Here is a 57,671-nt window from a genome sequence, read left to right on the forward strand (position 1 = left end):
GTTGCGGCACGACCCGCAGGACGGCCAGCCGATGACGACGTGGTCGCCCGGCCGCACGGCGGTGACCCCGTCGCCGACGGCCTCGACGACGCCCGCGCCCTCGTGGCCGAGCACGCCTGGGAACGGCATCGGCAGGTCGCCGTGCCGGGTGATCTCGTCGGTGTGGCAGATCCCCGAGGCGACCACCCGAACCAGGGCCTCACCGGGGCCGGGCTCGTCGAGTTCGAGTTCCTCCACGCGGAACGGGCCGCCCAGCTCGTCGACGACGGCGGCGCTCACTCTCATGACGGGTTCCTCCCCTGGACGAGGTCCGGACGGCGCGGCCGCGGGACCAGGCGTTCGACGAGCCGGGCCGCGTCGAGGACGGCGTCGTCGCGTCCCGCGGCCCCGGCGAGCTGGAGCCCGACGGGCAGGCCGTCGGCGAGCGCCACCGGCACCGAGACCGCGGGCACCCCGGCGGCGTTGAACAGCGAGGTGAGCCGGGTCAGCACCGGCTCGACGGGCCACTCGCGGCCCGCGACCTCGACGGTCATCGCGCCGATCGGCGGCGCCGTGATCGGCACCGTGGCCCCGGCCAGCACGTCGTGGGAGGCGAGCGCCTCCGTCAGGAACGCGACCGTGCGGGCTATGGCGGCTTCGTCCTGCGCGGCGTCCTCGGCGGTGCGCGGTGGTAGGCGCATCAGCTCGGCGATGTCCGGGCCGAACAGGGTGGGGTTCTGTTCGAACGCGTCCCGGTGGTAGGCGCCCGCCTCGGCGAGGATCCTGTTCAGCACCGCCTCCGGCATGCGCGGCTCGTCGGGGACGACGACGTCCTCGACCTGGACGCCGTGCTCCTCCAACCGGGCGCGGACGTCGGCGAGGGCCGCGCGCACCTCGGGCGCCAGGACCGCGTCGAACCAGCCGCCGAGCCACCCCACCCGTGGCGCCGGAGAACCGGCCGGGGTCCCGGTGAGCGGCGTCGCGGTGAGCGCGGACGCCAGCAGCGCGGCGTCGTCCACCGTGCGCGCGAGCACACCGAGGTGGTCCAGGGACGGGGCGAGCGGCAGCACCCCGTCGAGCGGGATCCGGCCGCGGGTCGGCTTGAACCCGACGCAGCCGCTCAGCGCGGCGGGAATGCGCACGCTGCCCGCCGTGTCGGAGCCGACCGCCCCCAGGGAACTGCCCGCGACGACGGACGCCGCCGATCCGCCGGACGAGCCGCCGGGAACGTGCCCCCGCCGGTACGGGTTGTGGGTGGGCCCGAAGAACGGGCTGTCGGTGCGCCCGCCCCAGGCCAGCTCATGGGTGGTGTGCTTGCCGAGGATCACGGCGCCCGCGTCCCGAAGGCGCCGCACGGCCTCCGCGTCCCGCGCGGGGACGTGGCCGGTGAAGCGGGGCGACCCGTAGGCGGTGGGGACACCGGCCGTGTCGATCAGGTCCTTGACGCCAACGGGGAAGCCGTGGAGGGGGCCGCGCCGGACACCGCTCTCCACTTCGGCGGCGAGTTCGGCGGCGCGGGCTCGGGCCGCGTCGGCCGTCACGGTGGCGTAGGCGTTCAGCCGCGGTTCGGTCGCCTCGATCGCGGCGAGCATCCGCTCGGTCAGGTCGACCGGCGATTCTGGCTCAGCCGAGGACATCGGGCCTCCGCACGTGGTCGCCGACGGGGTACAGGCTCACATCGGTCCTTCCCCGTACCATGCCCCACAGCCCGCCCGGCAGCCACGATGCCACCGCGGGGCCGACGGCGCCCAGGAGAACGAGACACCAGGAACGCGGGCTCCCAGCGGATCCCGCATCCGCCGATCACCACGATGACGACCGTAGTCGGGGGGAAATCAGCGGAGCAAGGACATGTTCCGATGGTTGGAACGCGATTTTGGCATTTGGAACTCAGGCGGAGGTGGGGCGGTAGCCGAGGCGCTTGGAGATCTCGGCGACGGCGTGCCGTAGGGGCGGTTCGACGCGTCCGGCCAGCGCCTCGACCGTGGTGGGCGCGACCGTCAGGTGGACGGCCACGTTGACCGCCGCGACGACCGTCCCGCACCGGTCGCGCACCGGCGCCGCGAACGACCGCAGGCCCGGCGCGAGCTCCTCGTCGTTGACCGCGACACCGTACTCGCGGATCCGGGCCAGCGCCGCCGTGAGCTGCTCGCGGTTCGTGATCGTCTTCGGTCCCCGGCGCGCCATGTCGGTGCGGTCGAGGATCTGCCGCAGCTCCGCCGCGTCCTTGTGCGCCAGCAGCGCCTTGCCCATCGACGTGCAGTACGCGGGCAGCCGCGACCCCACGTGCAGGTTGAGGTCGACGGCCAGCGCGCTGCGCCGCCCGCTGCGCCTACGGTCCACGTAGACGACGTCGGGTCCGTCGCTCAACCCCATGCTGGCCGTGAAGCCGGTCTCGTCGGCGAGCGCCTGGAGCGGGGGACCGGCGAGCCTCGTCAGCTCCATGGAGTCGATCGCCGCGAAGCCGAGGCTCATCGCACGCGGGCCGAGGAGGTACTTCCTCGTCTCCGGATCCTGCTGGAGGTACTCAAGTCTGGTCAGCGTGGCGACGTAGCGGTGCGTCGTGCTCTTGTTGAGCCCCACCGCGCGGGCGAGGTCGGCGACCCCCAGCACCGACCGCTCGCCGGTGAAGGCGGACAGGACGCGCAGCCCGCGCTCCAGCGAGGCGGAGAAGGACGGGTCGGTCGCCGCGCGACCACGGCGCTGGACGGGATTCTCGCTCACAATGATCAGAATACGTCGTCATCGTTCCAATAATCGGAACGCTCTGATCGTGGACGGCCCCGTGATGGCAGTCTTTCAGAGTCGGAGCCGACGAGAGCGAGCGAGGAGAAACGAGCCCCATGTCCGAAACGGAGCCCACCGGGAACGGCTGGCGCAGACCACGCGTCGGGCACTTCATCGGTGGCGACTGGACGGAGTCGGCCTCCGGACGCTCGTACCTGAACCGTTCCCCCTGGTCGGGGGAGACGCTCAGCGAGGTCGCCGCGGGTGACGTCGAGGACGCCGACCGCGCCGTGACCGCCGCCCACTCCGCGTTCGACGGGTGGGCCGGGACGCTGCCGCACCGGCGGCAGCGGGTCTTCCTCCGCGCGGCCGACATCCTGGAACGCCGCCACGACGAGGTCCTCGCCGCCCTGGCCGCGGAGACCGGCTGCGGCCGCGTCTTCGGCGGCGTGCAACTCGACTTCGCGACCCGGCTGCTCCGCCAGGCCGCCCAGCTCGCCTACCGGCCCGCGGGGGAGCTGCTGCCGTCGGACGTCGAGGGCACCCGCGCCATGGCCGTGCGGCGTCCCGTGGGCGTGGTCGCGGCGATCGCCCCCTGGAACGCCTCCCTCACCCTCGCCGGACGGGCGATCATCGGGCCGCTCGCGCTCGGCAACACCGTGGTGCTGAAACCGTCCGAGGACGCCCCTCACACCGGCGGCGCGCTCTGGGCGGAGATCCTCCACGAGGCCGGTCTGCCCGCCGGGGCGCTCAACGTCGTCACCCACGCGCCCGGCGAGGCGGGCGGGATCGGCGACGCGCTGCTGTCGAGCCCGCTGGTGAAACGGATCAACTTCACGGGCTCCACCGCGACCGGCCGCCGCCTCGCCGAGAAGGCCGGCCGGCACCTGAAGCGGATGGTCCTCCAGCTCAGCGGCCAGAACCCGCTCATCGTCGCGGGTGACGCCGATCTCGACTACGCCGTGAACGCCGCCACGTACGGCGCGTTCGTCCACCAGGGTCAGGTGTGCATGTGCGCCCGGCGCGTCTACGTCGAACGCCCGCTGGCCGAGGAGTTCGCCGAACGGTTCGCGGCCAGGGCGGCGGCACTGCCGACCGGCGACCCGTCCGATCCGGCCACCGTCGTGGGCCCGGTGATCAACGAGTGGGCCCTCGCCCTGCTCGACCGCCGGGTTCGGGAGGCGGTCGAGCTGGGCGCCCGCGTGCTGGCGGGCGGCGTGCCCCGGCCGCCGTGCTATCCGGCCACCGTCCTCGCCGACGTCCCGGACGAGGCCGAGATCGCGCAGGGCGAGACCTTCGGCCCGGTCGTGGTCCTGGAGACGGTCGACTCGGCCGAGCGGGCCGTGGCCCGCGCCAACACCTCCGACCTGGGCCTCGTCGCCTCGGTCATCACCGGTGACCGTTCACGGGGCCTCCGCCTGGCCTCCTCGCTCGACGTCGGCATCGTCCACGTCAACGACCAGCCCGTCAACGACGAGCCGCACATGCCGTTCGGCGGGGTCAAGGACACGGGGTGGGGACGGTTCGGACTCGAGTTCGCGGCCGAGGAGTTCTGCGAACTCCAGTGGATCACCGTCCGCGACCAGGACCGCGACTTCCCCCTCTGACCCCCGGCACGTCCTCCACGACCTGGACGGGATGGCGCACGACGGCCCCGAACAGGTAACCGAACGTGTTGAAGGTCGTCCGCTCGGGCTGGACCGTTCCGGCCGAGTCGGTGACCCGGGCCAGCAGCGTCGTGGACCCGGTCCGGCGCGGACGCCAGTCGATCTCCCACCGGCGCCAGCCCCGCTCCCGCCCCAGCAGCCGGGCGTGCCGCCAGGTCGCGCCGCCGTCGGTGCTGACCTCCACCTTCCCGACGTGCCGGCCGGGGGCCCAGGAGCGGCCGCGCAGCACCAGCGGACGTCCGGCGCGGACGGTGGCGGGCCACGGCAGCTCGAAGGCGCTCTTGGCGACCTGCCCGGTCAGCGGCTCGCTCCCCTCCGGCGGGTAGTCGGGACCGAAGAACCGATAGGACTGGGTGTTCCACGGGGAGAACAGCGGATGGTCGGCGACCTCGATGGACCCGAGCCACTTCACCGACGCGATTCCGACCCATCCGGGCACCAGCAGGCGCACCGGGAAGCCGTGGTCGGGCGGCAGCGTCTCGCCGTTCATCTCGTAGACGAGCAGCGCGTCCTCGAGCGCCTTCGCGACCGGCAGCGGGCGCCGGACGCGGCCGAGGTCGACGCCTCCGCTGACGACCGTCGGGTCCAGGCCCTGGGGGAGGACGTCCACCGCCGAGCGCAGGAGCCCGGCGCGTTCCAGCACGGTCGCGAGCCGCACCCCGCGCCAGCGCGCCACCCCGACCCCGCCGAGCCGCCAGGGTGTGCCCTCCGCGCGCTGCCCCTGCTGGACGTCGAAGAACGAGCGCCCGTTCCCGGCGCACTCCACGGCGGCGCTCACCGTCACGGCGGGCAGACGTCGCAGGTCCTCGTACCGGAACGTCACGGGCCGCTCGACCGAGGGCGCGCCGCGCAGGCCCGTGCCGTACAGGCGCAGCCGCCAGGTGCGGACGTCGATCCGCGGGGTGCGCGTGTGGTTGCGGACGAAGAACCGGTCGTTCGGGACGTACAGGCCCTGGCCGCGCATGGCCTCCCAGCGCATCTCGGCGTTGGACCCGTGGACGATGAACAGCTCAGGGGGCAGGGGTTTGACGATCGGGCCGTCCGCCACGAACCGGGAGGCCGCCTGGGCGGCTCCGGGCCGCGACCAGTGCCACGTCGCGGCCGCGCCGCCGGTGAAGGCCAGCGCGCGCAGCAGGTTTCGACGGTCCCGGACGTCGCCGGAGGCGAGCCACTGCCGCATCCGTGTCCGGTCGTAGTGGGCTTCGGTGGTCAGCTCGTCCTCGTCCATCCGATATTCCCCCATATTCTACCGATTAACTAGGAATTTAGCCCCAGGTGCCGGTCGGGGCAAGGAGAACGTCGGTGTTGAAGCAGACAGCCGGGGCGTCACGACCGTGGAGCGGACGCCGTCATCGGGTGGCCGCTACTCCGACCATGAACGACGACGACGCCCGCTCCAGCCCCCGCTATCGGTAGATCACCCTTCTTCCCAGGTGACGCTGCCGACGCCCGTGCCGCCGAAGCAGCGAGCGCTCGAGAGACCGGACTGGCCGGGGTTCAGCGTCCGCCACGCGCCGGTGGCGTCCGGCCATCCCCCGCAGACCACACTGGCGCGGAAGCCGCGCACCACGTTGCCGTTGTTGGTGCAGTGCGCGTGACCCCAGTAGCCGTCGGTGTCCGTGCGGCACGTGAGAGTCTTTTCGGCCGTGGCGCTTTCCTGCGGTATCGCGGCGGCGGAGGGCGCCATCGCGAGAAGTGGCAGTGCGGCGACCGTCGCCGCCGCGAGATTGCGCCGCAGTTTGTGAGTAGACGTATTGCCCGTCATTTGAATCTCCTTGGTTCTTTTGGCGGCGCACCTGACGGGCGCCGTGAGACGAGGAGATCCCAGGTGTGAAGGTGTCCAACAGGGCTGCGGACAGACCCGTCCGCATCCGTCCGCGCAGGACCCGATCCCGGACGTCAGGCGGCCGTCCGACGCCACGATCGGACGCGTTCGGCAGCCGCTCGGACACTCTCGGACAGCGCCGCCACCAGAAACTCCAACCACTCCACAAATCCACACCAGTTCTCGACACCGACACACATCCCCCCTGCGTATGAGCGGCACAGAAGGGTATTCACCGGTGCGGAAGTAGGCGATCTCGGCGAAACCTGCGCGCGTATTTCACGGGGGAGAAAGCACATGCGGGAATTCGACCGTGGGCCGACGGAGCAGCTCGCCGAACTGTTCGCGCGGGTGCCGGACCCGCCCGTCGAGTCGGCGTACTGGACCGACTGGGGGCCGATCTTCTACCGTGGCCGGCTCGACGGCTCGGCCCGCGTGCTGGTCGTGGCGTCCGACCCCGGGCCGACCGAGCGGATCGCCGGGCGCAGCCTCGTCGGCAACGCGGGCCAGCGCGTGCAGGGCTTCCTCGCCAAACTCGGGCTGACCCGCTCCTACGTCTGCCTGAACGCGTGGGCCTACGCGGTGCATCCGGGTCAGGCCCTCGCCATGAAGGACCGGCTCGACGACCCCGAGCAACTTCGGTGGCGCAACGCGGTCTTCGACCGGGCGGTCGGCACGTCGTTGCAGGCGATCATCGCGATGGGGTTCATGGCCCGGGAAGCCGTACGGCTGTGGACGTCCCGCCCTCCGGCGTCGCTCGTCGAGGTCCCCCACCCCTCGAGCCACGAGTCGGACGAGCTGCTGAAGGCCTGGCGCGACGCCATCACCCGGCTGCGTCCGATCGTCACCCCGGACGATGACGGCGACAACACCGGTCCCAACTACGGAAACGAGTTCGAGGAATCCGACTACAGCCCCATCCCACGCAGTGACCTGCCGTTCGGCGCGCCCACGTTCCTCGGCGACGACGCCTGGGTGCGCGCACGACCGGGCAACGCGCAGAACTCCGTCAGCCGTCCCAGACCAGACGACGAGCACACACTGATCTGGAAGGCCCCGGTGACCTGATGGCGCTCGTCCTCCACGGGACGGTCGTCACGTTCGACGACGACCACCGGATCCTCGACCCCGGAGCCGTGTACATCGGCGACGACGGCCGCCTGGCCGCACTGCGAACCCCCACACAGCGACCACCCGCCGGCTTCTCGGACGCGCCCCACGTCGACACCGAAGCGCTGATCCTCCCCGGCCTGATCGACCTCCACAACCACATCGCCTACAACACGCTCCCGCTGTGGGAGGCGGTCGGCGTCCCCTACCTGCACCACGACCGCTGGGTCGACGAGCGGCGCCCACCCGACTACTCCACCACCGTCACCTGGCCCGCCAGGGTCCTCGGCCAGGCCGCCCCCGAGCTCTGATCAAATACGTCGAGGTCAAGGCGCTGGTCGGCGGAACCACGGCCATCCAGGGCGCCCCACGTTCCACCCGCTCCGTCGACGGCTGGCTGCTGCGGATCATCGACAACGAGAAGCTCCCCCTCGGCACCGACATGGTGATGACCGCCGCCCTCCAACTCGACGCCGACGAACTCCGCGACGAACGGGCGCCGCTGCTGGACGGCACCCGCGTCCTCATCTACCACGTCGCCGAGGGCGTCACCGGCTCGACCGTCCACCGCGAGTTCGACGACCTCGAACCATGCCTCAAACCTGGCCTGATCGGCGTGCACGGCACCGCCCTGACCGCCTCCGACTTCAAGAAATGGCGCGACGCCGTCGCGTCGATCGACCCCACCGAGAAGGGCACGGTCGTCTGGTCACCGTTCTCCAACCTCTGGCTCTACCACCAGACCACCAACGTGCTCGAAGCAGACCGCAAGGGCCTGCGCATTGCGCTCGGCTCCGACTGGTCTCCATCAGGTACCAAACACGTCCTCGGCGAACTCAAGGTCGCCGACATCGTCAACCGGCACGTCCTCGACGGCCGCTTCACCGACCGCGACCTGTGCGACATGGTCACCGCCAACCCCGGCGACGCGCTCGCGACCGCCTGGGGCCCACAGATCGGCCGCCTAAGCCCCGGCTCCGCCGCCGACCTGCTCGTCCTCGAAAGGCACAACCCGTCCGACGACCCCTACCGCAACTTGATCAACGCGACCGAACGGCACGTCCACCTGGTCCTGGTCCGCGGCCATCCCTACTACGGAACCCCCGAACTCATGACCGCCGTCAAGGCCACCGACACCGACTCGATCACCGTGGCCGGAACCCAACGCCACGTCACGGTCCGCCGACCGAACCGCCCCGACGCCCACCTAACCTGGCCCGACGTCGAAAACGAACTCGCAAGAGTCCGCGCCGACCCGACAACGGCCTGGCACGAGTCCCAACGCACCCTCGCCGCCTGGCCCGGCCCTCTAGACGCCCCCGGCACCCCCCTCCGCCTGTTCGGCGACATGCCGGACGGCGACCTGACCACCTTCGCCCCCGGCCAAATCCCACCCGACCTGGCAATCCCACCACTCGACTCCCTAACCCACGACGAGAACTACTTCGCCGCCATAACCCGAAGCGCCATCCCCGACCTCCAACACCTGGCCCCCTACTACACCTGACCCAGCGGGCAGCGAGAACCGACGCCGAGGCTCCCGGAGAATCGCCCCGCCAAACGTGCGGGCTTGGACCTCAGGCGGGAAGGACGAGCGCCGCGGTGAGGATGAGCGGCGGCTTGGCGGACATCGAGGCTTGCCGATCGAGGAGTTCCAGGCGATTCCGCAGTCGCTGGTCGAGTTCGACCGCCTTGCGGTTGAGACTCTCAGCCGATTCCTTGGGCCTCTCTCCGGCCCGCTCTTTCCCGGCCGCCAGAACGGCGTCGGCGATGAGACGGTCGCGTTCGCCTTCGAGTCGACTGGTGACGAGTGCCCGTGTCTTCGCGAGTTCGGCCGCACGCCGGGACCGGACGTCGGCGAGGTACTCGGGTAGCCGGTGCGAGACGATCCAGGTAATGGCCCTGTCCTCGGCGTCCGCCAGCCACGGCGGTGTCCTTGCGGTGGTGACGGCCGCCGGTGCGTCGGGAGCGGCGCAATCCAGATACGGTGCCGGGCCGGCGGGGGTCACGGTGCCGTGGCTGTCGACGTAGGCGTACCCGAAGCGCCGGGCGACGGACGCGCCGGTGGCGTCGGCCACCTCCTCGATGACCCCGACCAGCAGATGCGGCTCCTTGAGCTTCGAGGAGACCAGGACGGTGCCGGAGTTCAACGCACCGCCGAACCGGCGGATGGTCTCCTCCATGACGGCGTCATGGAGCGGGTGCCCGGGCGCGAGGAGATCGGCGCGTTTCGCGGCATTGGACGGGATGCGGGAAAGGTCGAAGGTAACGCGGTCGTAGCGAGCGGCGATGGGGGCGCTCTTGGCGGCTCGGATATGGGCCGGCACGCTTGCGATCTCGTAGTGGCCATGGCCGCGGTGAACGATACGGCCGCCGAGTCTGGTGAACGCCTCCTTGAAGGCCGCCTCGACGTAGGTCGGCTGGAGCCTGCGGGCGCGGGCATCGTCCATCGCGGTGCGCAACGCGGCGAGATCGGCCTCGGTCAGGTGTTCGGACGCCAGCGCACGCTCGTCGAGCAGATCCTTGAGCCCGTCGCCGACCGAGTGGTCGATGACCTCGTGCATCCTGGCCTTCACTTCGGGGCGCTCGCCGTACTGGACGGCCTGCATGAGAAGAATGCGGAGCGGGGTGTCGGTGAAGGCCTCACCGAGGACGTCGAAGACCTTGCCGCCGTACGCCCTGCGCTGCTCATCGATCTTCTTCAGGAGTCGGATGAAGACCTCACCCTCACGGGTGTTGGAGGCGACGAGGTTCCACAGGCGGCAGACGTGCTCCTGGCCGATGCGGTGGATACGGCCGAACCGCTGCTCGATGCGGTTGGGGTTCCAGGGGAGGTCGTAGTTGACCATCAGGTGTGCCGCCTGAAGGTTCAATCCCTCACCCGCGGCGTCGGTGGCGACGAGAATCCGGCAGGCGGGATTCTTCGTGAACTCCTCGGTGATCCGGCGGCGCTCGTCCCGGCGTACGCCGCCGTGAATGGCCGTGACGGCCTCGGGGTGGCCGATCAGCGAGCCGATTCGCGCCGTCAGATAGTCGAGGGTGTCGCGATGTTCGGTGAAGATGATGAGCTTTCGGGGTTTGCCGTCCACGTCCGTGGTCAGAACATTGTCCCGGAGGATCGTGGACAGTTCCGTCCACTTGCGATCGGTGCCGAGGGCGCGGACACGTTCGGCGACCGAGGTCAACTCGGCGAGCTCTCGCAGTTCACGGTCGAGTTCCGCGACCGTCTGTGCCGCGGTCGCGGAGTCGAGCAGTTCCTCTTCGAGTTCCTCGATCTGCTCGGCGTTGAACTCGTCGGCGTCCAGACCTACCAGATCGACCGTCGGTTGGAACTCTCGGTAGGTGCCGTTCAGAACCTCCTGCTTCTTGCGCTCCAATCGCTTCGATCTACGGACGAGGCTCTGGTAGATGGCCTCGGGGCTTGAAGCGAGACGTCGCTGGAGGACCGTCAGCGCGAATCCGACGGTGTTCTTGCGCTTGTCGCCGATTCGCTCGGCCCGGTTCATTCCCTCACGAACGTAGGAGGTCACCTGGTCGTAGAGTGCGTACTCCAGTGCGGTGAGTTCATAAGGGACGGTCTCTGCGATCCGCTCGGGGAAGAGCCTTCTGCCGTCGAAAGTGAGCAAATCCTCTTTGATCATGCGGCGCATGATTCCACCGGTGTCCGCGGAGCCCTTGCCTCGGCCTGCGAACCTGTCGCGGTCCAACAGGGTGAGAAAGAGTTGGAAGTCTTCCTCCTTGCCCGGGTGCGGGGTCGCGGTCATCAGCAGAAAGTGGCGAGTGAGCTCCCCGAGCGACTCGCCGAGCTGGAAGCGCTTGGTCTTCTCCAGCTTGCCGCCGAAGTAATGGGCGCCCATACGATGTGCCTCGTCAACGATCACCAGGTCCCATTCGGTCTCCCTCAGCTCTGCCTGCAGGCGTTCGTTGCGGGAGAGTTGGTCCATTCGTGCGATGAGGAGTGGGGCGGTCTCGAAAACGTTGCGATTGATGTTGGCGTCGGCATATTGATTGGTCAGCAGGTCGAAGTGAAGGCCGAACTTGAAGAACAACTCGTCCTGCCACTGTTCGACCAGCCCGCCCGGCGCGACCACCAGACACCGCTCCACGTCGCCGCGCAGGATCAACTCCTTGATGTAGAGCCCGCCCATGATTGTTTTTCCGGCACCCGGGTCATCTGCGAGCAGGAAACGCAGCGGCGAACGCGGTAGCAGTTCGCCGTACACCGCACGGATCTGGTGCGGCAACGGTCGTACGTCGCTGGTGGCGACAGCCAGCATCGGGTCGAACAGCCCTGCCAGGTTGATACGTTGCGCCTCCGCCGCCAGCTTGAAGTCCGATGCGGGTGCGTCGAAGGCGCGGCTGCCGGATCGCGCGACGCGGAGCCTGGATTCGTCCTTGCGGAAGACGACCCGCTGACCGAGAGATCCTGCCGTCGTCTTGTAGGTCAACTCGAGCGCGTTCGTGCCGTGCCATTGCACGGCGATGACGGTGAACACCTCATCGGGAACGAGGCCCTCGATCCGCAAACCCGCCTTCAGCCCCTCAAGCCGCACGGATACCCCCCGCTGGACAGCGCGCCATCGCTAGTCTGAGACACCGCAGATCGAGTTCGCGGCCCCGTGCCGGTGCTCGGGGCCAATCTTCGCAGAACCCGACTGACTTTCAGGGCCATGGAACGAAACGAACGACAGCGGCTCCGCAAGATCAATGATGAGGTCGCCGCCTGGTCGAACAGGCCCAGGCCGTGCTCTGGCACCGCGTCCAGGTCGCCATGGCGGCCGAAAGCGCCGTCGAGTCGCTTCGTCACGGCGTCGTGGACGTTCGCGTGGATAGAACGGTCGACTGGCGCGTGATGCCCTTGCGGTCAGGTGACGGCCGGCTCTTGGGCGCGATCGCCGGACACGCGGACCAACCCAGCATGGACCCCGGCGAGGAGGGGACGCTCGCACGCCTCACCACCGAGGTCGCGAAAGCGCTTCAAGACGTCAATGCGGTGCTGGGTGCCCGACGGTACTTCAGTGGGCGCACAAAGCGCGGCGCAGGAGAGGCCGCGGCGCGGTTCCTGCTCAACTACCGTGAATGGGGCCTGGCGTCCGGGATTCCGCGACTTCTGATTCGCCTCTCCCCGCCGAGTGAGAGGGCCTCCGAGGTCGACGTGGCGCACGCACTCGCCGACCGGGTCGGTCTGAAGTGGTGGATTGCCGACCTGGGAACAGCACCAGAAGTCATTTCCAGAGCGGAACTCGCGGACCTTCCGGCTTCGATCAGAACGATCGAGAAGGTGTTCGAGGAGGAAGCGGCCTTCCGTGACGCCGCCACGTCCGCAGCGCAGGCCGTGCGGTCGTCCGAAGTCCGGCGGATGCTGGCGGACATGCCCGTGGAGCGGTTGAAAGAGGCCACCCGCGGTCGGCTTCGTATCGGTCCTCTCACCGACGCCGGACTCGCCACCGTCCAGGCCGTGCTCGATTACGGGAACCGACTCGACTACCTGCCCGGGGTGGGGTACACGACCGCCGCTCGGGTGCGCGGTGCGGCGCAAACGCTCAGGCAAATGACCCACGACGAGATGCCGGTCCGCATCGACATCGAGAGCCGCACGCCCGAAACGACCGAACTGCTGCGGCGTCTCGCAGCGTGGGACGGCATGCGTCGGACGAAGGGCGCCGTGACCGACCACGCGCGTGCCAAGGCACTGAAACCGCTCGTGCGTGCCCTCGACCATACGGTGAGTCACCTGGTCGTGTTCGCCCACGGCTCGGAGGTCGCTGAGTTCCGGAAGGCGGTCGTCGCGGTCGACCGGCGTGCCCTGCTCTTCGGTGGCGCGAGCGAGAGAAGGGCACACTCCGACCCGTGGGACGATTTTCTCAGTCGGCCCGCCGACTATTTCGCCATGCTCTCCGAGCTGGGCTTCCTGACCGAGGACGAGCAGAAGACTCACGGTGACCTACCCGACGAGATCATTGAGGCGGTCCGACGACTCCAGCTCGATACCGAGTACCTTTCCGCGTCACTGCGCGGCTACCAGAGCTTCGGCGCCCGGTTCGCGGTCGTCCAACGAAAAGTGATCATCGGCGACGAGATGGGTCTGGGTAAGACCGTCGAAGCCCTCGCGGTCCTCGCTCACCTGCGCGTCGGCGGCGACCACCATGCGGTGGTGATCTGCCCGGCGGCGGTGGTGACCAACTGGGTCCGCGAGATCTCGTCGAAGACGACGCTGCGCCCGCATCGGGTCCACGGGCCGGGTCGTGAAGCCGCGGCCCGGAACTGGTCCCGCACCGGCGGAGTCGCGGTCACCACGTTCGAGACGCTCGGCTGGTTCGAGGACCTTGTCCACGCGGCCGACCTCGGCTGCGTCGTTGTGGACGAGGCCCACTACATCAAGAACCCGACCGCGCGCCGGACTCAGCGGACGAGGGCTGTCATGGACGCCGCGAACAGGGCGATCCTGCTCACCGGCACCCCGCTGGAGAACCGCATCGACGAGTTCCGCAACCTCGTGGGCTATCTGCGGCCGGATCTGATCGTGGACGCTGGTGAATTCGCACCTCGACGCTTCCGTCGCCAGGTCGCGCCAGCGTACCTGCGAAGAAACCAGGAGGACGTGCTGACCGAGCTGCCCGAACTCGTCGAAGTCGAGGAATGGCTGCCGATGTCGCGCAGTGACTTCGCCGCGTATCGGAGCGCTGTGGCCGCCGGAAACTTCATGGCCATGCGGCAGGCCGCGATGTCGCAGGGGACAGGATCCGAGAAGATCAACCGACTTGTCGAGATCGTCGGGGAAGCGGAGGACAACGGACGACGGGTCGTCGTCTTCTCCCATTTTCGTGGCGTGCTTGACCAGATCGCCCGGACGTTGCCTGGAAAAGTCTTCGGTCCTCTGACCGGCTCGGTGCCCGCCGCGGCGCGGCAGACGATGGTCGACGAGTTCTCCGCGTCCGGGCACGGCGCCGTGCTCGTCGCACAGATCGTCGCCGGGGGCGTCGGCTTGAACGTTCAGGCGGCCTCGGTGGTGGTCATCTGCGAGCCGCAACTCAAGCCCACGACCGAGTGGCAGGCGATCGCGCGGGCGCACCGGATGGGCCAGTTGAAATCCGTGCAGGTCCACCGGCTCCTGTCTGAAGAGGGCGTAGACCTGCGAATCACCGAGATCCTCGCTCGCAAGCGGGAGCTCTTCGATGACTTCGCGCGTGTCAGCGAGACCGCCGACAGCGCCCCAGAGGCGGTCGACATCTCCGAGGCCGACCTGGCCCGTGACGTGATCGCCGCCGAGCGAGAGCGCCTCTTCTCCCAGGGGCCCGCGCAGTCGCCCGAAGGCGAGCAAGCCGTCTGAGGCCCGCGGCACTGTCCCGGCCCGGCGTCGTTGTCGACGGTGATCTCCGAGCCAACTGCGACGTTGCCCAACCGCCGGGAAACCCATTGGTCCAGTCGCGTCGGGTGGCCGAGCATGGAGCGTGTGGATGTTCCCGAACTTTCCCCTGAGGATGTGGGCTTCCTACTTCGTGACCTGTGCATCCGCCTGGGGTTCTGTCTGTCGCCGGCAGATCAGGCGGCGCTCTGCGCATCGCCACCGGGGGATGTGGACTCGTTCACGGATGCGGTCTTTCGGGCCGAGGGCTTGGACGCATCGCTTCACCGGAGACTGCGGCGTCAGGTTCGGGAGATGGTGACACGGGCATTCGAGACGGACGGCGACGCGGGTCCGCGCTGGCGGCGTGAGTACAAAACGGTCGAACAAGGTGGGGCCGAGGCCGGGTAAGCCGCACAGGGCCCTACACCGCTCCCCGGTTGTGGGAAGAGCCTGGCCCATGTAGGCGCATTGAGGGCGGGACGCGCCGGGTGCTTACGCTCAGTGCATACTCGGGCAACGAGACGTGGCGTATCAACGCCTGAAGGACGCGGTAGAGGGCTTCCGTCCTAGAGAGACGGGCGCTTGGGGGCTGAGCTGGGCAAAAGCGGTTCGTCATGCCGCGTATCGTCCGGGAACTGTGCTGTGTGGCCGCCCTTGGCGGTATACGGCTGCGTCCGGTCCCCAAGTGGGGTGCGAGGTGTTCTCGCAGGCCACGGTCGGGGTTTGCTGGTGGGTGGCGCGCCCGGCAGGATTCGAACCCGCGACCGTCGGATTAGAAGTCCGATGCTCTGTCCAGCTGAGCTACGGGCGCATGGCGCCCGGCTGGACGCCGGGACACAGTGTAAGGGGGCTGGTCCCCGGGCTCCACATCTATACGTCGTTACCGTGCGTGAGGGCGCGGCGGAGGCTTGTCTTTGGTCGGTGTGGTGGTGCACGGGTTGTCGTGGCATCCGGAGGCGGTGGGGTTCGACGGGGCGCCGCGGGTGTTGGGGGTGGATGCGCGGGGGCGGGAGGTTCTGAGCTGGGTGCCGGGGCAGCCGTTGCCCGGGTACGCGGGTTCGGAGGAGGCGCTCAGGGGCGGTAATTGCGGCGGTACCACGAGGCGGTGGCGTCGTACGGGGTGCCGGAGGGGGCGGTGTGGGACGGGGAGCCGGAGGTCGTCGGGCGCTGTGATGTGACGCCGGAGAACGTCTCTTTCGTGGTGGGGTGCGGGTGGCGTTGATCGATTTCGACTGGCCCACTACACGGTGGTTCGACGTGGTGAGGGCGTTGGGGCATTGGGGGCCGATCGCCGATCGGGACGCGGTGCTTCGATGTGGGGCGGCGGTTGCGGGTTTCTGTGACGCCTACGGGGTGGATCGGGGGATGCGGCGGGACGTCCTGTCGGCCGCGCGGGTAAGGTTCGAGCGGTCTTGCCGGGCGATGCGGGGCCGGGCCGAGGGTGGTGGGGGCTGATGTGGCCCGGGGCGGGGCAGCGGATACTGCGGGCAGCATTGGTTGGAGCGGAACTGGGATGAGCTCGATGCGTGTCTCTGGTGAAGGGCTGCTTCTCGGGGTGGCGTTGGACGCGCTTTTCGGGGACCCGAAGAGGTGGCATCCGGTCGCGGGATTCGGGAGGGTCGCTTCGGTGACCGAGCGGTTTCTGTACAAGGATTCGCGGTGGCGTGGGGTTGTTTTCGCCGGGGTTCTGGTGGGGGGCGCCGGGGTCGGTGGGGTTGTGCTGGAGCGGCTTGGGCGGGGGAGCGTGCTGGTGACCGCTGTTTCGACGTGGGTCGTGCTCGGCGGGACCTCGTTGGGGCGGGAAGGGCTCGTGATGGCGCGGGCTTTGGAGCGTGGGGATTTGGTGGCGGCGCGGGAGCGGCTGCCGCATTTGTGTGCGCGGGATCCTCAGGGGTTGGACGAGGCGGGGTTGGCGCGGGCGGTGGTGGAGTCCGTGGCGGAGAACACTTCGGACGCGGCGGTCGCCCCACTGGTGTGGGGCGCGGTCGCGGGTGTTCCGGGGTTGCTCATGTATCGGGCCATCAACACGTTGGACGCGATGGTCGGGTACAGGAATCCGCGGTATGAGCGGTTCGGGTGGGCGGCGGCGAGGTTGGACGATGCCGCCAATTGGGTTCCGGCGCGGTTGACCGGCGCTTTGGTGGGGTTGTGTTCGGGGCGTGAGGCCTGGCGGGTGTTCTTGCGGGACGGGAAGAAGCATCCGAGTCCGAATGCGGGGCGGGTCGAGGCCGCGTTCGCCGGGGCGCTCGGTGTGCGGCTGGGCGGGGTGAACGAGTACGGCGGACGGGTCGAACGGCGTCCCGAAATGGGGGACGGGCGGGCACCCGAGGCGCGGGACATTCGCAGGGCGGTGGGCCTTTCGGCGGTGGTGACGTTCGCGGCGGCGGCCGTGGTCTGGGGCCTGCGGTGAGCGGGCTGCTGGTCGCCGGGACGACGTCCGACGCGGGAAAGAGCGTGGTCACGGCGGGGTTGTGCCGGTGGCTCGCGAGGCGGGGTGTGCGGGTCGCGCCGTTCAAGGCGCAGAACATGTCGCTGAATTCGATGGTGACGAGTGACGGCGCGGAGATCGGGCGGGCCCAGTACATGCAGGCGCAGGCGGCGGGGGTCGAGGCGCGGGCCGTGATGAATCCGGTGCTGCTCAAGCCGGGAAGCGACCGGCGCAGCCAGGTGGTGGTTCTGGGACGCCCGGTGGGGGAGGTCGACGCGCGGCGGTACGGGGAGTACAAGGAACGGCTCGCGGGGGTCGTGCGGGAGAGTCTCGCGGAGCTTCGAGCAGAGTATGACGTGGTGATCTGCGAGGGGGCGGGGAGCCCGGCCGAAATCAATCTGAGGGCCGGTGACATCGTCAACATGGGGCTGGCGCGGGCCGCCGAATTGCCGGTCGTGGTGGTGGGAGACATCGACCGGGGTGGGGTCTTCGCGTCGCTGTTCGGGACGGTGGCGCTGTTGGAGCCCAAGGATCAGGCTTTGATCGCGGGGTTCGTCATCAACAAGTTCCGCGGCGCCCGGGAATTGCTGGAGCCGGGGCTGGAGCAGTTGGAGAGACTGACCGGACGGCCCACGCTGGGCGTGCTTCCCTGGAAACTCGGGCTGTATCTCGATTCCGAGGACACCCTGGCCCTGGACGCGCCCCGCCCCGACGCGAAAGGCCCGGCCGGTAGGGAGACCCTCCGGATCGTGGTCGTCCGGTTCCCGCGAATCTCGAACTTCACCGATCTGGACGCGCTGGCCTGTGAACCGGGAGTCGTGGTCCGTTACGCGGCCGGCGCCGGGGATCTGGCGGAGGCCGATGTGGTCGTCCTGCCGGGGACGCGGGCGACGGTGAACGATCTGGCGTGGCTGCGGGAACGGGGAATGGCCGACGAGATCGTCCGGCGGGCGCGGGAAGGGCGGCCCGTGCTCGGTATCTGCGGCGGCTACCAGATGCTCGCCCAGGAGATCGTGGACCACGTCGAGTCGGGCGCGGGACGGGTCGAGGGGCTCGGGCTTCTTCCGGCGACGGTCGAATTCGGGCGGGAGAAGACGCTCGGACGGCCGCGCGGACGGGCGTACGGCGAAGACGTCCAGGCCTACGAGATTCACCATGGTGTGGTGGCGGCGGAGGGCGAGCCTTTCCTCGACGGGTGCAGGCAGGGATCGGTTCTCGGGACGACCTGGCACGGCGCGATGGAGAACGACGGGTTCAGGCGCGCGTTCCTCCGGGACATGGCCCGCAGGAGCGGCCGCGCGTTCACACCCGCGCCCGATGTCTCGTTCCAGGCGGTGCGGGAGGCGACGCTGGACGCGCTCGGCGACCTCGTCGAGGAGCATCTCGACACCGACGCCGTGTGGCGGCTCATCGAGCGCGGCGCGCCGCGAGACCTTCCCGTCGTCCCACCGGGCGGAGCGCCCCCCACGGCTGTAGGGTGATCCATTCGAGGGCACCGGGCGCGCAACAGGAGGACTCCCGTGACGGAGACGCGGTCCAGTCTGATCGTCCCGCTGATGAGGGCGCGGGTGCCCGCGGAGGTCCAACTGGAGTTCCCGCTGCCGCCGGACGAGGAGCCGATCCGCGACCCGTTCGCCGCCGACCTCTACGTCACCTACGCGTTGGAGATCGCCGACGAGGGCGTGCCGTCCGGCCGCCGGCACGAGCAGGTGGCGCGGCGGCACTGCGAAGAGCTGGGTGTCCCGCCGGAGGAGCTGCGCCGCCGCGCGGTGCTCAACCTGCGGGATCTGCGTCCCGACCTCGGCCTGAGCTGGTATCCGGACGTGCGCGCCGTGACGGTGTCGCTCGGCGGCGGGGACGGGACGGCCGCCGCCCGGCGGGCGGCCTCCCGCGGAACGCTGGAGTCGGGCCTGCTGCTCGACGAGGGCTTCCTGGAGAAGCTCGCCCAGGACGTGGAGGGCGACCTCGTCGTCGCGGTCCCCGCGCGGGACGTGTTCGTCGCGTCCGGGACCGGCCACCCGGACGGTGTCGACAAGCTCCGCTGGACCGTGGCGCAGGTGTGGGCCGGTGACCGCGCCGACCGGGGTGACACCGCCGCCCCGGCGGACCCGGCGTGGGACGTGCCCGCCGGAAGTCTGCTCACCCACGACCTGCTGGTGCGGCGCGGCGGCGTCTGGGACGTCCTCCCCTCCTGATCACGACAGCGTCTTGAGCCGCGGCCACAGCCGCGGCCACGGGGCGCGCTGGCCGCGGCACACCCAGATCGGCTTGCCCTGCTCCTGGTTGTCGAGTCCGACGCCGTTGTCGACGCGGCCCACGGGACGCACGTCCGTCCAGAACTGACGCAGGTAGGACGCGCCCGCGACCGTCTCGGGCCCGACGACGACGGCCGGTCCGTAGGTGTCCGGTGGACGCCCGAAGTACCAGTAGCCGTTGTGGCCGCTGTAGGCGCGGGGCAGGCCGAGGTCGGGCCCGTACCTGTCGAGCGCGCCGGCCTCGCCGTAGTTGCTCACGACGATCACCGCCTTGGAGCGTTCCTCCGGCGGCAGGGCGGCGTGGACCCGCGCGACCTGCGCGGCGAACCGCGGCCAGCCGACCGTCTCGGCGGTGTCGGCGTTGACGGCGGGCTGCGGAGTGTCGGCGAGCCGCGCGACGGGGTACACGGGCAGGCTGAGCAGGACGGTCACGACACCGGTGACCGCGTACACCGGGACGGACGCCGCCCATTTCCAGCCGCGTGGCGCGCCGTCGCGCTCGATCTCGACGGCGCCCGCGGCCCACAGCGCCGCCCAGAGTCCGGCGAGATAGTACGGCTTGCCCGCCGTGATCAGGAACAGGACGGTCAGCAGGACGTACGCGTACCCGAGGAACCGGAACGTCCGCAGGTGGTCCGACCGGAACGTCCGCCACAGCCCGTAGATCCACAGCCAGGAGAGCAGCACTCCGGTCAGCAGGATCTGGAACGGGATGAATCCGGGTCGTCCCCCGAAGTCGGCCTTTCCGGCGATCGCGTCCGCCATGTCGAGTTGCGGCCAGCCGTGGTCGGCCTGCCACAGCAGCCCGGGGACGAGCCCGGCGACCGCGACCAGCGCCGCCGCCGCGAACATCGGCCGCCGCAGGAACTCGCGCGGCCCCGCCACGAGCAACCCGGCGACGAGCCCGACCAGGAGGAACGCGGCCAGATATTTGACGTTCACCGCCAGCGCCGCCACGGCCCCGACGGCGAGCAGGAGCCGCTGGTCGCGGGTCCGCGTCCAGCGGACCGTGAGCCACACGATCGTCGTCGACAGCAGCAGGTCGAGCGTCGCCGTGGAGAACAGGTGACCGGCCGAGACGACGAACGGGCACACGGCGTACGCGGCGGCCGTCAGCGGTTGCGCCCGCCGCCCGCCGCCCATCTCCCGGGCGGTCAGCCCGGCGACCACCACCCCGGCGGCGGAGAACAGCGCGGCGGGGACGCGCAGCGCGACGAGCGAGTCGCCGAAGACGGCCGTGACCGCGCGGGCGAGCAGCGGCACGAGCGGCGGCTGGTCCGGGTACCCCCACGCCGGATGGCGTCCGGCGACCCGGAAGTACAACTCGTCGCGGTGGTAGCCGTACCGCGCGCTGACGGCCACCAGCAGGACGCCGAGCCCGGCGGCGATCAGCAGTACCGGTCGCCGGGCGAACGCGGACGGCGGGGAGGGGCGGACGATCGCGGCGGGCCGGTCGGACGCCGCGGAGGTAGGGGCGGACATGCGACCGAACCTAAGTCCCACATGTCCCCCAAGTCACGATCTTGAACTCGGCCACCCTTGGACAGCGTCCATCCGGGTGAGGGGGCCGCGGACGGGGTCCGAAGAAATCGCTGGGCGGGGCCGGCGGCAACGCGTAATGTCGCGTTCATGATGTCGACTGATCAGTTGTTGGGATTCTCGGCGATGGCCCTCGCCATCATCATCATTCCGGGCCCGTCCGTCCTGTTCGTCGTCGGGCGGGCGCTGGCGCACGGCCGCCGGACCGCGCTCGCCGGCGTCGTCGGCGGGGTGCTCGCCGCGCTCGTGCTGACCGTGGCCGTCGCGGTCGGCGTCGGCTCGATCGTGGAACGCTCCGCCGTCGTGTTCACCACGCTGAAGGTCGTCGGCGCCGTCTACATCGTCTACCTCGGGGTGCAGGCCATCCGGCACCGCCGGTCCCTCCAGGAGACGATCGGCGCGGACGAGCGGAGCCACGGCGGCGACCTGCGGGCCCTCGCGCAGGGGTTCGTGGTGGGCGTCACGAACCCGAAGACGACCGTGTTCTTCGCGGCCGTCCTGCCGCAGTTCGTCGTCCGGGAGCACGGGCACGTCGCCCTGCAGATGATGGTGTTCGGGCTGATCTTCGCGGTGATCGCGCTGCTGAGCGACAGCGTGTGGGGCCTCGCCGCGGGAACGGCCCGCGACTGGTTCGCGCGCTCGCCCCGCCGTCTCGCCGCGATCGGCGGCACCGGCGGCCTGATGATGATCGGTCTCGGGGTCACCGTCGCGACGACCGGACGCAAGGACTAGCCGCGTTCAGTTTCAGCCGGACGTCAGACGGAGCAGAGCGTGAAGTCGTCGAACGTCGCACGCGGATTTCCGGCGGTGCCGTCCTCGGAGCGGCGCAGGATCAGCCCGCTGGTTCCGGGGGAGCCGCCCGGGGCGGCGGCGGAGGCCTGCGTGACGGGCTCGTCGTTCACCCACATGCCGAGCCGCACGTTCGACCCGTCCGCCACGCACGCGGCACGGATCCGGTTGTCGCCGTCGGCGAGGTCGGTCGCCATCCCCGCCGCCAGCTCCGTCACCTTGAACCCGTCGAGCACGGCGATGCGGGCACGGCCGTCCGCGTGGAGCAGGAACGCGAAACCGGAGGCGTTCCCGCGGCAGTAGACCCCGGCCTCCCCGCCCGCCGCGGCCTCGAGTTCGACCTTGACCTCGATCAGCTGCGACGCGGGCATCGCCGGGACGGGCGCGTCGGCGAGGGTCGCGGTCGTCGTCGGGAGGACGTTCAGCGTGTACTTGTCGTCCGCGTATCCCGCGTCGGAGGCGGGGGTGGCGGCCGTCTTCCAGCCCGAGTCCTCCTGGTCGAAGTCGTCGTCGACGAGCTTCTGCCTGATCTCGGGAGGCCGCTGTCCGAAGGAGTCGACGGCCCCGGTGGTCGTGGCGCCATCCGGGGCGCCGGCCTCGCCCATCACGTCGAACGCGGGCAGCATGATCGCGACGCCGGCGGCGAGCGCGGCGACGGCGACGGGTAGCCGCCACCATCGTCCACCGTGCGTGGTCGTCGAGACGGGACCGGTCGGCGGCGGCGCGCTCATCCGGATCGTTCGCGGAACCGAGTCGACCGTGGCCTGCGGCGTCTCCACCGGCGTCTCCACCGGCGGCCCCGACCGTCCGGGTTCGTCCTTCCGGAGCGTCAGCGTCGGAACCGCGGGCGGTGTCTCGTCGCCGGTCAGCGCCTGGATCAGTTGCCTGACCGCGGGACGTTCCGCCGGGTCCTTCGCCAGCGACCGCGCGACGACGTCGTACACGGACGGGTCGAGGCCGTCCAGTTCGGGGTCGGCGGACGTCACCCGGTTGATGACCTCCGGGAGCGTTCCGCCGGGGAACGGGACGCGTCCCGTGCCCGCGTAGGCGACGACACAGCCCCAGGAGAACACGTCCGCGGCGGGTGTGATCTCCCGGCCGTGCATCAGCTCTGGCGCCATGAAGGCGGGGGTGCCGATGAACTGGCCGGTGCGGGTCGGGCCGTCGGGGGCGTCGAGGGCGCGGGCGATGCCGAAGTCGATGACGCGGGGCCCGGTGGGGGACAGCAGCACGTTGGACGGTTTGAGGTCGCGGTGCACGATCCCGGCGCCGTGGATCGCGCTCAGCGCGGTGGCGACGTTGACGGCGAACGCCTCCAGGTCGCCGCCGCGCAGCGGGCCGTGCTCTTTGACGGCGTCGTCGAGGGACGGTCCCGCGACGTACTCGGTCACCACGTACAGCGGCTCGCCGTCCAGCCGGGCGTCCAGGACGGCGGCCGTGCAGAACCGGCTGACCTGCCGCGCCGCCGTCACCTCGCGGCGGAACCGCTCGTGGAACGCCTCGTCGTCGGCGAGCTCCGCGTTGATGACCTTGACCGCGACCTGGCGGCCGGCGTCGTCCTCGCCGAGGTACACGGTGCCCATGCCGCCGCGGCCCAGCCTGCCGACGAGGCGGTACGGGCCGAGCCGCCTCGGGTCACGGTCGCGAAGTGGGGCCTGCATGGCTCGACTCCCGGGGGCCGGAGGGCGCTGCTGTGCTTCAGTCTGACGTACGGTTCACTCACTTCGATGCACGAACAAGGGTGAGAAGTTCGCCCGTTCTAGTGGAGTTTGCGGGATTTGGGGGAGACGGCGTGGACGTGACGACCGATGTGCTCGGCCCCGGGTACGAGGCGATCGAACTGCCGATGGGCCGGGACGCCGAGGGGGAGGTGGTCGCGACGCTCGTGCGGCGGCGCCGTACCGATCCGTCGCGCCGTGCGGTCCTGTACCTGCACGGGTTCGTCGACTACTTCTTCCAGCGGCACCTGGCCGACTTCTACCTGGAGCTCGGTTTCGACTTCTACGCGCTCGACCTGCGCAAGTACGGGCGGTCGCTGCGCCCCCACCAGACGCCGAACTACATCGAGAGCCTGTCGGACTACTTCCCGGAGATCGACGAGGCCGTCCGGATCGTCCGGGACGTGGACGGGCACGACACGCTCCTGCTGAACGGCCACTCCACCGGCGGGCTCATCGGCGCCCTGTGGGCCGACACGATGAAGGGGCGGGGCCTGGTCGACGGCCTCGTCCTCAACAGCCCGTTCCTCGACATCGCGGAACCGCTGGTCATGCGCAAACTCGGCGCGGGCGTGGCGCGGGTCCTGCGGCCCCGGTTCCCGAAGGCGAGGCTTCCGGCGGGCGTGTCCGACCGGTATCCGCGGAGCATCCACCGCGACCACGAGGGCGAATGGGACTTCGACCTCGGGTGGAAGCCGATCCTCGGCTTCCCGGTGCGCGCGGCGTGGCTGGCGGCCGTGCGGCGCGGGCAGCTCCGGCTGCACCGGGGCCTGGACGTCGACGTGCCCGTGCTGGTGATGGCGTCCGCGCGGAGCATCCGTCCGACCCGCAAGGTGCCGGACGTGACCGGAGCCGACGCCGTCCTGGACGTGGAGCACATGGCGCGGTGGGCACCCAGGATCGGGCGGCACGTCACGCTCGTCCGCATCGACGGGGGCCTGCACGACCTGGTGCTGTCGGCCGAACCGGCCCGCGGGCGGGTCTTCGCGGAACTGACCCGCTGGACGAACGCCTACCTGCCCGCCGCCGACGACGTCCGGGACTAGTCGAGGATCTTCGACATGTCGAAGTCGTCGAACTCGACGTTCACCGGCTGGGCCTGGTTGCCGCCCTGCTGGATCTCCATCCCGACCCATCCGTTGCCCAGCGGCTGATCGGTGTCGGTGACGTCGATGACCTGTTCGCCGTTCACCCAGAGCCGCAGCCTGACCCGCTTGCCGTCGTCCTGACCCGCGCACGCGATCTGGATCTTGTGCACGCCCCCGGCGTCGAAGCCGGGAACGGAGTCGGGGGCGGCGAGTTCCTTGCTGCCCCGGTCCCCGTTGACCTTGCGGAGCACCGCGCCCTTGCCGTCGGCGCGGACCAGGAACAGGTACTGGGTGATGACGCTCTTGTTGTTGTTTCCGCGGCACAGCATCCCGAACCGGGCGTCGGCGGGCCCCTCCGTGACGTTCGCCGTCACGGTCGCCAGCACCGGATCGGGGAAGGCGTTCACGTCCTTCTTCGGCACCCACCGGGCGATGGACGTGGTGAACCGGCTGGTCTTCATCCAGTACTTGCCGTCACGGTAGCCGTAGTCGTTGACGAAGCTGTCCCACCCGGACTGGTCGTTGGCGAAGTCGTCGCTGAACGTCGTCGCCAGGTTCTCCTCGGGCGGGCCGTCCGAACGCAGCACGGTGAACGCGACGACGGCGAGGACGGCGAGCGCGGCGACGGCCGCACCGGCGATGAGCAGCGGGCCGCGCGGCAGCCCGCGAGACCAGCCGGACCCACGGCCGGGACGGGCGGAGTCGCTGCGCGTGACCTCGGTGCCTCGCGTCACCGTGGCCCCCGGCCGGGGCGTGCTTCGCGTGGCCGGGTCGGCGGGCGGTCCGGTCCGCGCCCGCACGGTCGGGTCGGTCGCGGTGCCGTGCCAGCCCGCCTGAACGGTCTGGGCCAGCGTCGCCGGGTCGGCCTTCTCACCGCCGCCGACCAGCCTCCCGAGAAGGTTCTGGACGGACGGCCGCTTGCGCGGGTCCTTGTCGAGCGCGGCGGCCACCACGTCCCGCAGGTCGGGGTCGAGGCCGTCCAACCTCGGTTCGTCGTGCGCGACCCGGTAGAAGATCTCCGGGACGGTGTTGCCCGCGAACGGCGCGCGGCCCGTCCCGGCGTAGGCGACGACGCAGCCCCAGGAGAACACGTCCGACGCGGGCGTGACCTGCTCGCCGCGCAGCAGCTCGGGCGGCAGGTAGTTCGGCGTGCCGACGAACTGGCCCGTGCGGGTGGGACCGTCGGCGGCGTCGAGGGCGCGGGCGATGCCGAAGTCGATGACGCGGGGCCCGGTGGACGACAGCAGCACGTTCGCGGGTTTCAGATCGCGGTGGACGATCCCGGCGCCGTGGATGGCGGCGAGGGCGGTGGCCACGCCGACCGCGACGCCCTCCACGTCGGAGCCGGGCAGCGGGCCGCGGTCCGCGACCGCCCGCTCCAGGCTCGGACCCTCGATGTACTCGGTGACGACGTACAGCGGGTCGTCGTCGAGTTCGGCGTCCAGTACGGGGGCGGTGCAGAACCGGCGCACCTGCCGGGCCGCCGTCACCTCGCGGCGGAACCGGTCGCGGAACGCGGCCTCCCCGGCCAACTCCCGGTTGATCACCTTGACGGCGACGCGGCGGGTGCCGGTGGGGTCCTCGCCGAGGTAGACCGTTCCCATGCCGCCGCGTCCGAGCCTGCCGACGATCCGGTAGGGGCCGAGCTCGGCGGGGTCCTCGGGGCGCAGGGCCTCGCCGTTCTCTCCTGCGTGGGTGGTCATCGTGGTCCTGAACTGGATGTAGGGGGTCGTTTCCGAAAAACCCTAGTGGGCCGGGCCGTTTCCGCGAACGAAGCCTTGGACGTACGAAACGGTCGTACGGATCGGTCGTACGGATCGTCAGCGTGTGCGGCGCGCTCGCGGAAGAGTCCGGAACGGCGGGAGCGTTTCGCCGGTGAGCCCGAACGCGTACGCGATGACGCGGCCCGACCAGCGCTGGCAGCCGACGACCAGCCGGTACAGCGTGCGCGGGTAGCGGCCGGTGAACGGGATGACCAGCCAGCTCACCGGCATGGCGACCACCAGGAACGCGAACACCGCCATCATCACGATCAGATGCGGGAGGACCAGAACGCCCCTGAGCAGGGTGAACCAGCGCCGCGGCCCCTGCCATTCGGCCGGGTACGGCAGGTCGACCACGACGGTGTCCGTCTCCGCGGCGGGTTCGCGCCGGGCGAGGGGGGCGGCGGACCGGGCCGGCTCCGCCGTGGGAGCGTTCCGCCCGTTCCGCGGGCTCGTCCCGTTCGTTCCGTTCGACTCGGGGGTGGGCCGGGGGCGCGGTACGTCCGCGTCCGGTCCTGCGTTCGGCCCGGTGTTCGGTCCGGTGTTCGGCGCGGTCTTCGGCAGGGGCCCCTGCCAGGTCGCCGAGATCGCCTCCACGGCGTGTTCGGGGCTCTCCTGGCCGACGAGCCGGGTGAGGATCTGCCGGGCGGTCGGGCGTTCGCGCGGGTCCTTGCCGAGCGCGGCGGCGACGATGTCGCGCAGCCGCGGGTCGAGGCCGTCGAGGTCGGGCTCGTCGTTGCCGATGCGGTGGAACGTCTCCGCGACCGTCTTGCCCTGGAACGGTGGATGGCCCGTTCCCGCGTAGACGACGACGCAGCCCCACGAGAACACGTCCGACGCCTGCTCGACGGGTTCGCCGCGCAGCACCTCCGGCGCGATGTAGGCCGGGGTGCCGACGAACTGGCCGGTGCGGGTCGGGCCGTTCGGGGTGTCGAGGGCGCGGGCGATGCCGAAGTCGATGACGCGGGGTCCGGTGGACGACAGCAGCACGTTCGCGGGTTTCAGGTCCCGGTGGACGATCCCGGCCCCGTGGATGGCGGCGAGGGCGGTGGCGACACCGACCGCGACGCCCTCCAGGTCGGAGCCGGGCAACGGCCCCTTGGCGTGGACGGCGCTCTCCAGGCTCGGCCCGTCGATGTACTCGGTGACGATGTACGGCGGATCCTGGTCAAGCCCGGCATCCAGCACGGGAGCGGTACAAAAACGATGAACGCGACGGGCCGCGGTGACCTCGCGTCGGAAGCGGGCGAGGAACGCCGCCTCCCCGGCGAGGTCCCGGTTGATGACCTTCACGGCGACGCGGCGGCCGTCGGGCTCGGCGCCCAGGTAGACCGTTCCCATGCCGCCGCGGCCGAGACGTCCGAGCAGGCGGTATGGCCCGAGAACACGTGGTTCGTCCTGCTCCAGGGGTTCGGCGGCGTATGTGGTCATGGCGGGCGGTCTCCTCGAAGATCGTCAATTCCGAGGCCAGCCTAAGGGAGTCGGCGCGTCCCGACTGCCCGGTCAGGGGATCAGTAGCAGCTTGCCGGTGGTGCGCCGCGCCTCCAGATCGGCGTGCGCGGCACCGGCCTCGGCGAGGCCGTAACGGTGCCCGATACGAATCCCCAAGTCGCCGGACGCCACCCATCCGAAGACGTCGGCGGCGCGTTCCAGCAGCTCGTCGCGGGTGGCGACATAGTGGGAGAGGTTCGGACGGGTGAGGAACAGCGACCCGGCCGGGTTGAGGCGCTGCGGGTCGAACGGCGGCACCTTCCCGCCCGCCGCCCCGTACAGCGCCAGGACTCCGCGCGGCCGCAGACTCGCGAGACTCCCTTCGAAGGTCGGCGCCCCGATACCGTCGTACACGGCGGCGACGCCCTCGCCGCCCGTCAGCTCCCGCACCCGGTCGGCGAACCCGTCGTAGCCCATCGTGGCGTCCGCGCCGGCGTCCCTGGCGAGCTTCTCCTTCTCGGGTGTCGACGCCGTCGCGAAGACCCGTGCGCCCAGGGTCTTGGCCAGCTGCGTGAGGAGCAATCCCATGCCGCCCGCCCCCGCGTGCACGAGGACGGCGTCGCCCTCCTGGATCGGGTACGTGGACCGAGTCAGGTAGTGCGCGGTCATGCCCTGAAGCAGGGTCGCCGCGGCGTCCTCCAGGCTCACCCCGTCCGGGACGGGAACGGCCCTGTCCGCCCGGATGACGGCCTGCTCCGCGTAGGCGCCGTCCACATCGGAGCTCGCCACGCGGTCGCCCACCGCAAGATCCTGGACGCCTTCCCCGACCGCCGTGATCGTCCCCGCGGCCTCGACGCCCGGCGTGAACGGGAGGTCACGCGGGTACGCGCCCGTCCGGAAGTACACGTCGACGAAGTTGATCCCGGCCACCGCCACGTCGATCACCACCTCCCCGGGACCCGGCTCCGGGTCGGGACGGTCCGCGGGCACGAGGACCTCGGGGCCGCCGTTCTCGGTGATGACGATCGCGCGCATGTGGTGCTCCTACTCCTGCGATTTCAAAGCCAATTGATCTGGAAACTCGGTCTTTGGGCGGCCTATTCCACCGGCGGCACGGTCAAACCCAGTCGCGCATGGTCTCGCCGACCAGCGCGACGGCCTCCTCGACCCGGGCGGCGACCCGTCCGGTGTCCCAGATGTCCAGCCGGGCGCAGTCCTCGAACGCGATCTTGGTCGCGGCCATGAAGAACGCGACGACGATCTTCGGGCGCAGATCCGCCACCGGGTCCACGCCCTCGCGCCGCGCGATCTCGGCGGCCAGCGTCTCCGTCGCCGCCGCGTACCGGGCCATCTGCGCCGCCATCAGCGACGGCGTCGCCTCGATCACCTGCCGGACGCGGCGGAACCTGGCGCTGTCGGTCGGGTCGCCCTTGGCGATCGTCCGGAGCACGACGCGCAACGACTCGTACAGCGCGGTGAACGGCCGCTCTCCGGGCGGACGCGCCGCGAGGGCCTCCCTCAGGATCCGGTCGTGGTCGCCGAGGAAGCCCATCACGACGTCCTCCTTGGTGGCGAAGTAGCGGAAGAACGTCCGCTGCGACACCTCCACGGCCGCCACGATCTCGTCGATCGTCGTCTCCTCGTACCCCTGCTCGACGAACAGTTCCAGGGCCGCGTCGACGAGCGCGAGCCGGGTCCGCTGCTTCTTGCGCTCGCGGAGTCCCGCCGACTCGGCGCCCCCCTGACCGAAGCCTTCCTGACCGAAGCCTTCCTGGCCGGTGCCTTCCTGACCGAGGCCTTCCTGGCCGGGCTCCCGGGTGGGGCCTGACGGGTCGCCGACGGGGGCGGCGCTCATCGGCTCGCTCCTTCTGTCCATGTCACGCGGGCGGGTGCCGCCCGTCCTCCAGAGGCTTTTATCACGGACGGAGCCTCCGGCCCGAACGGGCGCGTCCGCCACCGGGAACCCGTCCGTTCCGTGATTGGCGCATACGGGGGCGACACGTTGTCCCGGTTCATGCGGACCATCCTCGGCGAATCGCGAAACACCTGCTCCACTCTCGTGATTTCCCTGCACAGCCCGGGGATTCGGGTCATGCTGATGACCGGTCACCAACCGTCGCCGGACGATCGCCCTTGGTCATCGCCCGGTGGACCTCGGACCACTGGAGGCGGCTGATGTGTCTGTAGTGGGTGGGCGGGAGACCGCCGAGACGCGCCGACGGCATCTCGCGGCGCTCGCGTACGAAGTCGAGGTCCGCGGGCTCTCCTGGAGGCTCGCGGGCCCCGAGGAGTCACTGCTGAGCGTGTCCGGGCCGCGGGTGCGGGGCCGGATCATGGTCGTCGCGACCCCGTCCGGCGACGGCTGGTACTACCTCTGGCCGGGCGGGGGCATGGCCGATGTCGCCGAGGTCGCGGCGGTCGCCGACCGGCTGGCCCGCATGCTCGCGTGAACGGGCCCCGCCTTGCTCGCGCGGTCACGGTATCCCTAGACTCGGGACGCGAACGTTTGTTCGAATCTTGCCCGCATGTCCTTCCCCCGTGCGGTGAGCCCGAGGGGGAGGCAGATGACACGCGTGTTCGGCGACCCCGTGGACGTCTGGGTGAACGATGGGCGTCCCGTCAGGTTCGTCTGGCGCGGCCGGCTCCACACCGTACGGCGGGTGCTGGAGCATTGGGTCACGACCCGTGACTGGTGGCGGGACCGGCATCCCGACGGCGAGGCCACCGGCGAGCGGGAGTTCTGGCGGGTCGAGGCGACCCCGGGCCGGGAGATCGGCGTCTACGAGCTACGTCATGACGTGGCCGCCGACAGTTGGCTGCTCTCCCGGGTATGGGACTGACGTGCACATTCATGTCGCCTCGTGCTATTCGCTGCGGTACGGCGTCGCGCCGCCCGCCGCGCTGGCCGAGCGCGCGGCGAACCTCGGCATGCGGACCCTCGCGCTGACCGACCGCGACGGCCTGTACGGCGCCGTCCGGCACGTCCGGTCATGCGCCGACGCGGGCCTCGGGGCCGTCGTCGGCGCCGACCTCCGGGTCGCCTCCACCGGGGAGGAACGGATCGTGGTCCTCGCCGAGGGCCGCGCCGGATGGCGGTCGCTGTGCCGGCTGGTGACGGCGGCGCACGCGGCGGGCGAGCGCGGGCGTCCCGTCGTGACCCGGCAGATGGTCGGCGCGCACGCCGAGGGCCTCGTCGTCCTGCTCGGCCCGGCCTCCGACTTCGGCCGCGCCGTCGCCGGGCGGCGCCCCGACGTCGCGGCGGCGCGGCTGGACGCGTGGCGCGCGACCGCCGAGACCATGGTCGAGATCGTGGACCACCATGACCGGGGCGACGGGCACCGGGCGGCCCGGATGCTCGCGCTGGCCCGCGCGGCCGGGGTGCCCGCCGTGCTCGGCAACGCCGTCCGCTACCTGGACCCGGCCGACCATCCGGTCGCGCAGGTCCTGGACGTGACGCGCCGCCTCGTCCCGCTGGACCGGCGGCACCTCGGCGACCGGACCGGGCACGCCTACCTGAAGTCGATCCCCGAGATGCGCCGCGTCGCGGAGCTGAGCTGCGGCCCGGACGAGGCGGACGCGCTGCTCGCCGAGACCCGGCGGCTCTCCGAACGCTGCGTCCTCGACCCGGGTCACGACCTCGGCATGGACGACGTCCACCTCCCGGCCGTCGACGGCGACCCGTATGCCCTGCTCGTGTCCCGCTGCGCGGACGGCATGGCCCGGCGCGGCCTCGACGGATCGTCGGAGGCGATCGCGCGGCTGGACCACGAGCTCGGCGTGATCGCCCGGAAGGGCCTGGCGTCCTACTTCCTCACGGTCGCCGACGCCGCCGCGCTGATCAGGTCGCGCGGCATCCGCTGCGCGATCCGCGGCTCCGGCGCAGGCAGCCTCGTCAACCACCTGCTCGGCATCGGCGACCTCGACCCGCTGCGGCACGACCTCGTCATGGAACGGTTCCTCGCCGACAGCCGCGACGGCCTGCCCGACATCGACCTGGACGTCGAGTCCGCCCGGCGGCTGGAGGCGTACCGGGCGCTGTTCGACCGCTTCGGCGCCGAGAGCACGGCGTGCGTGTCGATGATGGAGACCTACCGGGCGCGCAGCGCGATCCGCGACGTCGGCAACGCCATCGGGCTCCCACCGCTGGAGATCGACGCGGTCGCCAAGGCGTTCCCGCAGATCAGGGCGAGCCAGATCCGCTCGGCGATGACCGACCTGCCCGAGCTGCGGCAGAGCGGCCTGGCGAGCGGGCGGCTGGAGGTCCTGTTCCGGATCGCCGAACGGCTGGACGGCATCCCCCGCCACATCGCCATGCACCCGTGCGGCGTCCTGCTGTCGAACCCGACGCTGCGCGACCGGACACCCGTCGAACAGGCCGCCGTCGGCTTCCCGATGAGCCAGTTCGACAAGGAGGACGTCGAGGCGATGGGCCTGCTCAAACTCGACGTGCTCGGCGTCCGGATGCAGTCGGCGATGGCGCACGCGGTGGCGGAGGCCGCCCGCGTGACCGGGACGGAGATCGCGCTGGAGGACGTCCCCCGCGACGACCCCGCGACGTACGAGCTGATCCGCACGTCCCGGACGCTCGGCTGCTTCCAGATCGAGTCGCCCGGCCAGCGGGAGCTGATCGGCCGCCTCCAGCCCCGCGACCTGGACGATCTGATCATCGACATCTCGCTGTTCCGCCCGGGGCCGGTCAACTCCGACATGGTGACGCCGTTCCTGGAGGCCCGTGCCGGCGCCCGGGAACCCGGCTACCCGCATCCCGACCTCGAACCCGTCCTGCGGGAGAGCCTCGGCGTGATCGTCTTCCACGAGCAGGTGCTGCGCGTCATCGACGTGATGACGGGCTGCGGCCTGTCCCAGGCGGAGGCGGCGCGACGGAGCCTCGGCCACGAACGCGGCCAGGCCGTGGTCGGCGCGTGGTTCCGGGAGAGGACGAGGGCCCGCGGCTACGACGAGGCGGCCGTCGAACGCGTCTGGCGGCTGCTGACCGCGTTCGGCGCGTTCGGGTTCTGCAAGGCGCACGCCGCGTCGTTCGCGCTGCCCACCTACCAGTCGGCATGGCTGAAACGGCACCATCCCGCCGCGTTCTACGCGGGCGTCCTCACCCACGACCCCGGCCTCTACCCCAAACGCGTCATCCTGGACGACGCGCGGCACTTCGGCGTCCCGATCCTGCCGCTGGACGTGAACCGCTCGTCCGCGGACTGGCACGCCGAACCCGTCTCCGCGGGCGGCCCGACCGGCATCCGGGTGGCGCTCAGCGAGGTCAAGGGCATCTCCGACGCCGAGGTCACCACGATCGTCGAGACCCGCCCCTACACGTCCCTGACCGACTTCTGGCGCCGTGCCCGCGCGTCCCGGTCGACGACCGAACGGCTGGTCCTCGCCGGGGCGTTCGACGCCGTCCACGGCGGCGTCCCGCGCCGCGACCTCCTCTGCCGGGTGGGCGCCCTGAGCCGCCTCACCACCCGTCCCGCCCACGTCCTGGAAGGCCAGCTCCCCCTGGACGACGACGGGACCGTCCCCGGTCTGACGGAGGACGTCCCGGCGGGAGGGCTGCCCCCGATGACGCCCGCCGAGGTCGTCGAGGCGGAACTGGACATCCTCGGCATGGACGTCAGCCGCCACGTCATCACGTTCTACGACGCGCTGCTCGCCGGGCTGGGCGTCGTCCGCGCCGCGGACCTGCCGGACCGTCCCAACGGAAGCGAGGTCCTCGTCGCGGGCGTCAAGGTCGCCACGCAGACCCCGGCGGTCAGGTCCGGCCAGCGGGTCATCTTCGCCACGCTGGACGACGCGACCGGCCCCGTCGACCTCACGTTCTTCGAGTCGGTGCAGGAGAGATGCGCCGCGACCGTCTTCGGCTCCTGGCTTCTCGTGGCCCGGGGCCGGATCCGCCGCGCCGGGGCCCGCGCCGTCTCCATCACCGCCGACGCCTGCTGGGACCTCAACGCCCTCCACGAGGAGTGGCGCCGCGGCGGCCCGGACGCCGTCCGCGCGGCCATGGCGGCGCCGACCCCACCGAGCCGCCCGGTCGGCCGCCGCGTCGTCCACCCCACCGGCTTCGCCATGTCCCCGTACTCCGACATCGGCCACGCGGGGGCGGCCATCGGGCGTCCGCCTCCGGCGCGTCTCTGGCACAGCAGCCGGGGCAGCTCCGGGTTGTGTTTATCGCAGGCTCGGCCCACTGCGCTCGCCTTCGGCGTTGCTGCCGGGCGGGTTACGCGTTCGCGTGCGGGGCTGAGGTCTTGTCGAAGGGAGGTGCTAGGCGCCGGGGGTTTGGGCGGAGCGGGCCATCGGGAGGCACTGGAGCCGGGTGATCTGGAAGACCGTGGCCATGCAGAGGGTGGCGGCGATGGCCTGGAAGGCGGCGGCCGCGACGCCGACGTGGACGTCGAAGCGGGCGTCGGCGAGGGTCTCGACGCTGCCGTGGGTGAACGCGCGGCCGAGCACGAGACCGATGAGCGCGCAGACCCACCAGGCGGCGATGACGAGCCCCGCGGCCTGCCGTTCCGCCGTCCGGTACCGGCCACTGTTCACCCAGACCTCGTAGACCATGCGCGGCGGCAGCCACAGGTTCACGATCGGGCAGACCCAGCCGAACAGCACCCAGGCGCGATGGTGCCGGTGCGGGCCGGGTGACTGCTCGTAGGCCCGCCACAGCCAGATCAGGTACAGGACGCCGGTGACCACGGCCATGATCGCGCTGACCGTGAACACGTCGGTGTACGGGGCGAGCGCCCCGCCGGTGGTCGCCGGATCGTAGCTGTCGTGCGTCTCACCTCGGAGGGGACGGGCGAGCCGGAGCAGGCTGATGCCGGAGCCGAGGGCGATGAACGCGTTGAACCCGAGCAGCATGAACACGGCGACGCCGACGGCGCGAAAGTCGCGGCGCCGGGCCCAGGCTCCACAAGCCGGGCATCGTGCGACCTCGGCCGGGATGATGTCGCCGCACAACGCACACGGCATGGTTCACCTCCGACGGCCTTTGCGCTTCCCTGCTTTGGATACTACGTACGTTTGACTGGCGCGTCCGCACACTGGTTCACGGTCCCCAGGTGTGGATCTTCACACTTGGAAGACGAGCCGCGCGACGACCCACGTGACGGTGACGGTCACCGCAGCCCACGCGGCGAGGCGTCCGAGCCCGCCGGTGGTGAGGAGCCGCTCGGGACGGAACCCGGTGACGAGGAGCAGCGCCCACCACTCGGCGGCCAGCGCGATCGTCGCGTACAGCGACCCGAAGCCGAGCAGCGAGAACGTCAGGACGACGCCCGGCGGGGTGATCGTGTGCGCGAACAGGGACGGGCCGCGGGCCGGTCCGTGGACGCCGCCGCGCAGACCGGCGAGGACGGCGCCCCAGCCGACGGCGCACAGCACCCAGACGGCCACGACCGTGACGGGCAGGCCGCTCAGCGACTCCGGTGCCAGTGCCTCGTCCTTCCCCCGCGTCGTCTTTCCCCGTCGTCCGTCCCCCCGATGCCCGTCCGGATCAGGTCATGAGACCCGACTCCCAGGCCCAGGCGGCGGTCTCGACCCGGTTCCGGGTGGCGAGCTTGCGGTGGACGCTGCCGAGGTGCGTCTTGACGGTGGACAACGCCACGTACAGCTCCGCGGCGATCTCCTCGTTGGTCCGGCCGCGGGCGACGAGGCGCACGACCTCCAGTTCCCGGTCGGTGAGCGGCTCGTGGGGTGGTGCGGGCGCGGCGGGCGGACGCGCCAGATGCTCCAGCAACCGGACCGTGATCGACGGCGACACCAGCGACTCGCCGTTCGCCGCCGCGCGGACCGCCTCGACGAGCAGCGCGGGCCCGCCGTCCTTGAGCAGAAACCCGACCGCGCCGCCGCGCAACGCCCCGTACACGTACTCGTCGAGGTCGAACGTGGTGACGATGACGATGCGCGGCGGGTCGGGGACGCCGGGACCCGTCAGCGCGCGGGTCGCCTCAAGACCGTCCATCACCGGCATCCGGACGTCGAACAGGCACACGTCGGGGCGGAGGCGGCGGGCCAGCTCGACCGCCGCGGCGCCGTCGGCGGCGTCCCCGACCACCTCCATGTCGGGCTGCGAGTCGACGATCATCCGGAACCCGGTCCGGACCATCTCCTGGTCGTCGGCTATCAGTACGCGGATGGGCACGACGTCGATTCTGTCAGGTCACCGGTCCCCGGCGGGCAGGACGGCGACGACCTCCCAGCCGCCCTCGGGGCGCGGGCCCGCGCGGAGCCGTCCGCCGAGCGCGCCGACGCGCTCGGACAGGCCGGTGAGCCCGAACCCGCCGGACGGCAGGCGCCTGCCGCGTCCCCGCCCGTCGTCGCGGACGGTCACCTCCACCTCGCCGCCGACGCGGGTGAGGCTGACCAGCACGGTGTCGGCGTCGGCGGCGTGCTTGCGGACGTTGGTGAGCGCCTCCTGCACGACGCGGTGCGCCGAGGTCGCGACCTCCGGCGGCAGCGTGCCGAGGTCGGGCGCGAGCGTCAGCGCGGCGGGCGGGTGGGCGAACCCGGTGACGAGGTCGCGCAGCTGTGACAGGTCCCCGACGGGACGGGTCGCGGCGTCCTCGCCGGTGGCGCCGTCGCCGCTGACGTGCTGGGCGTCCCGCAGCAGCCCGACCATGCGGCGCATCGAGGTGAGCGCCTCGGTGCCGGCCCTCTCGATGCCATCGAACATCGCGTCGATCTGCTCGGGCGTCGGTTGCCGCGCGGAACCCGGCTGGGCCGCGAACCGGGCGGCCTGCGCCTGGACGACGATGCCCGTCACATGGTGGGCGACGAAGTCGTGCAGGTCGCGGGCGAGTTCGAGCCGTTCGTCCCGCCGCGCCGCCACCAGCGACCGGGCCCGGCGGGCGTCCACCGCCCGCAGGTACAGCCCGATCCCGACGGCGATCGCCACGGCGATGCCGAGCGGCGCGGTGAGCAGCATCGCCGCGAGCGGGCCCGAGCGCAGCGGCGTCGCCAGGATCGCGGCGCCGAGCAGCGCCGCCATGAGGACGAGCCGCCGCCGGCTCGTCCGCCACGCCGTCCGGACGAGGAGGATCAGCAGGGCGCCGATCTCCGCCATCACGCTCTCCACGGGCCAGCGGAGGTCGTCCGACATGGCCAGGCCGATGAGGGTCGTGACCGCCGACAGCGACGCGGCGAGGACGCCCCAGCCGAGGAACCGGCGGCCGGAGATCGCGGCGACGTTGGCCACGGCCGCGACGAACACCGTCCACACGTTGAGGACGGACTCGATGTCGATGATCAGGCAGGCCAGGAGGTACAGCCCGGCGAATCCCGCGTAGGCGACGCGCGCCATGCAGCCGCCCACCGAGTAGATGCGGTCCAGTCGTGCCCCGGCGTCACTCACGCCCATGGAGCGTACGACCCGGGGGCGATCACCGGATCGACCGATCGGCCGATACATCGCGCACGGGCCCGACCACACGCCCGATGTGGGCGGGGGCGGCGTGGGCGCACGCTGGGGGCATGTACCTCGTCTCTGTGCCCCTCACCCTCGCGTTAGCCGCTTTCGTGATCTACGGCGGCGTCGTGTTACCCGCCGTGGAGATCGTGCGGTCGATCCGAGGGCGCCGCTCGGGCACGGTCGAATAATCGTTCGAGAATGTCAGTGGTGGTCCGTAGCGTTGACCACGTGATTTAGGTGACATCTGGGAACAGATGTCGAACCGAGTCGCTTGTAGTGACGTAATTACGGGTATGTGGTCACCGGTGGCACCGCACAGGCGCGGCCCACCGGGACGCAGGAAGGGGTGTTGGCATGAGTGCGGTGACCGGCACGTTCCATCTCTCCCACCCACGGCTGGACGGGCCCGCGGAGCGGACCGTCGTGGAGCCGTGGCTCACCGAGCTTTCCCATGCGGTGCTGAACGCCTACACCGACGGCACCGTCGAGATCACCCCCGAGCTGGCCCCCGTCGAAGCGCTGCCCGTGCGGCCCGCCCTGTCCGCCCTGTCCGCCCGTCCCGTGGCGGCCCGTCCCGCGCCCGCCTCCATCGGTGTGGCCGCCTGACCCGACTGAGCCCCTACGACGAAGGGACCGAGGAGTACCTCGGTCCCTTTCTTTCGCCTCACTCATCTCATATAGTGAGAAATACTTCTCATATTATGAGAAGCGGTCGTAGGGTGAGGGCACGGAAGAGAGGTGATCCGATGTCCTCCGAGGCGACCTACACCCATGGCCACCACGAGAACGTCCTGAGCTCGCACACGTGGCGGACGGTCGAGAACTCCGCCGCCTACCTGGTCGAACACCTGCGGCCCGGGGCCCGCGTGCTGGACGTCGGCTGCGGCCCCGGCACGATCACCGCGGGCCTGGCCGAACGGGTCGCCCCCGGCCGGGTCGTCGCCGCCGACTCCGCCGCGACCGTCCTGGACGAGGCGCGCAAGAACACCGCCGCCCTGGACAACGTCGACTTCGCGGTCGCCGACGTCCACGATCTGGACTACGCCGACGGCACGTTCGACGTCGTCCACGCCCACCAGGTCCTCCAGCATGTCGCCGACCCGGTCCGGGCGCTGCGCGAGATGCGCCGCGTCACTCGGCCGGGCGGCATCGTCGCCGCACGCGACGCCGACTTCGGCGCCATGGCCTGGCATCCCGACCCGCCCGGCATGGACGCCTGGCTGCCGGTCTACTACGCGGTCGCCCGCGGCAACGGCGGCGAACCCGACGCGGGCCGTCGCCTCGTCTCGTGGGCCCGCGCCGCCGGGTTCACCGACATCGCCGCGTCCGCCTCGGCGTGGTGCTACTCCACCCCCGACGAACGCGAGTGGTGGAGCGAGTCCTGGGGCGGGCGCCTGCTGCGGTCGTCCGTCGCCGATCACGCCGTGAACGGCGGCCACGCCACTCGCGACGACCTCCGGCGTGTCTACGACGGGTGGAAGGCGTGGGCCGCCGCGGACGACGGCTGGTTCGCCGTCACCCACGGCGAGATCATCTGCCGGGTCTGAACGACCGGCCGGAAGGCGTTCGGTGACGAGATATCCCGCGTGGGGCATCGTCCGCGCGAAGCCGACCGACGAAGAATCGGCAAAATACGGGCGTTGCCCGAGAATTCACGGCATTTGCTATTTGCTCGCCGCGCGTTCCGGTCAGAAGGGGTCGGTGAGGTCGCCCAGTTTGTCCGTCAATTGGAGGTTGTGGGAGTAGTCCACCGGGACCGCGATGACGGAGACCGCGTCGTCGGCCAACGCCTTGCGAAGGGTCGGAAGGAGTTCGTCCGCCGAATCGACGCGGTAGCCCCGGGCGCCGAAGCTCTCCGCGTACTTCACGAAGTCCGGGTTGCCGAACCGGATGTTGGAGCTGGTGCCGAGTTCGAGGTCCATCTTCCACTCGATCAGGCCGTAGGCGGAGTCGTCCCAGATCAGAACCGTGATCGGAATGTTCTCGCGGACGGCCGTCTCCAGCTCCTGCGAGTTCATCAGGAACGCGCCGTCGCCGGTCGCGGCCAGGACCCGGCGGTCCGGGTGGGCGAGCTTCGCGGCGATCGCGCCCGGCACGGCGAACCCCATGGACGACAGGCCGTTGGAGACCAGCAGCGTGTTCGGCTCGTACGTCGGGTACATGCGCGCCATCCACATCTTCACCGCGCCGGTGTCGGCGAGGACGATGTCACCTCGGCCCATCGCGGCACGGACGTCGGAGACGATGCGGCGCGGCGACAGCGGATGGCCGTCCTCGGTCGCGCCCTCCGCCAACTCCTCCCGGATCATCTCCCGGATCCTCCGGTTGGTGGCGTGGGGGCCGTCCTCCGATCTGTCGAACCGGCGGTGGACGGAGTCGGCCAGCGAGCGGAGCGTGCGGGAGATGTCGCCCTGGACGCCGACCTCGACCGGATAGTGGTCGTCCACCTCGGCGGGGAACTGGTGAACGTGGATGATCTTCTTGTCGGCGTTCGGGTTGACCTTGGCCGGGTCGAACTCCTGGAGCTCGTAGCCGACGGCGATGAGGACGTCCGCCTCGTCGAACCCGAAGTTGACGTAGTCGTGCCGCATGAAGCCGACCGCGCCGAGCGCGTTGGGATGGTCGTCGGGGAACACGCCCTTGCCGTTGAACGTCGTCGCGACGGGAAGGCCGAGGCGCTCGGAGAAGTACCGCAGCGCGTCGCTCGCGCGGGCGCGGGTCGCGCCGTGCCCGGCCAGGACCACCGGGCGGTCGGCGAGCGCGAGCACGTCGGCGGCGCGGGCGATCTGCGCCGGGGACGGCTCCTGCGGACGGACGACGTTGACCGGCAGCGGCCGCAGCCCGGCGGGGACCTTCGCGGCCTCGACGTCCTCGGGGATCGCCAGGTAGACGGCGCCGGGACGTTCGGTCTGCGCGGTCTTGAAGGCCTTGCGCACCATCTCCGGAAGCGCCTCGGCGGTCGGCGCCATCTCCGACCACTTGGTGATCGGGCGGAACAGCGACACCAGGTCGACGATCTGGTGCGACTCCTTGTAGATGCGGTCCAGGCCGACCTGCGCGGAGATCGCCACGACGGGGGTGCTGTTGGTGGTGGCGTCCGCCACGCCGAGCTGGAGGTTGATCGCGCCGGGGCCGAGCGTCGCCGACGCCACGCCCGCCCTGCCGGTGAGACGGCCGTAGATCTCCGCCATGAACGCCGCGCCCTGCTCGTGCCGGACGAGGACGTAGCGGATGGACGAGTCGTTCAGGGCCTGGACGAAATGGATGTTCTCCTCGCCAGGAATCCCGAAGACGTATTCGACGCCCTCCGCCTCAAGGGTCCGGACGAGCAGCCGGGCCGCGTCCTCCTGGGCGGGGGCTTCCTGCGTGGACATCGTGTGTCCCATCTCCAGTCTGCTGTTCGCTGGGTGCTGCCTTGTGCAGCGCCCACGACCCCCACCGGCATTCCGGGCCCGACTGTGCGATCGCTCTCAGCGGGGCCGGGAAGGGGCGGGGGCCGCGGCGTGGCACGCCGCGGCCCCCGCGACCGTCGCTAGGCCTTCTTGATCGCGCTCATCAGGTTCCGCAGTGCGGACGTCGTCAGCATCAGCGCCGGGCCACCGGGGTCCTTGGAGTCGCGAACCGCGCACAGGTCCGTGGACAGGGGCGCCACCTCGACGCACTGGTCGCCGCTTCCGCTGTGGGACGACTTGCGCCAGACGGCACCGGTCAGTTCGCGCTGTGGGTTGGTCACGGGCTGCTCCTTGCTGCCTCGGCTATGAGGTGCGCGGATTCCTCGGGGGTCAGGGCGGCCGCCTCGATTCGATCGAAGCGATCCCTATGTTTTGCTATTGCCTCCGCACTCTCAAGGTAAACGTCGCCCATGGTGCCCTCCACATAGGCGATATCGGGGTCTGCGGGGTCGGGATACGACAATATGGTGAATCGTCCGTCGAGGCCCGCATGCTCCCTTGCTGTATATGGAAGTACCTGAATGGTGACGGATGGGCGAGTTGTCATGGCGGTGACGAGGGCCTCCAATTGGGCGCGCATCACCTTCTCACCGCCGATCGGCCGGTGGAGCACCGCCTCGTCGAAGATGACGTGCAGGCGCGGGGCGTCCGCCCGGTCCAGGAGCGACTGGCGGATCTTGCGGGCGGCGATGCGGCGCTCGATGTCCTCGGGGCCGGGCAGCAACCGGCCCGCCGTGATCACGGCCCGGGAGTACTGCTCGTTCTGCAGCAGCCCGTGGACGAGCTGCGGATCCCAGGTGCGGATGTGCGACGCCTCGTCCTCGAGCGCGACGTAGCTGCCGGAGAAGACGTCCTGGTAGGCCGTCCACCAGCCGCGCTGACCGGCCTGCCGGGCGAGGGTGATGAGCGCGTCGCGCGCCGGGCTCGGCACGCCGTAGAGGTCGAGGATGTCGGCGATGTCGCCGGGCTTTGGGCGGGTCTGGCTGGTTTCGAGGCGGGAGACGGTGGCTCGCGACCAGTCGAGCCGGTCCGCCACCTCCTGCAAGGTCAGGCCCTGCTCCTCACGGAGCTTGCGCAGTTCCCTTGCCAGCCGGCGGCCGCGGACGGTGGGGCGGTAGGTCATGGAAGTGGAGTCTTACCACTCTTGACGCGCGTCACAACGCGATTGACGAACCCGGCAGGAAGGGCAGAGCAATTCGACGAAGGCAGTTGCGGTCGTGAGATTCTCAAGACACGCTTGGATGCGTCACCGCTCCGGAACTGACAGTGAACACTGATCATTCCGGTGACCCGTACGAACCGTGCGGGTCGATCGTGACCGACCATGTCCAGGCCCCGACGGGCAGGCCGCGCGCCCGTGCACGCAGACCGCGGGAGGAACCCGTGAAGAGCACGACAGCCGACCTCATTGCGGACGGCTCCGCCGACATCGCGGCGGAGACCTTCGCCGACGCGCTGGCCGACGGCGCCGGTGCCGCCCCCGCCGCGGGCACCCGGCCCGGCTGGGTCTGGGCGCTGCCCGGCGGCGCCGGGTGCGCGGGCCACGCGCGCCGCGTCCTGCGCGAGGCCCTCACCAAGCTGGGCGCGCCGCCGGGGGCGATCGCCGACGCCCAGATCATGGTGAGCGAGCTGGCGACGAACGCGCACCAGCACGCGGGCGACCACGGCCCGCACGAGCTGTGGCTCTACATCGGCGGCGCCGAGACGGCCGAGGGCACGGCGACCTGTAAGGGAACCGAGCAGGAGGCGGGCGGAGACGTCGGAGACGTCGGTGGCGGCGAGGCCGTAGGGGGCGAGGGTGTGGGGGTCGAGGTCCGGTGTGCCGTGTTCGACACGTTCGCCGACGCGCCCCTCCCCGGCTACTCGTGGACCTCCGGCGACTGCGGGCGCGGGCTCAGCATCGTCCGCGAACTCTCGGGCGGGCGCTGGGGCACGCGCCGGACGCGCTCGCGGCTCGGGCCGTCCGTCCGCGGCAAGGCCGTCTGGTTCGCCGTCCCCGGGGCCACCGCCGCCGCGCTCCGCTGATCGGGCGCTGGTCCGACGCTGGTCCGACGCTGAGCCGGTTGCCACGGATGACGCGGCGACGGCCTATGCTGGGCACACGTGGTACATGTTCCGCGGCTCGTCGTGGCCGCGCCCTCCACGGGGAGCGGCAAGACGACCGTCGCGACGGGTCTGATGGCGGCGTTCGCCGCCCGCGGCCTGACGGTCTCGCCCCACAAGGTGGGGCCCGACTACATCGACCCCGGCTACCACGCGCTGGCAACAGGACGCCCTGGACGGAACCTCGATCCGTGGCTGACGTCCGAGGAACGTGTCCTTCCACTGTTCCTGCACGGTGCGAACGCCGCGGACATCGCCGTTGTCGAAGGCGTCATGGGTCTGTACGACGGCGCTCCCGGGGCGTCCGATTCGGCTGGTGGCGGTGACTTCGCGTCCACGGCCCACATCGCGACCCTGCTCCGCGCGCCCGTGATCCTGGTGGTGGACGCCTCCACGGCGGCGGGACGTTCGGTCGCCGCGCTCGTCCACGGGTTCCGCTCCTACGGGACGGTCGAGGTCGCCGGTGTCATCCTCAACCGGCTCGGCTCCGACGGGCACGAACGCATCTGCCGCGACGCCGTCGAGGAGATGGGCCTGCCCGTGCTGGGCGCGCTCCGCCACCACGACGACGCGGCGGCGCCGTCCCGGCATCTCGGGCTCGTCCCGGCGGCCGAGCGGCGCGCGGACGCCGTCCGGACCGTCCGGCGGCTCGGTGACCTGATCGCCGCGTCCTGCGACCTGGACGCGATCCTCACCCGGGCCCGCGCGGCCCCTCCGCTCGCCGCCGAACCGTGGGATCCAGCGGGCGCCGTCCAGAGGAAGGCGGCGGGACGGCCGCGAATCGCGGTCGCCGGAGGGCCCGCGTTCACGTTCGGCTACGCAGAGAACGAGGAACTCCTCACCGCCGCGGGCGCCGAGGTCGTCCGGTTCGACCCGCTGCGGGACGAGAGGCTCCCCGAACGGACGAGAGGCGTCGTCATCGGTGGCGGCTTCCCCGAGATGCACGCGGCGGAACTCTCGTCCAACGAACCCCTGCGCAGGGAGCTGTCGGCGTTCGGCAAGTCGTCCCGGCCCGTGTACGCGGAATGCGCGGGCCTGCTGTATCTGGCGGAGGAACTGGACGGCGCGCCCATGTGCGGTGTTCTGGCCGGAGTGAAGGCGACCATGGCCTCGCGGCTGACGCTGGGTTATCGTGCCGCGGTGGCGGTGGCCGACTCGGTCGTCGCCCGCGCGGGCGAACGGGTACGCGGACACGAGTTCCACAGCACGGTCACCGAACCCGTCCACGGGGAGACGGCGGCCTGGCAGTGGGCGACGTCCGGTCCCGTGGGTTTCGTGCAGGGCGGCTGCGTGGCGTCCTACCTCCATCTGCACTGGGCGGAATCGCCCTGGTTCGCCGGCAGGATGGTCGACGCCTGCGGAGGGGAGGACGCGTGAGGGCCTTCGAGGGCGATGTTCGCCTTGAAGGGGAACGGCTCGTCCTGCGCCCCTTCGGCCTCGACGACGCGGCCCCGCTGATCGAGGTGATCCGCGCCGGGGAGGACTTCCTGCCGCCCAACTTCCCGGGCGTGCTGGAGGCCGAGCCCATCGCCTGGTTCCTGCGCGAGGGCGTCCACAACGTCCAGCGCTACGGCCTCGGCGTCCACCTCGCGGCGATCGGCAGGGACGGCGGCGACCTGCTCGGCACCATCGGACTGTTCAAGGTGAACCGGGACCATCTGACGGGCGAGGTCGGGTACGGAATGCGGCCCGGGGCGCGCGGACGCGGGTACGCCACCGAGGCGCTCTCGCTCGTCACCGACTGGGCGCTGCGCGAATGCGGGCTGTTCCGCGTGGAGCTGCGCGCCATGGTCACCAACCATGCGTCCGTCCGCGTCGCCGAGAAGGCCGGATACGTTCGCGAGGGCGTCGCGCGGGGCGCCGAACGCGACGCCGAAGGAGTTCACCAGGACATGATCGTCTTCAGTCGGATCGCCGGCGACCCGCAGGACGGGGACGAGCGGGGACGGTTCTGATGATCAGCGCGGAGGGGACGCTCGTCCTGTATGGGGACGGCGCGGGCGAGGCGGCCCGCCGGATGCTGCCGGGGTTGCCGGACGCGTGCTTCGTCCCGCTGCCCGAGACGGTCGGGGACGCGGTCAAGGAGGCGATGAAGAACGGGTCCGCGCGGGTCGTCCTGGTCGCGGGCGTGGAGGACCAGGCCCGGATCCTCGGCGGAGTTCCAGGTGTTCTCGTTTCGATCACCATCGACATGGACGGGGGCCACGCGCTCGCCGCCGAGGTGGCCGCGGTTCCGACGGCGCGGGCAGCCTACGATCTGTGGGAGACCGCCGGGAGGCTCGGTCCGTGCGGCCGGGAACTGTGCCGCCGGACGGCCGCGGAACTGGAGCGCCTCGCCGCCACGGACGCGGGGGTGGGCGCGTCGAATGGCGGGGTCACCGCGCAGGTGGTCCTGGTCGACCCGGCGTGCGAGCGCATGGTCGGCATGTTCGGGCGAATGGCCCGGTAGGCGAGTGGCGGTGTAGGCGATGCTGACGGTCGTCGGCCGCACCGGTCCGTCCCTCGGCGAGGCGGCCCGGGCGGCGGTGGAGAGCGCCGCGGTGGTGATCGGCGAACCCGGTCGGCTGGACGGTCTGCCGTCCGCGCCCGACGCGGAGACGGTCGTCACCGACGATCCGGTCGACGCGCTTCAGGGCGTCGACGTCACCGACCAGGACGTCGTGCTCGTCGTCGACGGCGACCCCGGCTGCTTCGGAGTCCTCCGGGTGCTGCTCGAAAAGGGCCACGCCCCGGAGGTCGTGCCCGCCGTGCCGCTGGTGGCGCGGGCCTTCGCCCAGGCGGGGCTGCCCTGGGACGACGCGATGGTCGTCTCGGCCCGCGACGGGCACCTGAGACAGGCGGTCAACGTGTGCCGGGCCCATCCGAAGGTGGCGGTGCTGACCGGGCCCGGTGCGGGACCGGCGGAACTGGCGCGCGCCCTGTTCCCTGTGACCCCGCGTTCGTTCATCGTCTGCGAGGACTTGGACGGGCCGCGAGAACGGGTCGTCTACGTCCGTCCGGCGGAGGCCACGACCCGTCCGTGGAACGACCCGAACGTCGTACTCGTCCTGGACAACCGGCACGCACTCGGCGAACCCACCTGGATCGCCGGGGCCGCGCCCGGTCCCGCCGGGTGGGCGCTGCCCGCGGACGCCTTCGGCGGCGGGGACGGGCTCCGTCCGGACGTCCGGGCCTTCGTCCTGGCGAAGCTCGGCCCGCGCGTCGGCGACATGGTGTGGGACGTGGAGTCCGGCGACGGTTCGGTCGGCATCGAATGCGCGCGTTTCGGCGCGGCCGTGGTCGCCGTCGACCGCGACTACGCGGCGTGCGAGCGGATCCGTGCGAACGTCCGGCGGCACGGCGTCAAGGTCGCGATGGCCTCGGGGGACGTGCGGTCCACCGCCGGTCACCTGCCCGAACCCGACGCCGTGTTCGTCGGGCCGGGATTCGCCGGGCCGGGCGGGCCGGACGCCGTCCGCGTGTGCGCGGCCCTCGATCCGGCCCGGCTCGTCGCCGTGGTCCCCGACGCGGCGATGGCGGAGCCGCTACTGGACGTGCTGGTCGAACACGGTTACACGGCGGCGGCCGTCCGACTCCAGGCGACCCCGCTGACCGCGCCGACCGAGCCGTCCGACGCTCCCGCCCCCGTGATCGTCGTGTGGGGGGAGCGGGACGTTCCCGCCCCGGGCCGACCGGCGTCCCGGACGATCCGTCCCGTCGAGACCATCCCCGCCCTGCCCGGCGACCCCGACGACCCACCAGTACAAAGGACGTGATTCCGTGCAAGCCGTGAAACCCTGACGGTTTGGCCCGGAAGCGACCCAGGAGGCGCAGTTGACCGTCCGCACGCCCATGACCGGTTCCCCGGACGGCGACCCGGACATCGATCTGAGGCATCACGGGGACGCGGAGGTCGGCGGCGGCCTCGCCGACTTCGCCGTCAACGTCCGGACCGGCACGCCCCCGCCCTGGCTGGCCGAGCGGCTCCGCGCGTCCGTCGCGGACCTCGCCGCCTACCCCGACCCCCGGCCGGCCCGCCGCGCGGTCGCCCGGCGGCACGGCAGGTCCGCGGACGAGGTGCTGCTCACCTCCGGCGCCGCGGAGGCGTTCGTCCTGCTCGCCCGGGTCCTCGCGCCGCGCGGGGCGGTGGTCGTCCACCCGCAGTTCACCGAGCCCGAGGCGGCGCTCAGGGCCGCCGGGCACCCCGTGCGGCGGGTGGTCCTCGGCAAGGACTTCACGCTCGACCCCACCGCCGTCCCGGCCGACGCCGACCTCGTCGTGATCGGCAATCCCACGAACCCGACCTCCGTGCTGCACCCGGCGGACACGATCGCCGCGCTGGCCCGGCCCGGCCGGACCGTCGTCGTCGACGAGGCGTTCATGGACTGTGTCCCCGGCGAACCCGAAACGCTGACCGGCCGGCTGCCCACGGGCGTCGTCGTCATCCGGTCCCTCACCAAGACGTGGGGCCTCGCCGGGCTCCGCGCCGGATACGTCATGGCCGGCCCCCACCTCATCGGACGGCTCGCCGAGGCGCAGCCGCTCTGGGCGGTGTCCACCCCGGCCCTCGTCGCCATCGAGGCGTGCTCCGCCCCGAACGCCGTCGCCGAAGCCGCGGCGTGGGCCGTCGAACTCGCCGCCGAACGCGACCGGCTGGCCGCCGAACTCACCGCACGCGGCATCTACGTCGTGCCGGAAGCGCGGGCGTCCTTCCTCTGCCTGCGCGTGCCCGACGCCCTCGGCCTCAGGGCCCTGCTGAGGCAGCGCGGCTACGCCGTCAGACGCGGAGACACGTTCCCCGGCCTCGGCACCGACTGGCTGCGCGTCGCCGTGCGCGACAGGGCGTCCAACGACGCTCTGCTGGACGTGCTCGGTGAGCTGGGCATCTGAGCCGGGCATCTGACGGAGGAACCATGAACCCGATCGACGAGACCATCGCCGCCATCGCGCCCCTGGACGAGGCCGCCATGCGGGACGCCCGCGACCACCAGGCCCGCCTCACCAAGCCGCCCGGGTCCCTCGGCGTCCTGGAGGAGGTGTCGATCAGGCTCGCCGGGCTGGCCGGGCACTGCCCGCCGCCGCCGCCCGAACCCGCCGCCGTCGCCGTGTTCGCCGCCGACCACGGCGTCCACGCCCAGGGCGTCACTCCGTGGCCGCGGGAGGTCACCGCCCAGATGGTGGCCAACTTCCTCGCGGGCGGCGCCGTCGTCAACGCGTTCGCCGCCCAGGTCGGCGCCACGGTCAGCGTCGTCGACGTCGGCGTCGCCGCCGACCTGGAGCCCGCCCCCGCACTGCTCCGCCGCAAGATCGCGCCCGGTACCGCCGATATGACCGTCGGCCCCGCGATGACCATGGACGAGGTCCGCGGCGCCGTGGGCGTGGGCATCGACGTGGCCCGCGGCCTCGTCTCGGACGGCTACCGCTGCCTGATCACCGGGGACATGGGCATCGCCAACACCACCGCCTCCGCCGCCCTGATCGCCGCGTTCACCGGGCTGCCGCCCGACCGCGTCACCGGCCGCGGAACCGGTGTCGACGACGCCGTCCACGCGCACAAGGTCGAGATCGTCCGCACGGCCCTGGCCCGGCACGGCCTGCCCGCGGGGGAGGGGGCCGACCCCCTGGAGGTCCTGGCGGCGGTCGGCGGCCTGGAGCACGCCGCGCTCGCCGGGTTCGTCCTCGGCGCCGCGGCGCTGCGCGTCCCCGTCGTCCTCGACGGCGTGATCGCCGGGGCGGCCGCGCTGGCGGCGGCCGCGCTGTGCCCGGACGCCGTCGGCGCGTGCGTCGCCGGACACCGCTCGGCCGAGCCCGGCCACGGCGCCGCGATCACCTCGCTGGGCCTGCGGCCGCTGGTCGACCTGGAGCTCCGGCTCGGCGAGGGAACCGGTGCCCTGCTGGCGTTGCCGCTGGTCCAAGGGGCGGTGCGGGTCCTGCACGAGGTCGCCACCTTCGACTCCGCGGGCGTCAGCGGCAAGGACGCCGAGCGCCCGTAACCAAACGATCACGGAAGATGTCACGCTCGGCTATCGACTGGCCCCCGGCCCTCTCCATGCACTCCCGAACCCGAGTACGGTTGTTCCACGAAGACACCTGTCCGCCGGCGGCGTCGGCAGGCTGATCCGCACCCACTGATCGAGAGAACCACCACGTGCCCCCGTACCTGCTAGGACTTCGACTCGGCGGCCGGCGCGTCCTCGTCGTCGGCGGGGGCCGGGTCGCCCAGCGCCGCGTGCCCGCGCTGCTGGACGCGGGCGCCGAGGTGGTGCTGGTCTCCCCCCGGGTCACCCCCTCCCTGGAGGACCTCGCCGCACGCGGGAGGATCACCTGGCGGCAGCGGCCCTACCGGTCCGGCGACTGCGCCGGGGCCTGGCTCGTCCAGGCCGTCACCGACGACTCCAAGGTCAACGGTGACGTGGTCGCCGAGGCGGAGGACGCGCGGATCTGGTCCGTCCGGGCCGACGACGCCGAGGCCTCGCCCGCGTGGACGCCCGCCAGCGGTCACGCGGGGGACGCGACCGTCGGGGTCCTGCTCGGCGGCGACCCGCGACGTGCCGCCGGCATCCGCGACGCCATCGTCGACGGCCTCCGCGACGGCGCCCTCGAATCGCGGCACTCGCGGCGCAAGCCCGTCGGTGTCGCCCTCGTCGGCGGCGGCCCCGGCGACCCGGGGCTGATCACCGTCCGCGGGCGGCAGCTCCTCGCGATGGCCGACGTGGTCGTCACCGACCGGCTCGCCCCCGCCAGCCTGCTGGACGAGCTGGCCCCCGACGTCGAGGTGATCGACGCCGCCAAGATCCCCTACGGGCGGACGGTCGCGCAGGACCGCATCAACGAGTACCTCGTCGAGCACGCGCGGCGGGGACGGTTCGTCGTCCGGCTCAAGGGCGGAGACCCGTTCGTGTTCGGCCGCGGCGGCGAGGAGGCCCTGTACTGTGCCCGGCACGGCGTGCCCGTCACGGTCGTCCCCGGCATCACCAGCGCCGTCGCCGTCCCGTCCGCCGCCGGGATCCCGGTCACCCACCGGGGCGTCGCCCAGGAGTTCCACGTCGTCTCCGCGCACGTCCCTCCCGACCATCCCGACTCGACGGTCGACTGGGCGGCGCTCGGCCGGGCGAAGGGCACGATCGTCCTGCTGATGGCCGTGGAGCGCATGGCCCTGATCGCCGCGGCCCTGATGCGCTATGGTCGAGCGTCCGACACGCCGGTCGCCGTGATCCAGGACGGCACCCTCCCCGGGCAGCGGGCCCTGACGGCGACGCTGGACACGGTGGCCGACGCGATGGCCGCCGACGCGGTCCGACCCCCGGCGATCGTGGTCGTGGGCGACGTGGTCGACGTGGCACGAGAGATCGACATGATTCGAGCGGACATGGGACGGGATCCGTGACACCCCCCGCAGAGCAGAGCGCGATCCACGACGAGACGACCGGCGCCGACCCCGGACGCGACACCGAGGACTCCGCCGCCCCCGGCGGGCCCGCGCCCGACGATGACGCGCGGCCCGACGCGCGGCCCGACGCCCAGGCCACCACCGGGTCCCGCGACGCCCGGCGGGCCAAGGGAAGCGGGCAGGGCGGCGGGCGCGGCCGCTACGCCCGTCCCACCGCGGAACCGCGGTCGACCGAACCCGCGCCGCCCGCCCAGACCGACGACTCGGACGGCGCCGGAGAGGGCTCCCACCCGGAGAAGGACGCGCGGCCGGGCCGGGGGAAACGGTCCGAGAAGGCCACGCGGCCCGGCGGCCCCGCCAGGGTGGGCGGCGGCACGGTGCACCAGGGCCAGCTGATCCGGGCCGTCACCAACCTGCGCGACCACCTCGGCGCCTTCGACTTCCTGCTGGACGTGCCAGGCGTCGAGGAGGCCCGGGAGGCGCGCGACGAACTGCGCGACCAGCTCCAGGACTACGTCCTCCCGCGCATCCAGGCCGCCGGAACACCGCTGCTCGTCGTCCTCGGCGGCTCCACGGGCGCGGGCAAGTCGACCCTGGTCAACACCCTCGTCGGCTCCCGGGTCAGCGCGACCGGTGTACTCCGCCCCACCACCAGCAGCCCGATCCTGGTCTGCCACCCCGACCACGCGCAGTGGTATCTGGAGGGCCCCCTGCTGCCCGGTATGGGACGGGTCCGCGGCCCCGCGCCCGACGCCATCGCCGGTGACCAGCTCGTCGTCATCACCAGCGACGTCCTGCCGCCCGGCCTCGCCCTCCTCGACAGCCCCGACTTCGACTCCGTCTTCGAGGACCACTTCGAGTTCGCGACCAAACTGATGGCCGCCGCGGACCTGTGGCTCTGCGTCACCACCGCCGCCCGCTACGCCGACGCGCAGGTGTGGCAGATGATCCGGCGGGCCAAGGAGAACGGCGCGACGATCGGCGTCGTCCTGTCCCGGATCCCGCAGGGCGCGGGCCCCCAGGGCGAGGAGGTCGTCGAGCACTTCGGCGCGATGCTGGACGAGCACGAGGTCGGCGACGCGCGGCGCTTCACCATCCCCGAGACCCGGATCGAGCACAGCCGCCTCCCCGAGGAGACCGTCGAGGACCTGCGCGCCTGGCTCACCGGAGTCGCCGAGGACGCCGAGGACCGCGAGATCGTCATCGGCGACACCCTCGCCGCCGTCCTCGACAGCTTCCGCACCCGCGTCCCCGAACTCGCCCGGCACGTCGAGGCGCAGGTCGAGCAGCGCGCCGAACTGGCCGGGCAGGTCGAGGCCGGCTACGGCACCGCGCTCGCCGAACTCGACGAGGCCACCCGCAACGGCTCCCTGCTGCGCGGCGAGGTCCTCGCCCGCTGGCAGGACTTCGCCGCCACCGGCGACCTGCAACGCTCGCTGCGCGTCCAGCGGCCCCGGCGCGGCCGGTCCGCCAACCGCAGGCGCCGCAGCCCGACCCGGGTCCGCGCGCTCAAGGCGGCGCTGCGCAGCGGCCTCGAATCGCTGATCATGGCGTCCGCCGAGCACGGCGCCGAACAGGTCATCGCCCGCTGGCGCGACCACCCGGCCGGACGGCAGGTCCTCGCCGCGGCGGACACCGAACTCGCCCACGTCTCCCCGGAGCTGTCCCGCCGCGTCACCCGCGCCGTCAGCTCCTGGCAGGACCACGTCCAGGAACTGATCCGCACCGAGGGCGTCACCAAACGCTCCGTCGCGAAGCTGGTGTCGTTCGACACCGAGGCGGTCTCCCTCGTCCTGATGATCGGGCTGCTCGGCTACGGCACGTCGGACGTGGCCGTCGAGGGCGGCAACAGCGCCGTCCCGCAGCGGCTTCTGAAGGCCCTGTTCGGCGCCGAGTCGCTGCGCGGCATGGGCGCCAAGGCCCGCGCCGACCTGCGCAGCCGTATCGGGATGCTGTTCGACGAGGAGGCCATCCGGTTCGGTCAGGTGCTCGACTCCGCGGGCATCCCCGACGAGACCGTCCCCGTCCAGCTGTACCAGGCCACCTACAACCTCGAGGTTGCCCGATGACCACCTCGGCCATCCCCGCGAACTCGCCGCCGGGATCCGGCGGGACCCCACCCCTCGCCGCGTCCGGGGCCGGACCGGGCCCCGCCGGCCCCAAGGGCCCGCCGGGGCTGACCACCCGCCTCGGCGGCCTTGAACGGCTCGTCCAGGTGGGCGACGGACGGCTCGACCAGCCCGTCCTGGACGAGGCCGGAGCGCTGCTCGAACGGGCCGGGCAGCGGCTGCGGCTGTCCGGCGAGCACACCGTGATCACCCTCGCCGGCGGCACGGGCAGCGGAAAGTCGTCCCTGTTCAACGCCATCTGCGGCCTCGAACTGTCGCCGACCGGGCTGCGCCGCCCGATGACGTCGCAGGCGCACGCCTGCGTCTGGGGCCTGGACGGCGCGGGCCCCCTGCTCGACTGGCTGGACGTGGACAAACGTCACCGCTACGCCCGCGCCAGCGCCCTCGACCTGAACCGCGCCGACGCGAGCCTCCAGGGCCTCGTCCTCATCGACCTGCCCGACCACGACTCCGTCCAGGCGATGCACCGCGCCGAGGTCGACCGGTTCGTCAAGATCGCCGACCTGCTCGTGTGGGTCGTCGACCCGCAGAAGTACGCGGACGCGGCGCTGCACCGCAACTACATCGTCCCGTTCGCGCGGCACACCGGCGTCACCCTCATCGTCCTCAACCAGGTCGACCGGCTCGCGCCCCACGAGATCGACGACTGCGTCGCCGACCTGCGCCGCCTGCTGGAGGCCGAGGGGCTCGCCGACCCCCGCATCGTGACGACGTCCGCCGTCGCCGAGGACGGCGTGTACGGGTTCCGGGACATCCTCGTCGACACCGTCGCCGCCCGCCGCGCCCGCACCGAGCGGCTGTCCGCGGACGTCGACCGGGTCGCCGAACGGTTCGCCGGCTACCGTCTCGACACCGAACCGCCGACCACCGTCGACGACGGCCGCCGCGGCGACCTCGTCCAGGCCCTGACCGACGCCGCCGGCGCCCCCGCCGTCGCCGAGGCGATGGAGAGCGCCTACGAGCTGCGCGCCTGCGACTTCGTCGGCTGGCCCGTCGCCGCGCTGATCGCCCGGCTGCGCTCCGACCCGCTGCGCCGGATGCGCCTCACCGAACTGCGCGAGGAACTCCGCGGCGCCTTCACCGGCCCGATCGGCGCCCAGCAGGGCGACGTCGACAACGCCCTCCAGGCCGTCACGGAGGGCGTCACCCCGGAACTTCCCGCGCACTGGGCGCGTTCGGTCCGCGCCGCCGCCCGCTCCCACGCCACCGAGATCCCCGAGGCGCTCGGCGAGTCGCTCAAGGACGCCCTCCCCACGTTCAACCAGGTGCCGCGCTGGTGGTGGCTGGTCAAGACGTGGCAGTTCTTCCTCGTCCTGGTCGCCGTCCTCAGCGTGGCGTGGATCGGCCTCCTCGTCGCCTACGGCCTCCTGGACGCGGGCGGCCCGGGCTCCAGCCGCCTCGTCGCGGACGCGGGCCTCATCCCGTACGTCACGGTCCTGATCGTCTGCACGCTCGGCATGGGCTGGCTCACCTCGGCGGCCTGCCGCAACCTGGTCGCGCTGTCGTCCGCCAAACACGGCGACGACATGGAACACCACATGCGCGCCGGCATCGAACGCGTGACCCGTGAGAAGGTCATCGTGCCCATCGAGGAGGAGCTCCAGGTCTACGCCCGCTTCCGCAGGGACGTCGACGTAGCCGCCGGCCGCGCCTAGTTATCCACAATTTCGCCTCCGTACCCGCCGACCCCATGCCGTGCGGCACCGTGGACCTCGTCAGCGCGAAACTACGGAGGGTCACGATGAACGAGGCGCACATCACCGTCACCGGCTGGGTCGCCGCCGAACCCCGCTACGCCGTCACGACCAACGGAACTCCGTTCCTCTCCCTGCGGGTCGGCTGCACGCCCCGCCGCTACGACCGGCAGACCGGCCAGTGGCAGGACGTCGAGACCCTGTTCCTCACCGTCAACTGCTGGCGGAACCTGGCCGACAACGTCAACGCGTCCGAGTTCAAGCGCGGCACCCCGATCCTCGTGACCGGCCGCCTGCGCATCCGGCAGTACGAACGTGACGGCCAGTGGCGGTTCTCCGCCGAGATCGAGGCCACCACCCTCGGGCCCGACCTGTTCCGCGGCACCGTCGACTTCCGTCCCGTCCAGCGCGGCGGACCGCTCAGCGACGAGGACCGCCAACTCGCCCGCGACACCGCCGACGAATGGGCCCTGGCCACCCCCGTAGACCAAGAAGAACCCAAAGCCGCCTGACCCTCGACTCCGAAGGCCGGGTCGAGTGCGTGCGTGGCCGGTCGAGTGCGTGCGTGGCCGGTCGACGGAGTCGCCGTCGCGCGGCGGCTTCGCCTCTGGCGGAGTGGTGCGGCCTGGTCAGATCCAGGAAACGCCGCGCATGCTGCCATCCCCCTCAGGACGTGCCTGGGCCGCGCATCTGCGGGGCCCGATGCGTGGTGACGCAGCCGGTCACGCGCATGTGCCTTCCCGAAGGTACCTGTTTCACGCTCCTTCCGCACACCTTGCAACTAGTGTGTTACACAACGTGATGCACGTAAGGGGGAAGGATGACGGCAGTGCAGTCGTCCGCCGAGGACCGTGGTGGGGAGCTGGCTCGCAGGCCCAGGCCCCGAGCGCGACTGGGGCGTCCGTCCCTGCTCGTGATCTATGTGCCGGCGATCGTGGCCGTTCATCTGGGGTTGACCGTCGTGGGGCTGCTCACGACGGCGCCGCGGGCCGACGACGTGACGGCGTTCGCCGCCCTGCTGGCGTGCGGGGCCGTGTGCATCGAGGCCACACGGCGGCTCGGGATGCCGGCGGGGGTGGCACGGGATCTGCTGTCCGCGTGGTGGTTGCCGGTCGCGCTGCTGCTACCCCCCGTGTACGCCCTCCTGATACCGGTGCCGATCCAGGCGTTGCTCCAGTTCCGCGTCCGCCGGACCATGATCTACCGCCGTGTGCTCGTCGCGGGGGCGTTCGGAATCGCCGGAGCGTGCGCGTCCATCGTCTTCCACCTGGTGGTGCCCGAACCCCTGGAGGGCGCGCCGCGCTGGGTCGTCGACGCGTATCCGGGCATTCCGGCGGCCGTCGGATGCGCCACGCTGTTCACCGTGGTGAACACGGCGATCGTCGCGGTGGCGGCGCACGCCGCGAACCCCGAGAGCCGATGGCGGGACGTCCTGTGGAACCGGGAGAGCCTCCTGCTGGACGTCGTGGAACTGTGCGTCGGCAGTCTCGTGGCGATCACGAGCGCGCTGTCGCTGGGGCTGCTGGCCCTGGCGCTCCCGCCGGTGGTCCTGTTGCAGCGCAGCCTGATGCACCAGCAACTCCAGGCGGCCGCGCGGACGGACGCCAAGACCGGCCTGTTGAACGCGACGGCCTGGCAACGGGAGGCGGATACCGAACTGTCCCGGGCCCAGCGCACCAACGGGGCGGTCGCGCTGCTGCTGATCGACATCGACCACTTCAAACGGGTCAACGACACGCACGGCCACCTCATGGGCGACCAGGTGCTCGTCGGGGTCGCGAGCACGCTCGGCCACCAGTTGCGCGACTACGACGTCGTGGGACGGTTCGGCGGCGAGGAGTTCGTGGTCCTCCTCCCGGGCGCCGACACCGTCGAGGCGTGCCGCGTGGCCGAACGCCTCCGCGGCCGGGTGCGCCGCCTCGCCGTCCCCGCGGAGGAGGGAACGGTGACGGTCACGGTGTCCGTCGGCGTCGCGCTGTTCCGCACCCACGGCGATGACCTCCTGGAACTCCTCACCGCCGCCGATCTGGCCCTCTACCGCGCCAAGTCGTCCGGCCGCGACCGCGTCTGCCTACCGGCCCTGGAGGGCCCCGCCACCCCCACCCCCTGAACACGGTCCGCACCGACCGGGGGAACCGAGCATTGCCCAGAACACGCTCCGGGACCCTCTAGGCTTGAAATATGGCCGAGTACATCTACACGATGCAGCGTGTGCGCAAGGCACATGGCGACAAGGTCGTCCTGGACGACGTCACCCTGCACTTCCTCCCGGGCGCGAAGATCGGTGTTCTGGGACCGAACGGCACCGGTAAGTCGACGCTGCTGCGCATGATGGCCGGTCTGGAGCAGCCGTCCAACGGGGACGCGCGTCTCATGCCGGGGTTCACCGTCGGAATGCTGCAGCAGGAGCCGCCACTGAACGAGGAGAAGACCGTCCTCGGAAACGTGGAGGAGGGCGTCGCCGAGACCAAGGCGATGCTCGACCGGTTCAACGAGATCGCCGAGAAGATGGCGACGGACTACTCCGACGAGCTGATGGAGGAGATGGGCAAACTCCAGGAGCAGCTCGACCACCGCAACGCCTGGGACCTCGACAGCCAGCTCGAACAGGCGATGGACGCGCTGCGCTGCCCGCCGGGGGACGCCGAGGTGGCGAAGCTGTCGGGTGGTGAGCGGCGCCGTGTCGCGCTGTGCAAGCTCCTGCTCGAAGCCCCCGACCTGCTGCTGCTGGACGAGCCCACCAACCACCTCGACGCGGAGAGCGTCCAGTGGCTGGAGCAGTTCCTCGCCAAGTACGAGGGAACCGTCCTGGCCGTCACCCACGACCGGTACTTCCTCGACAACGTCGCCACCTGGATCCTGGAGCTGGACCGGGGCCGCTGCTTCCCGTACGAGGGGAACTACTCGACGTACCTGGAGAAGAAGGCCGACCGGCTGAAGGTCGAGGGCAACAAGGACGCCAAGCGTAAGAAGCGCCTCCAGGACGAGCTGGAGTGGGTGCGGTCGAACCCGAAGGCGCGGCAGACGAAGAGCAAGGCCCGTCTGGAGCGCTACGAGGAGATGGCCGCCGAGGCCGCCAAGACCCGCAAGCTGGACTTCGAGGAGATCCAGATCCCGCCGGGCCCGCGCCTGGGCAACACGGTGATCGTCGCGGACAAGCTGACGAAGGGTTTCGGCGACCGGGTCCTCATGGACGACCTGTCGTTCAACCTGCCGCCCAACGGCATCGTCGGCGTCATCGGCCCGAACGGCGTCGGCAAGACCACCCTCTTCCGCATGATCGTGGGCGAGGAGCAGCCGGACGCCGGCGAACTGCGGCTCGGCGAGACCGTCCAGGTCTCCTACGTCGACCAGGGACGCGGCGGCATCGACCCGAAGCAGACGGTGTGGCAGGTCGTCTCCGACGGCCTTGATCACATCAAGGTCGGCCAGGTGGAGATGCCGTCCCGCGCCTACGTCGCGGCGTTCGGCTTTAAGGGCCCGGACCAGCAGAAACCTGCGGGCGTCCTGTCCGGCGGCGAGCGCAACCGGCTGAACCTGGCGCTGACCCTCAAACTGGGCGGCAACGTCCTCCTGCTGGACGAGCCGACCAACGACCTCGACACCGAGACCCTGTCCAGCCTGGAGAACGCCCTCCTGGAGTTCCCCGGCTGCGCCGTGATCACCTCCCACGACCGGTGGTTCCTCGACCGCATCGCCACGCACATCCTCGCGTGGGAGGAGGGCTCGAACTGGTTCTGGTTCGAAGGCAACTTCGCCGACTACGAAAAGAACAAGATCGAGCGTCTGGGCGCCGACGCCGCCCGCCCCCACCGCGTCACCCACCGCAAACTCAAACGCGACTA

At 71.4% G+C, this 57,671-nt stretch carries 46 protein-coding genes, 1 tRNA gene and 1 pseudogene (2 of these 48 running past the window's edge); 28 read left to right on the forward strand and 20 right to left on the reverse strand.

Features of this window, described 5'->3' with window-relative positions; genetic code table 11:
• The 3 genes from D0T12_RS23320 to D0T12_RS23335 all read right to left on the reverse strand — a co-directional run.
• Window positions 1–285: the 5' end (the start) of an NAD(P)-dependent alcohol dehydrogenase gene (locus D0T12_RS23320; RefSeq protein ID WP_117401806.1), read on the reverse strand. 831 nt of this gene lie to the left of the window's left edge; 285 of the gene's 1,116 nt are visible here — the first part of the coding sequence; it begins with the start codon at window positions 283–285; its stop codon lies beyond the left edge, outside the window.
• Window positions 282–1,616 carry an amidase gene (locus D0T12_RS23325; protein ID WP_117401807.1) on the reverse strand — a complete coding sequence of 445 codons (1,335 nt, stop codon included), beginning with the start codon at window positions 1,614–1,616 and terminating at the stop codon, window positions 282–284. Before D0T12_RS23325 ends, D0T12_RS23320 begins: the two co-directional genes overlap by 4 nt.
• A gap of 253 nt (window positions 1,617–1,869) precedes the next feature.
• Window positions 1,870–2,703 carry an IclR family transcriptional regulator gene (locus D0T12_RS23335; protein WP_233526242.1) on the reverse strand — a complete coding sequence of 278 codons (834 nt, stop codon included), beginning with the start codon at window positions 2,701–2,703 and terminating at the stop codon, window positions 1,870–1,872.
• 119 nt (window positions 2,704–2,822) lie between these two features.
• Here D0T12_RS23335 and D0T12_RS23340 point away from each other — a divergent pair, with 119 nt between their 5' ends.
• Window positions 2,823–4,313 carry an aldehyde dehydrogenase family protein gene (locus tag D0T12_RS23340; protein WP_117401808.1) on the forward strand — a complete coding sequence of 497 codons (1,491 nt, stop codon included), beginning with the start codon at window positions 2,823–2,825 and terminating at the stop codon, window positions 4,311–4,313.
• On the opposite strand, the gene D0T12_RS23345 is transcribed toward D0T12_RS23340, so the two are convergent.
• Both D0T12_RS23345 and D0T12_RS23350 read right to left on the reverse strand, forming a co-directional pair.
• The gene (locus D0T12_RS23345) at window positions 4,276–5,601 is read right to left on the reverse strand and encodes a sulfite oxidase (RefSeq protein ID WP_117401809.1); all 1,326 of its coding nucleotides are present in this window, start codon (window positions 5,599–5,601) and stop codon (window positions 4,276–4,278) included. The two genes, D0T12_RS23340 and D0T12_RS23345, sit on opposite strands and share 38 nt — an antisense overlap.
• 189 nt (window positions 5,602–5,790) lie before the next feature.
• Window positions 5,791–6,138, reverse strand: a complete 348-nt coding sequence (locus D0T12_RS23350; protein WP_117401810.1) for a hypothetical protein — start codon at window positions 6,136–6,138, stop codon at window positions 5,791–5,793.
• Between the two features lie 357 nt (window positions 6,139–6,495).
• On the opposite strand from D0T12_RS23350, the gene D0T12_RS23355 reads away from it, so the two are divergent.
• The 3 genes from D0T12_RS23355 (at window position 6,496) to D0T12_RS23365 (ending at window position 8,815) form a co-directional block, all read left to right on the forward strand.
• Window positions 6,496–7,266, forward strand: coding sequence for a uracil-DNA glycosylase family protein (locus tag D0T12_RS23355; protein ID WP_117401811.1), 771 nt, complete (start codon window positions 6,496–6,498; stop codon window positions 7,264–7,266).
• Entirely contained in the window at window positions 7,266–7,619 is a 354-nt protein-coding gene (locus D0T12_RS23360) for an amidohydrolase family protein (RefSeq protein ID WP_117401812.1), read from the forward strand. Before D0T12_RS23355 ends, D0T12_RS23360 begins: the two co-directional genes overlap by 1 nt.
• A gap of 137 nt (window positions 7,620–7,756) precedes the next feature.
• A complete protein-coding gene (locus D0T12_RS23365) occupies window positions 7,757–8,815 on the forward strand; it encodes an amidohydrolase family protein (RefSeq protein ID WP_158581609.1) in 1,059 nt (352 codons plus the stop codon).
• Between the two features lie 70 nt (window positions 8,816–8,885).
• Here D0T12_RS23365 and D0T12_RS23370 read toward each other — a convergent pair whose 3' ends face one another.
• A complete protein-coding gene (locus D0T12_RS23370) occupies window positions 8,886–11,861 on the reverse strand; it encodes a DEAD/DEAH box helicase (protein WP_117401814.1) in 2,976 nt (991 codons plus the stop codon).
• 191 nt (window positions 11,862–12,052) lie between these two features.
• Between D0T12_RS23370 and D0T12_RS23375 the strand changes: the two genes are divergently transcribed.
• Window positions 12,053–14,638, forward strand: coding sequence for a DEAD/DEAH box helicase (locus D0T12_RS23375; protein ID WP_199487641.1), 2,586 nt, complete (start codon window positions 12,053–12,055; stop codon window positions 14,636–14,638).
• 752 nt (window positions 14,639–15,390) lie between these two features.
• Here D0T12_RS23375 and D0T12_RS23385 read toward each other — a convergent pair.
• Window positions 15,391–15,467: transfer RNA gene (locus D0T12_RS23385), tRNA-Arg, on the reverse strand.
• A 711-nt stretch (window positions 15,468–16,178) separates the two neighbouring features.
• On the opposite strand from D0T12_RS23385, the gene D0T12_RS23395 reads away from it, so the two are divergent.
• Genes D0T12_RS23395 through D0T12_RS23405 form a run of 3 tightly spaced genes read left to right on the forward strand, consistent with a single transcriptional unit; the run spans window position 16,179 to window position 19,279 of the window.
• Window positions 16,179–17,066: a cobalamin biosynthesis protein gene (locus tag D0T12_RS23395; protein WP_117401980.1), complete on the forward strand. Its 888-nt coding sequence runs from the start codon at window positions 16,179–16,181 to the stop codon at window positions 17,064–17,066.
• A complete protein-coding gene (locus D0T12_RS23400) occupies window positions 17,063–18,565 on the forward strand; it encodes a cobyric acid synthase (protein WP_117401816.1) in 1,503 nt (500 codons plus the stop codon). Before D0T12_RS23395 ends, D0T12_RS23400 begins: the two co-directional genes overlap by 4 nt.
• Window positions 18,566–18,604: 39 nt before the next feature.
• Window positions 18,605–19,279 (forward strand): DUF1444 domain-containing protein, encoded by a 675-nt coding sequence (locus tag D0T12_RS23405; RefSeq protein WP_117401817.1) that lies wholly within the window; start codon window positions 18,605–18,607, stop codon window positions 19,277–19,279.
• Here the strand turns inward: D0T12_RS23405 and D0T12_RS23410 are convergent, their stop codons facing one another.
• Entirely contained in the window at window positions 19,280–20,821 is a 1,542-nt protein-coding gene (locus tag D0T12_RS23410) for an ArnT family glycosyltransferase (RefSeq protein ID WP_117401818.1), read from the reverse strand. It abuts the gene before it with no gap.
• Between the two features lie 147 nt (window positions 20,822–20,968).
• On the opposite strand from D0T12_RS23410, the gene D0T12_RS23415 reads away from it, so the two are divergent.
• A complete protein-coding gene (locus tag D0T12_RS23415) occupies window positions 20,969–21,610 on the forward strand; it encodes a LysE family translocator (RefSeq protein WP_117401819.1) in 642 nt (213 codons plus the stop codon).
• Window positions 21,611–21,633: 23 nt separating this feature from the next.
• Here the strand turns inward: D0T12_RS23415 and D0T12_RS23420 are convergent, their stop codons facing one another.
• Complete coding sequence (locus tag D0T12_RS23420; protein ID WP_117401820.1) at window positions 21,634–23,328, reverse strand: serine/threonine-protein kinase; 1,695 nt, start codon at window positions 23,326–23,328, stop codon at window positions 21,634–21,636.
• Window positions 23,329–23,459: 131 nt separating this feature from the next.
• Here D0T12_RS23420 and D0T12_RS23425 point away from each other — a divergent pair, with 131 nt between their 5' ends.
• Window positions 23,460–24,431 carry an alpha/beta hydrolase gene (locus D0T12_RS23425; protein WP_199487642.1) on the forward strand — a complete coding sequence of 324 codons (972 nt, stop codon included), beginning with the start codon at window positions 23,460–23,462 and terminating at the stop codon, window positions 24,429–24,431.
• On the opposite strand, the gene D0T12_RS23430 is transcribed toward D0T12_RS23425, so the two are convergent.
• From D0T12_RS23430 to D0T12_RS23445, 4 genes are all read right to left on the reverse strand, one after another.
• Window positions 24,428–26,176: a serine/threonine protein kinase gene (locus tag D0T12_RS23430; protein WP_117401821.1), complete on the reverse strand. Its 1,749-nt coding sequence runs from the start codon at window positions 26,174–26,176 to the stop codon at window positions 24,428–24,430. The genes D0T12_RS23425 and D0T12_RS23430 overlap by 4 nt on opposite strands.
• Before the next feature lie 117 nt (window positions 26,177–26,293).
• A complete protein-coding gene (locus D0T12_RS23435) occupies window positions 26,294–27,667 on the reverse strand; it encodes a DUF4389 domain-containing protein (protein WP_117401822.1) in 1,374 nt (457 codons plus the stop codon).
• A gap of 72 nt (window positions 27,668–27,739) precedes the next feature.
• Entirely contained in the window at window positions 27,740–28,702 is a 963-nt protein-coding gene (locus D0T12_RS23440; protein ID WP_117401823.1) for a quinone oxidoreductase family protein, read from the reverse strand.
• An 82-nt stretch (window positions 28,703–28,784) separates the two neighbouring features.
• Entirely contained in the window at window positions 28,785–29,522 is a 738-nt protein-coding gene (locus D0T12_RS23445) for a TetR family transcriptional regulator (protein ID WP_158581610.1), read from the reverse strand.
• Between the two features lie 322 nt (window positions 29,523–29,844).
• Here D0T12_RS23445 and D0T12_RS23450 point away from each other — a divergent pair, with 322 nt between their 5' ends.
• The 3 genes and pseudogenes from D0T12_RS23450 to D0T12_RS23460 form a co-directional block, all read left to right on the forward strand.
• Window positions 29,845–30,117, forward strand: a complete 273-nt coding sequence (locus tag D0T12_RS23450) for a hypothetical protein (protein ID WP_233526244.1) — start codon at window positions 29,845–29,847, stop codon at window positions 30,115–30,117.
• A 114-nt stretch (window positions 30,118–30,231) separates the two neighbouring features.
• Window positions 30,232–30,507, forward strand: a complete 276-nt coding sequence (locus D0T12_RS23455) for a DUF6504 family protein (RefSeq protein WP_117401826.1) — start codon at window positions 30,232–30,234, stop codon at window positions 30,505–30,507.
• Window positions 30,461–33,487, forward strand: a pseudogene (locus D0T12_RS23460) (DNA polymerase III subunit alpha); the annotation flags it as partial. The gene D0T12_RS23455 and the pseudogene D0T12_RS23460, both read left to right, overlap by 47 nt.
• 450 nt (window positions 33,488–33,937) lie before the next feature.
• Here the strand turns inward: D0T12_RS23460 and D0T12_RS37190 are convergent.
• From D0T12_RS37190 to D0T12_RS23480, 4 genes are all read right to left on the reverse strand, one after another.
• Window positions 33,938–34,642 (reverse strand): DUF4328 domain-containing protein, encoded by a 705-nt coding sequence (locus D0T12_RS37190; protein ID WP_117401827.1) that lies wholly within the window; start codon window positions 34,640–34,642, stop codon window positions 33,938–33,940.
• 99 nt (window positions 34,643–34,741) lie between these two features.
• Complete coding sequence (locus tag D0T12_RS23470) at window positions 34,742–35,065, reverse strand: hypothetical protein (protein ID WP_147339611.1); 324 nt, start codon at window positions 35,063–35,065, stop codon at window positions 34,742–34,744.
• Window positions 35,066–35,165: 100 nt separating this feature from the next.
• Window positions 35,166–35,813 carry a response regulator gene (locus tag D0T12_RS23475; protein ID WP_117401829.1) on the reverse strand — a complete coding sequence of 216 codons (648 nt, stop codon included), beginning with the start codon at window positions 35,811–35,813 and terminating at the stop codon, window positions 35,166–35,168.
• Window positions 35,814–35,831: 18 nt separating this feature from the next.
• Complete coding sequence (locus D0T12_RS23480; protein ID WP_199487643.1) at window positions 35,832–37,028, reverse strand: sensor histidine kinase; 1,197 nt, start codon at window positions 37,026–37,028, stop codon at window positions 35,832–35,834.
• A gap of 405 nt (window positions 37,029–37,433) precedes the next feature.
• On the opposite strand from D0T12_RS23480, the gene D0T12_RS35515 reads away from it, so the two are divergent.
• On the forward strand, window positions 37,434–37,685 hold the full coding sequence (locus D0T12_RS35515; protein ID WP_158581611.1) for a hypothetical protein: 252 nt from the start codon (window positions 37,434–37,436) through the stop codon (window positions 37,683–37,685).
• A 140-nt stretch (window positions 37,686–37,825) separates the two neighbouring features.
• On the forward strand, window positions 37,826–38,626 hold the full coding sequence (locus tag D0T12_RS23490) for a methyltransferase domain-containing protein (protein ID WP_117401831.1): 801 nt from the start codon (window positions 37,826–37,828) through the stop codon (window positions 38,624–38,626).
• Window positions 38,627–38,767: 141 nt separating this feature from the next.
• Here D0T12_RS23490 and D0T12_RS23495 read toward each other — a convergent pair whose 3' ends face one another.
• From D0T12_RS23495 to D0T12_RS23505, 3 genes are all read right to left on the reverse strand, one after another.
• Window positions 38,768–40,453: an acetolactate synthase large subunit gene (locus D0T12_RS23495; RefSeq protein WP_117401983.1), complete on the reverse strand. Its 1,686-nt coding sequence runs from the start codon at window positions 40,451–40,453 to the stop codon at window positions 38,768–38,770.
• Between the two features lie 158 nt (window positions 40,454–40,611).
• Window positions 40,612–40,812, reverse strand: a complete 201-nt coding sequence (locus D0T12_RS23500; RefSeq protein WP_117401832.1) for a DUF397 domain-containing protein — start codon at window positions 40,810–40,812, stop codon at window positions 40,612–40,614.
• Window positions 40,809–41,654 (reverse strand): helix-turn-helix domain-containing protein, encoded by an 846-nt coding sequence (locus D0T12_RS23505; RefSeq protein ID WP_117401833.1) that lies wholly within the window; start codon window positions 41,652–41,654, stop codon window positions 40,809–40,811. The genes D0T12_RS23500 and D0T12_RS23505 overlap by 4 nt, the downstream gene beginning before the upstream one ends.
• A 260-nt stretch (window positions 41,655–41,914) precedes the next feature.
• On the opposite strand from D0T12_RS23505, the gene D0T12_RS23510 reads away from it, so the two are divergent.
• The 13 genes from D0T12_RS23510 to ettA form a co-directional block, all read left to right on the forward strand.
• Window positions 41,915–42,556 carry an ATP-binding protein gene (locus D0T12_RS23510; protein ID WP_233526246.1) on the forward strand — a complete coding sequence of 214 codons (642 nt, stop codon included), beginning with the start codon at window positions 41,915–41,917 and terminating at the stop codon, window positions 42,554–42,556.
• A gap of 78 nt (window positions 42,557–42,634) precedes the next feature.
• Window positions 42,635–44,011, forward strand: coding sequence for a cobyrinate a,c-diamide synthase (locus D0T12_RS23515; protein WP_117401834.1), 1,377 nt, complete (start codon window positions 42,635–42,637; stop codon window positions 44,009–44,011).
• The gene (locus D0T12_RS23520; RefSeq protein ID WP_117401835.1) at window positions 44,008–44,589 is read left to right on the forward strand and encodes a GNAT family N-acetyltransferase; all 582 of its coding nucleotides are present in this window, start codon (window positions 44,008–44,010) and stop codon (window positions 44,587–44,589) included. Before D0T12_RS23515 ends, D0T12_RS23520 begins: the two co-directional genes overlap by 4 nt.
• Window positions 44,589–45,083, forward strand: coding sequence for a hypothetical protein (locus tag D0T12_RS23525; protein WP_117401836.1), 495 nt, complete (start codon window positions 44,589–44,591; stop codon window positions 45,081–45,083). The genes D0T12_RS23520 and D0T12_RS23525 overlap by 1 nt, the downstream gene beginning before the upstream one ends.
• A gap of 19 nt (window positions 45,084–45,102) precedes the next feature.
• Entirely contained in the window at window positions 45,103–46,389 is a 1,287-nt protein-coding gene (locus D0T12_RS23530) for a bifunctional cobalt-precorrin-7 (C(5))-methyltransferase/cobalt-precorrin-6B (C(15))-methyltransferase (protein WP_117401837.1), read from the forward strand.
• 76 nt (window positions 46,390–46,465) lie between these two features.
• Window positions 46,466–47,503, forward strand: a complete 1,038-nt coding sequence (gene cobC, locus D0T12_RS23535; RefSeq protein ID WP_117401838.1) for an Rv2231c family pyridoxal phosphate-dependent protein CobC — start codon at window positions 46,466–46,468, stop codon at window positions 47,501–47,503.
• A 23-nt stretch (window positions 47,504–47,526) separates the two neighbouring features.
• Entirely contained in the window at window positions 47,527–48,606 is a 1,080-nt protein-coding gene (gene cobT, locus D0T12_RS23540; RefSeq protein ID WP_117401839.1) for a nicotinate-nucleotide--dimethylbenzimidazole phosphoribosyltransferase, read from the forward strand.
• Between the two features lie 155 nt (window positions 48,607–48,761).
• Window positions 48,762–50,000: a uroporphyrinogen-III C-methyltransferase gene (gene cobA, locus D0T12_RS23545; RefSeq protein ID WP_117401840.1), complete on the forward strand. Its 1,239-nt coding sequence runs from the start codon at window positions 48,762–48,764 to the stop codon at window positions 49,998–50,000.
• Window positions 49,997–52,072: a GTPase family protein gene (locus D0T12_RS23550; protein ID WP_233526247.1), complete on the forward strand. Its 2,076-nt coding sequence runs from the start codon at window positions 49,997–49,999 to the stop codon at window positions 52,070–52,072. The genes cobA and D0T12_RS23550 overlap by 4 nt, the downstream gene beginning before the upstream one ends.
• Entirely contained in the window at window positions 52,069–53,787 is a 1,719-nt protein-coding gene (locus D0T12_RS23555; RefSeq protein WP_233526248.1) for a GTPase family protein, read from the forward strand. Before D0T12_RS23550 ends, D0T12_RS23555 begins: the two co-directional genes overlap by 4 nt.
• Window positions 53,788–53,873: 86 nt before the next feature.
• Complete coding sequence (locus D0T12_RS23560) at window positions 53,874–54,338, forward strand: single-stranded DNA-binding protein (protein ID WP_117401987.1); 465 nt, start codon at window positions 53,874–53,876, stop codon at window positions 54,336–54,338.
• Window positions 54,339–54,646: 308 nt separating this feature from the next.
• The gene (locus tag D0T12_RS23565) at window positions 54,647–55,936 is read left to right on the forward strand and encodes a sensor domain-containing diguanylate cyclase (protein ID WP_117401841.1); all 1,290 of its coding nucleotides are present in this window, start codon (window positions 54,647–54,649) and stop codon (window positions 55,934–55,936) included.
• 71 nt (window positions 55,937–56,007) lie between these two features.
• Window positions 56,008–57,671: the 5' portion of an energy-dependent translational throttle protein EttA gene (ettA, locus tag D0T12_RS23570; RefSeq protein WP_117401842.1), read on the forward strand. 1 nt of this gene lie beyond the right edge of the window; only the first 1,664 of its 1,665 coding nucleotides appear in the window; its start codon is at window positions 56,008–56,010; its stop codon straddles the right edge of the window (only 2 of its three bases are visible, at window positions 57,670–57,671).

It is taken from the genome of Actinomadura spongiicola, assembly GCF_003432485.1.
In the GTDB taxonomy this organism is placed as follows: Bacteria; Actinomycetota; Actinomycetes; order Streptosporangiales; family Streptosporangiaceae; genus Spirillospora; species Spirillospora spongiicola.

Bases quoted from the DNA above. Each gene is read 5' to 3' on its own strand.
- D0T12_RS23325 (WP_117401807.1), bottom strand. From the start codon at position 1,616: ATGTCCTCGGCTGAGCCAGAATCGCCGGTCGACCTGACCGAGCGGATG.
- D0T12_RS23340 (WP_117401808.1), top strand. From the start codon at position 2,823: ATGTCCGAAACGGAGCCCACCGGGAACGGCTGGCGCAGACCACGCGTC.
- D0T12_RS23345 (WP_117401809.1), bottom strand. From the start codon at position 5,601: ATGGACGAGGACGAGCTGACCACCGAAGCCCACTACGACCGGACACGG.
- D0T12_RS23350 (WP_117401810.1), bottom strand. From the start codon at position 6,138: ATGACGGGCAATACGTCTACTCACAAACTGCGGCGCAATCTCGCGGCG.
- D0T12_RS23355 (WP_117401811.1), top strand. From the start codon at position 6,496: ATGCGGGAATTCGACCGTGGGCCGACGGAGCAGCTCGCCGAACTGTTC.
- D0T12_RS23360 (WP_117401812.1), top strand. From the start codon at position 7,266: ATGGCGCTCGTCCTCCACGGGACGGTCGTCACGTTCGACGACGACCAC.
- D0T12_RS23365 (WP_158581609.1), top strand. From the start codon at position 7,757: ATGACCGCCGCCCTCCAACTCGACGCCGACGAACTCCGCGACGAACGG.
- D0T12_RS23395 (WP_117401980.1), top strand. From the start codon at position 16,179: ATGCGTGTCTCTGGTGAAGGGCTGCTTCTCGGGGTGGCGTTGGACGCG.
- D0T12_RS23410 (WP_117401818.1), bottom strand. From the start codon at position 20,821: ATGTCCGCCCCTACCTCCGCGGCGTCCGACCGGCCCGCCGCGATCGTC.
- D0T12_RS23415 (WP_117401819.1), top strand. From the start codon at position 20,969: ATGATGTCGACTGATCAGTTGTTGGGATTCTCGGCGATGGCCCTCGCC.
- D0T12_RS23420 (WP_117401820.1), bottom strand. From the start codon at position 23,328: ATGCAGGCCCCACTTCGCGACCGTGACCCGAGGCGGCTCGGCCCGTAC.
- D0T12_RS23430 (WP_117401821.1), bottom strand. From the start codon at position 26,176: ATGACCACCCACGCAGGAGAGAACGGCGAGGCCCTGCGCCCCGAGGAC.
- D0T12_RS23435 (WP_117401822.1), bottom strand. From the start codon at position 27,667: ATGACCACATACGCCGCCGAACCCCTGGAGCAGGACGAACCACGTGTT.
- D0T12_RS23440 (WP_117401823.1), bottom strand. From the start codon at position 28,702: ATGCGCGCGATCGTCATCACCGAGAACGGCGGCCCCGAGGTCCTCGTG.
- D0T12_RS23445 (WP_158581610.1), bottom strand. From the start codon at position 29,522: ATGAGCGCCGCCCCCGTCGGCGACCCGTCAGGCCCCACCCGGGAGCCC.
- D0T12_RS23455 (WP_117401826.1), top strand. From the start codon at position 30,232: ATGACACGCGTGTTCGGCGACCCCGTGGACGTCTGGGTGAACGATGGG.
- D0T12_RS37190 (WP_117401827.1), bottom strand. From the start codon at position 34,642: ATGCCGTGTGCGTTGTGCGGCGACATCATCCCGGCCGAGGTCGCACGA.
- D0T12_RS23480 (WP_199487643.1), bottom strand. From the start codon at position 37,028: ATGGGCGTGAGTGACGCCGGGGCACGACTGGACCGCATCTACTCGGTG.
- D0T12_RS35515 (WP_158581611.1), top strand. From the start codon at position 37,434: ATGAGTGCGGTGACCGGCACGTTCCATCTCTCCCACCCACGGCTGGAC.
- D0T12_RS23490 (WP_117401831.1), top strand. From the start codon at position 37,826: ATGTCCTCCGAGGCGACCTACACCCATGGCCACCACGAGAACGTCCTG.
- D0T12_RS23495 (WP_117401983.1), bottom strand. From the start codon at position 40,453: ATGTCCACGCAGGAAGCCCCCGCCCAGGAGGACGCGGCCCGGCTGCTC.
- D0T12_RS23505 (WP_117401833.1), bottom strand. From the start codon at position 41,654: ATGACCTACCGCCCCACCGTCCGCGGCCGCCGGCTGGCAAGGGAACTG.
- D0T12_RS23525 (WP_117401836.1), top strand. From the start codon at position 44,589: ATGATCAGCGCGGAGGGGACGCTCGTCCTGTATGGGGACGGCGCGGGC.
- D0T12_RS23530 (WP_117401837.1), top strand. From the start codon at position 45,103: ATGCTGACGGTCGTCGGCCGCACCGGTCCGTCCCTCGGCGAGGCGGCC.
- cobC (WP_117401838.1), top strand. From the start codon at position 46,466: ATGACCGGTTCCCCGGACGGCGACCCGGACATCGATCTGAGGCATCAC.
- cobT (WP_117401839.1), top strand. From the start codon at position 47,527: ATGAACCCGATCGACGAGACCATCGCCGCCATCGCGCCCCTGGACGAG.
- D0T12_RS23555 (WP_233526248.1), top strand. From the start codon at position 52,069: ATGACCACCTCGGCCATCCCCGCGAACTCGCCGCCGGGATCCGGCGGG.
- D0T12_RS23560 (WP_117401987.1), top strand. From the start codon at position 53,874: ATGAACGAGGCGCACATCACCGTCACCGGCTGGGTCGCCGCCGAACCC.
- D0T12_RS23565 (WP_117401841.1), top strand. From the start codon at position 54,647: ATGACGGCAGTGCAGTCGTCCGCCGAGGACCGTGGTGGGGAGCTGGCT.